This is a genomic window from Agrobacterium vaccinii, assembly GCF_021310995.1.
Taxonomy (GTDB): domain Bacteria; phylum Pseudomonadota; class Alphaproteobacteria; order Rhizobiales; family Rhizobiaceae; genus Agrobacterium; species Agrobacterium vaccinii.
Genome location: NZ_CP054151.1, coordinates 997,541 through 1,054,575 on the forward strand (window position 1 = coordinate 997,541; position 57,035 = coordinate 1,054,575).

The 57,035-nt window shown below is 55.2% G+C and carries 55 protein-coding genes and 6 pseudogenes (2 of these 61 running past the window's edge); 22 read left to right on the top strand and 39 right to left on the bottom strand.

Features of this window, described 5'->3' with window-relative positions; all coding sequences use genetic code 11:
- Positions 1-86, top strand: a protein-coding gene (locus HRR99_RS19705; protein ID WP_233124533.1) for an IS630 family transposase; it begins 863 nt to the left of the window's first position. Within the gene, positions 1-86 belong to an annotated coding region that runs on past the window's edge; the region does not span the whole gene.
- Positions 87-333: 247 nt separating this feature from the next.
- A pseudogene (locus HRR99_RS19710) lies at positions 334-651 on the top strand (transposase); the annotation flags it as partial.
- On the opposite strand, the pseudogene HRR99_RS19715 reads toward HRR99_RS19710, so the two are convergent.
- The 4 genes and pseudogenes from HRR99_RS19715 to HRR99_RS19730 form a co-directional block, all read right to left on the bottom strand.
- Positions 636-785 (bottom strand): annotated as a pseudogene (locus HRR99_RS19715) (IS630 family transposase); the annotation flags it as partial. The pseudogenes HRR99_RS19710 and HRR99_RS19715 sit on opposite strands and share 16 nt — an antisense overlap.
- 241 nt (positions 786-1,026) lie before the next feature.
- The gene (locus HRR99_RS19720) at positions 1,027-1,362 is read right to left on the bottom strand and encodes a transposase (protein ID WP_233124534.1); all 336 of its coding nucleotides are present in this window, start codon (positions 1,360-1,362) and stop codon (positions 1,027-1,029) included.
- Between the two features lie 166 nt (positions 1,363-1,528).
- The gene (locus HRR99_RS19725) at positions 1,529-1,858 is read right to left on the bottom strand and encodes a Mu transposase C-terminal domain-containing protein (RefSeq protein WP_233124535.1); all 330 of its coding nucleotides are present in this window, start codon (positions 1,856-1,858) and stop codon (positions 1,529-1,531) included.
- A 251-nt stretch (positions 1,859-2,109) separates the two neighbouring features.
- Positions 2,110-2,910 (bottom strand): integrase catalytic domain-containing protein, encoded by an 801-nt coding sequence (locus HRR99_RS19730; RefSeq protein WP_233124536.1) that lies wholly within the window; start codon positions 2,908-2,910, stop codon positions 2,110-2,112.
- 447 nt (positions 2,911-3,357) lie between these two features.
- Between HRR99_RS19730 and HRR99_RS19735 the strand changes: the two genes are divergently transcribed.
- The gene (locus HRR99_RS19735; RefSeq protein WP_233124537.1) at positions 3,358-4,311 is read left to right on the top strand and encodes an ADP-ribosylglycohydrolase family protein; all 954 of its coding nucleotides are present in this window, start codon (positions 3,358-3,360) and stop codon (positions 4,309-4,311) included.
- 400 nt (positions 4,312-4,711) lie between these two features.
- On the opposite strand, the gene HRR99_RS19740 is transcribed toward HRR99_RS19735, so the two are convergent.
- From HRR99_RS19740 to HRR99_RS19765, 6 genes and pseudogenes are all read right to left on the bottom strand, one after another.
- Entirely contained in the window at positions 4,712-9,223 is a 4,512-nt protein-coding gene (locus HRR99_RS19740) for an RHS repeat-associated core domain-containing protein (RefSeq protein ID WP_233124538.1), read from the bottom strand.
- A gap of 46 nt (positions 9,224-9,269) precedes the next feature.
- Positions 9,270-9,662 carry a hypothetical protein gene (locus HRR99_RS19745; protein WP_233124539.1) on the bottom strand — a complete coding sequence of 131 codons (393 nt, stop codon included), beginning with the start codon at positions 9,660-9,662 and terminating at the stop codon, positions 9,270-9,272.
- A gap of 113 nt (positions 9,663-9,775) precedes the next feature.
- Positions 9,776-10,360, bottom strand: a complete 585-nt coding sequence (locus HRR99_RS19750; RefSeq protein WP_233124540.1) for a PAAR-like domain-containing protein — start codon at positions 10,358-10,360, stop codon at positions 9,776-9,778.
- The gene (locus tag HRR99_RS19755) at positions 10,357-11,517 is read right to left on the bottom strand and encodes a DUF2169 family type VI secretion system accessory protein (RefSeq protein ID WP_233124541.1); all 1,161 of its coding nucleotides are present in this window, start codon (positions 11,515-11,517) and stop codon (positions 10,357-10,359) included. Before HRR99_RS19755 ends, HRR99_RS19750 begins: the two co-directional genes overlap by 4 nt.
- A 7-nt stretch (positions 11,518-11,524) precedes the next feature.
- A complete protein-coding gene (gene tssI / locus HRR99_RS19760; protein ID WP_233124542.1) occupies positions 11,525-13,939 on the bottom strand; it encodes a type VI secretion system tip protein TssI/VgrG in 2,415 nt (804 codons plus the stop codon).
- Positions 13,940-14,951: 1,012 nt separating this feature from the next.
- Positions 14,952-15,405, bottom strand: a pseudogene (locus HRR99_RS19765) (integrase); the annotation flags it as partial.
- Between the two features lie 477 nt (positions 15,406-15,882).
- Between HRR99_RS19765 and HRR99_RS19770 the strand changes: the two are divergent.
- The gene (locus HRR99_RS19770; protein ID WP_233124543.1) at positions 15,883-16,101 is read left to right on the top strand and encodes a hypothetical protein; all 219 of its coding nucleotides are present in this window, start codon (positions 15,883-15,885) and stop codon (positions 16,099-16,101) included.
- A 111-nt stretch (positions 16,102-16,212) separates the two neighbouring features.
- On the opposite strand, the gene HRR99_RS19775 is transcribed toward HRR99_RS19770, so the two are convergent.
- The 11 genes and pseudogenes from HRR99_RS19775 to HRR99_RS19825 form a co-directional block, all read right to left on the bottom strand.
- Positions 16,213-17,161, bottom strand: a protein-coding gene (locus HRR99_RS19775) for an IS630 family transposase (RefSeq protein ID WP_233124544.1) whose coding sequence is annotated in 2 segments (ribosomal slippage) — positions 16,213-16,824 and positions 16,826-17,161 — 948 coding nt in all. Because the reading frame shifts where the segments join, the coding sequence is not laid out codon by codon here.
- A gap of 98 nt (positions 17,162-17,259) precedes the next feature.
- Positions 17,260-17,787: an AP2 domain-containing protein gene (locus HRR99_RS19780; RefSeq protein WP_233124545.1), complete on the bottom strand. Its 528-nt coding sequence runs from the start codon at positions 17,785-17,787 to the stop codon at positions 17,260-17,262.
- Between the two features lie 135 nt (positions 17,788-17,922).
- On the bottom strand, positions 17,923-18,228 hold the full coding sequence (locus HRR99_RS19785; RefSeq protein WP_233124546.1) for a PAAR domain-containing protein: 306 nt from the start codon (positions 18,226-18,228) through the stop codon (positions 17,923-17,925).
- 20 nt (positions 18,229-18,248) lie between these two features.
- Positions 18,249-19,001 (bottom strand): cell division cycle 123 family protein, encoded by a 753-nt coding sequence (locus HRR99_RS19790; RefSeq protein ID WP_233124547.1) that lies wholly within the window; start codon positions 18,999-19,001, stop codon positions 18,249-18,251.
- A gap of 54 nt (positions 19,002-19,055) precedes the next feature.
- Positions 19,056-19,577: an SMI1/KNR4 family protein gene (locus HRR99_RS19795; protein ID WP_233124548.1), complete on the bottom strand. Its 522-nt coding sequence runs from the start codon at positions 19,575-19,577 to the stop codon at positions 19,056-19,058.
- 11 nt (positions 19,578-19,588) lie between these two features.
- A pseudogene (locus HRR99_RS19800) lies at positions 19,589-19,723 on the bottom strand (HNH endonuclease); the annotation flags it as partial.
- 15 nt (positions 19,724-19,738) lie between these two features.
- The gene (locus HRR99_RS19805; RefSeq protein WP_233124550.1) at positions 19,739-20,515 is read right to left on the bottom strand and encodes a hypothetical protein; all 777 of its coding nucleotides are present in this window, start codon (positions 20,513-20,515) and stop codon (positions 19,739-19,741) included.
- Positions 20,512-20,988 carry a hypothetical protein gene (locus tag HRR99_RS19810; protein WP_233124551.1) on the bottom strand — a complete coding sequence of 159 codons (477 nt, stop codon included), beginning with the start codon at positions 20,986-20,988 and terminating at the stop codon, positions 20,512-20,514. The genes HRR99_RS19805 and HRR99_RS19810 overlap by 4 nt, the downstream gene beginning before the upstream one ends.
- An 11-nt stretch (positions 20,989-20,999) precedes the next feature.
- A pseudogene (locus tag HRR99_RS19815) lies at positions 21,000-21,419 on the bottom strand (DUF4123 domain-containing protein); the annotation flags it as partial.
- 152 nt (positions 21,420-21,571) lie between these two features.
- A protein-coding gene (locus HRR99_RS19820; RefSeq protein ID WP_233124544.1) for an IS630 family transposase occupies positions 21,572-22,520 on the bottom strand; the annotation gives its coding sequence in 2 pieces (ribosomal slippage) (positions 21,572-22,183 and positions 22,185-22,520; 948 coding nt in all).
- A 150-nt stretch (positions 22,521-22,670) separates the two neighbouring features.
- Complete coding sequence (locus tag HRR99_RS19825; protein WP_111838649.1) at positions 22,671-22,874, bottom strand: cold-shock protein; 204 nt, start codon at positions 22,872-22,874, stop codon at positions 22,671-22,673.
- 635 nt (positions 22,875-23,509) lie between these two features.
- Between HRR99_RS19825 and HRR99_RS19830 the strand changes: the two genes are divergently transcribed.
- Entirely contained in the window at positions 23,510-23,647 is a 138-nt protein-coding gene (locus tag HRR99_RS19830) for a hypothetical protein (RefSeq protein ID WP_233124552.1), read from the top strand.
- A gap of 492 nt (positions 23,648-24,139) precedes the next feature.
- Here the strand turns inward: HRR99_RS19830 and HRR99_RS19835 are convergent, their stop codons facing one another.
- The 3 genes from HRR99_RS19835 to HRR99_RS19845 all read right to left on the bottom strand — a co-directional run bounded on the left by HRR99_RS19835 (position 24,140) and on the right by HRR99_RS19845 (position 25,621).
- Entirely contained in the window at positions 24,140-24,688 is a 549-nt protein-coding gene (locus tag HRR99_RS19835) for an isochorismatase family protein (protein WP_233124553.1), read from the bottom strand.
- 53 nt (positions 24,689-24,741) lie between these two features.
- Positions 24,742-24,999: a hypothetical protein gene (locus tag HRR99_RS19840; protein ID WP_233124554.1), complete on the bottom strand. Its 258-nt coding sequence runs from the start codon at positions 24,997-24,999 to the stop codon at positions 24,742-24,744.
- A gap of 211 nt (positions 25,000-25,210) precedes the next feature.
- A complete protein-coding gene (locus tag HRR99_RS19845) occupies positions 25,211-25,621 on the bottom strand; it encodes a winged helix-turn-helix transcriptional regulator (RefSeq protein WP_233124555.1) in 411 nt (136 codons plus the stop codon).
- Positions 25,622-25,794: 173 nt separating this feature from the next.
- Here HRR99_RS19845 and HRR99_RS19850 point away from each other — a divergent pair, with 173 nt between their 5' ends.
- On the top strand, positions 25,795-26,355 hold the full coding sequence (locus tag HRR99_RS19850) for a hemerythrin domain-containing protein (RefSeq protein ID WP_233124556.1): 561 nt from the start codon (positions 25,795-25,797) through the stop codon (positions 26,353-26,355).
- A 142-nt stretch (positions 26,356-26,497) separates the two neighbouring features.
- Here the strand turns inward: HRR99_RS19850 and HRR99_RS19855 are convergent, their stop codons facing one another.
- From HRR99_RS19855 to HRR99_RS19900, 10 genes are all read right to left on the bottom strand, one after another.
- Positions 26,498-26,683, bottom strand: coding sequence for a hypothetical protein (locus HRR99_RS19855; protein ID WP_233124557.1), 186 nt, complete (start codon positions 26,681-26,683; stop codon positions 26,498-26,500).
- Positions 26,684-27,041: 358 nt separating this feature from the next.
- On the bottom strand, positions 27,042-27,683 hold the full coding sequence (locus HRR99_RS19860; RefSeq protein WP_233124558.1) for a P-loop NTPase family protein: 642 nt from the start codon (positions 27,681-27,683) through the stop codon (positions 27,042-27,044).
- Between the two features lie 474 nt (positions 27,684-28,157).
- A complete protein-coding gene (locus HRR99_RS19865; protein WP_233124559.1) occupies positions 28,158-29,027 on the bottom strand; it encodes an N-formylglutamate amidohydrolase in 870 nt (289 codons plus the stop codon).
- A gap of 12 nt (positions 29,028-29,039) precedes the next feature.
- Positions 29,040-30,587, bottom strand: a complete 1,548-nt coding sequence (locus HRR99_RS19870) for a gamma-glutamyltransferase (RefSeq protein WP_233124560.1) — start codon at positions 30,585-30,587, stop codon at positions 29,040-29,042.
- Entirely contained in the window at positions 30,587-31,264 is a 678-nt protein-coding gene (locus HRR99_RS19875) for an RraA family protein (RefSeq protein WP_233124561.1), read from the bottom strand. The genes HRR99_RS19870 and HRR99_RS19875 overlap by 1 nt, the downstream gene beginning before the upstream one ends.
- The gene (locus tag HRR99_RS19880; protein WP_233124562.1) at positions 31,261-32,898 is read right to left on the bottom strand and encodes an ABC transporter ATP-binding protein; all 1,638 of its coding nucleotides are present in this window, start codon (positions 32,896-32,898) and stop codon (positions 31,261-31,263) included. The genes HRR99_RS19875 and HRR99_RS19880 overlap by 4 nt, the downstream gene beginning before the upstream one ends.
- A 2-nt stretch (positions 32,899-32,900) precedes the next feature.
- Positions 32,901-33,716 carry a creatininase family protein gene (locus tag HRR99_RS19885; RefSeq protein WP_233124563.1) on the bottom strand — a complete coding sequence of 272 codons (816 nt, stop codon included), beginning with the start codon at positions 33,714-33,716 and terminating at the stop codon, positions 32,901-32,903.
- Between the two features lie 8 nt (positions 33,717-33,724).
- Positions 33,725-35,302 (bottom strand): ABC transporter substrate-binding protein, encoded by a 1,578-nt coding sequence (locus HRR99_RS19890; protein ID WP_233124564.1) that lies wholly within the window; start codon positions 35,300-35,302, stop codon positions 33,725-33,727.
- A 31-nt stretch (positions 35,303-35,333) separates the two neighbouring features.
- Entirely contained in the window at positions 35,334-36,170 is an 837-nt protein-coding gene (locus HRR99_RS19895; RefSeq protein ID WP_233124565.1) for an ABC transporter permease, read from the bottom strand.
- 10 nt (positions 36,171-36,180) lie between these two features.
- Positions 36,181-37,101 carry an ABC transporter permease gene (locus HRR99_RS19900; protein ID WP_233124566.1) on the bottom strand — a complete coding sequence of 307 codons (921 nt, stop codon included), beginning with the start codon at positions 37,099-37,101 and terminating at the stop codon, positions 36,181-36,183.
- Positions 37,102-37,225: 124 nt separating this feature from the next.
- Here HRR99_RS19900 and HRR99_RS19905 point away from each other — a divergent pair, with 124 nt between their 5' ends.
- From HRR99_RS19905 to HRR99_RS19920, 4 genes and pseudogenes are all read left to right on the top strand, one after another.
- Entirely contained in the window at positions 37,226-38,152 is a 927-nt protein-coding gene (locus HRR99_RS19905) for a LysR family transcriptional regulator (RefSeq protein ID WP_233124567.1), read from the top strand.
- A gap of 149 nt (positions 38,153-38,301) precedes the next feature.
- Entirely contained in the window at positions 38,302-38,445 is a 144-nt protein-coding gene (locus tag HRR99_RS19910) for a hypothetical protein (protein WP_233124568.1), read from the top strand.
- Positions 38,424-38,770: pseudogene (locus tag HRR99_RS19915) on the top strand (transposase); the annotation flags it as partial. The gene HRR99_RS19910 and the pseudogene HRR99_RS19915, both read left to right, overlap by 22 nt.
- A 257-nt stretch (positions 38,771-39,027) precedes the next feature.
- Positions 39,028-40,038, top strand: coding sequence for a sensor histidine kinase (locus tag HRR99_RS19920; RefSeq protein ID WP_233124981.1), 1,011 nt, complete (start codon positions 39,028-39,030; stop codon positions 40,036-40,038).
- A 35-nt stretch (positions 40,039-40,073) separates the two neighbouring features.
- Here the strand turns inward: HRR99_RS19920 and HRR99_RS19925 are convergent, their stop codons facing one another.
- Together HRR99_RS19925 and HRR99_RS19930 are read right to left on the bottom strand one after the other, a co-directional pair.
- Positions 40,074-40,523: a hypothetical protein gene (locus HRR99_RS19925; RefSeq protein WP_233124569.1), complete on the bottom strand. Its 450-nt coding sequence runs from the start codon at positions 40,521-40,523 to the stop codon at positions 40,074-40,076.
- Between the two features lie 24 nt (positions 40,524-40,547).
- Complete coding sequence (locus HRR99_RS19930; RefSeq protein WP_233124570.1) at positions 40,548-41,363, bottom strand: PRC-barrel domain-containing protein; 816 nt, start codon at positions 41,361-41,363, stop codon at positions 40,548-40,550.
- A 329-nt stretch (positions 41,364-41,692) separates the two neighbouring features.
- Here HRR99_RS19930 and HRR99_RS19935 point away from each other — a divergent pair, with 329 nt between their 5' ends.
- Genes HRR99_RS19935 through HRR99_RS19945 form a run of 3 tightly spaced genes read left to right on the top strand, consistent with a single transcriptional unit; the run spans position 41,693 to position 45,692 of the window.
- Positions 41,693-43,645, top strand: coding sequence for a tripartite tricarboxylate transporter permease (locus HRR99_RS19935; protein WP_233124571.1), 1,953 nt, complete (start codon positions 41,693-41,695; stop codon positions 43,643-43,645).
- Between the two features lie 6 nt (positions 43,646-43,651).
- On the top strand, positions 43,652-44,833 hold the full coding sequence (locus HRR99_RS19940) for a Bug family tripartite tricarboxylate transporter substrate binding protein (protein ID WP_233124572.1): 1,182 nt from the start codon (positions 43,652-43,654) through the stop codon (positions 44,831-44,833).
- A 10-nt stretch (positions 44,834-44,843) separates the two neighbouring features.
- A complete protein-coding gene (locus HRR99_RS19945) occupies positions 44,844-45,692 on the top strand; it encodes an alpha/beta hydrolase (protein ID WP_233124573.1) in 849 nt (282 codons plus the stop codon).
- Positions 45,693-45,707: 15 nt separating this feature from the next.
- Here HRR99_RS19945 and HRR99_RS19950 read toward each other — a convergent pair whose 3' ends face one another.
- Positions 45,708-46,646, bottom strand: a complete 939-nt coding sequence (locus HRR99_RS19950; RefSeq protein WP_233124574.1) for a LysR substrate-binding domain-containing protein — start codon at positions 46,644-46,646, stop codon at positions 45,708-45,710.
- A gap of 409 nt (positions 46,647-47,055) precedes the next feature.
- Between HRR99_RS19950 and HRR99_RS19955 the strand changes: the two genes are divergently transcribed.
- A protein-coding gene (locus tag HRR99_RS19955; protein ID WP_422387370.1) for an IS5 family transposase occupies positions 47,056-47,833 on the top strand; the annotation gives its coding sequence in 2 pieces (ribosomal slippage) (positions 47,056-47,387 and positions 47,386-47,833; 780 coding nt in all).
- Here HRR99_RS19955 and HRR99_RS19960 read toward each other — a convergent pair.
- Positions 47,830-48,435 carry a J domain-containing protein gene (locus HRR99_RS19960; protein WP_233124983.1) on the bottom strand — a complete coding sequence of 202 codons (606 nt, stop codon included), beginning with the start codon at positions 48,433-48,435 and terminating at the stop codon, positions 47,830-47,832. The two genes, HRR99_RS19955 and HRR99_RS19960, sit on opposite strands and share 4 nt — an antisense overlap.
- 328 nt (positions 48,436-48,763) lie before the next feature.
- Here HRR99_RS19960 and HRR99_RS19965 point away from each other — a divergent pair, with 328 nt between their 5' ends.
- From HRR99_RS19965 to HRR99_RS19975, 3 genes are all read left to right on the top strand, one after another.
- Entirely contained in the window at positions 48,764-48,964 is a 201-nt protein-coding gene (locus tag HRR99_RS19965; RefSeq protein WP_233124575.1) for a hypothetical protein, read from the top strand.
- A gap of 112 nt (positions 48,965-49,076) precedes the next feature.
- Complete coding sequence (locus HRR99_RS19970; RefSeq protein ID WP_233124576.1) at positions 49,077-50,396, top strand: hypothetical protein; 1,320 nt, start codon at positions 49,077-49,079, stop codon at positions 50,394-50,396.
- Complete coding sequence (locus HRR99_RS19975; protein WP_233124577.1) at positions 50,393-51,181, top strand: COG3904 family protein; 789 nt, start codon at positions 50,393-50,395, stop codon at positions 51,179-51,181. Before HRR99_RS19970 ends, HRR99_RS19975 begins: the two co-directional genes overlap by 4 nt.
- A 171-nt stretch (positions 51,182-51,352) precedes the next feature.
- Here the strand turns inward: HRR99_RS19975 and HRR99_RS19980 are convergent, their stop codons facing one another.
- A complete protein-coding gene (locus HRR99_RS19980) occupies positions 51,353-52,501 on the bottom strand; it encodes an ROK family transcriptional regulator (protein WP_233124578.1) in 1,149 nt (382 codons plus the stop codon).
- A 142-nt stretch (positions 52,502-52,643) separates the two neighbouring features.
- On the opposite strand from HRR99_RS19980, the gene HRR99_RS19985 reads away from it, so the two are divergent.
- From HRR99_RS19985 to HRR99_RS20005, 5 genes are all read left to right on the top strand, one after another.
- A complete protein-coding gene (locus tag HRR99_RS19985) occupies positions 52,644-53,873 on the top strand; it encodes an extracellular solute-binding protein (RefSeq protein ID WP_233124579.1) in 1,230 nt (409 codons plus the stop codon).
- 62 nt (positions 53,874-53,935) lie between these two features.
- Positions 53,936-54,979, top strand: coding sequence for an ABC transporter ATP-binding protein (locus tag HRR99_RS19990; protein WP_233124580.1), 1,044 nt, complete (start codon positions 53,936-53,938; stop codon positions 54,977-54,979).
- Positions 54,979-55,833 (top strand): ABC transporter permease, encoded by an 855-nt coding sequence (locus tag HRR99_RS19995; RefSeq protein WP_233124984.1) that lies wholly within the window; start codon positions 54,979-54,981, stop codon positions 55,831-55,833. The genes HRR99_RS19990 and HRR99_RS19995 overlap by 1 nt, the downstream gene beginning before the upstream one ends.
- The gene (locus HRR99_RS20000) at positions 55,834-56,697 is read left to right on the top strand and encodes an ABC transporter permease (RefSeq protein ID WP_233124581.1); all 864 of its coding nucleotides are present in this window, start codon (positions 55,834-55,836) and stop codon (positions 56,695-56,697) included.
- 48 nt (positions 56,698-56,745) lie between these two features.
- On the top strand, positions 56,746-57,035 hold the start of the coding sequence (locus HRR99_RS20005) for a glycerophosphodiester phosphodiesterase family protein (RefSeq protein WP_233124582.1). Its footprint extends 595 nt past the window's final position; 290 of the gene's 885 nt are visible here — the first part of the coding sequence; its start codon is at positions 56,746-56,748; its stop codon lies off the right edge, out of view.

The following is a 57,035-nucleotide window of genomic DNA, read 5'->3' on the forward strand; positions in this document are numbered from 1 at the left end:
ATATTGGCGGGCTGGTCGAAACGATCCGACCCGACGAATGCGCAAACTACATCAGAAATGCAGGATATGGTTCCGTCAAAAGGTGAAGCGCTCTGATCGCGCTTGGTCTGGTGAGATCGACTGGATTTTGTGTTTGTTGGGTGCTGGAAGGCGTCGGAGACAGGCCTGGAGGTTGGTGTGCCGGTTTTTGCGGCCCAAAATGGCGTTCAGTTGCGGCCTCAAGCGGTCATGGCTCTAATGAGCGCTCCTGCACCAATCATATTGCTCATCCGTCTGATGTTATAGGCCGAGGCTGTGTAAAAATCCGGTTTTGAGGTAGAATCATCTTCGTCGATCGGAGGTGGCGATGTAGGCTATATCGAAGGCATCAATCGTGATCAGGCTACGCTTTTTCCAGATCGCCTTGAGGATTGGATCGACGAAGATCACCCCGTTCGAGTGACCGACGCATCCGTCGATGCCATGGACCTGGTCGGCGCGGGCTTCTGCCGGACGTCACCTGCGCAAACCGGACGGCCCTGTTATCACCCTTCGATGTTGCTGAAGCTTTTCATCTACGGTTACCTGAACCGTATCCCCTCAAGCCGACGGCTTGAACGTGAAGCCGGGCGCAATGTTGAGGCGATGTGGCTGGCCGGGCGATTGTTTCCGGTCCGATGACGCTGAGACTTCACCACCGAAGACGCGGCCACATCAAAGCGCGCTGCAACGGCACGGACGCTTTCGCCGCTCGACACGGCTGCGACAACACGTTCACGAAGATCATTTGATATCGGTGCGGTCATCAGATGCTGGCCTCCATCCAGCCAACATCAGTGAATCACATCAGAACTGATTTGGGAATCAAACCCGATTCAGAAAGACGTGGAAACGCTCTAGGACCAATCTACATTCATCGCATCCATATCATTACGGCGATGAGATAAACAAAGCCTTCGAAATGAGCGATCCTGCGTTCGTATCGTGTTGCGAAGCGTCGGAAGTGCTTCATTCGGTTGAAGCACCTCTCGATGCGGTTTCGGTCCTTTAGGCTACTTCATCATGGGGGATGATCACCTTGCGTGAGCGGTTTGACGGGATGACGGCTTTGTCGCCCATGGTAGAAATGACCGCCCGCAGCGCATTGCTGTCATAGGCCTTGTCGGCAAGAACCGCCTTACCGGTCTGCCCCTCCAGCAGAGCCGGTGCTTGGGTGATGTCGCCAACCTGACCTGCCGTTACGATGAACCGCAAGGGGCGGCCCAGCGCATCGGCCAGCATGTGGATCTTGGTGGTCAGCCCACTGAGGGCGGACAGATGGTTTGATACAACGAAGCGGAAACGCCAATCGCGCCACACCTTCGTTTTTTGGGGTTCTGGCAAGCCATTGATTTCAAAGAAAGTGGACGAGGTCCATAAACGCAAAAGGTGTGGGCTTCGCCAAACCTGCGTCGATCGCCACAGCAACCATCTTATGGCACATCGCGTATAAGAAATCTAAAACCGCATTTTGCGTTATATATCCTCCTTAAATTTCTCCAAGAAGTTCTCAATGCTCGATCGCTGTGCCAACGATGGTGCGGGTATTCATCTCTCGTCGCCCCTTCGCCCGAAGCGCTCGGCGCGCCGCCAAGGCTTCGTGCAGTGTTATCGAAGGCAAGGTAAGATCGGCGTAGCGAGCTTCCACGAAGTTGCCCGATTGTCGCCGCACGAAGACACGAGACATGTCCCGAGGATCGTATTTGACGAGCAACCTGCGATTTGCACTTCCAACGTCGGCATTGAGGGCTGCCGTCCAATAGCGCAGTCCAAACAGGTGGATACCGGTTGGTTGCAGCGTGCGCTCCTGCTCGGGCAGGAATGTCAGCCAAAAACGCATGCGATCCTGCGGCAATCGGAGCAGAATTTCACCCTCGTGCTCGCGTCAGACGCCGATTGGCGGGCGGCGTAGACTGCCGTGGATCGACTGATGGTAGTTACCAACAATGTCGAGGGCGATGTGTCGCTCGAGCTCGCGCAAAGTGAGCGCCGAATGCCGCTTCGAATCGTATTCGCCAAGCTCCTGTGCATTGCTGAACGTCGTACCGGGTGGTAAGTGGAGTTTTCCCATCTGGGTGCCGATCAACCGTTCTATATGGCCACCGAACCGCGGTTCGCCGGGTGGACGCCAATTGATCGCCATGCCCGCATCCTCACACCCCTCTTGAAAGCACGACTGCTGAAGTCGCTGCCGTTATCGACAAGCAATGTCTCTGGGAGTCCAGCTACGGGCCACGGTTCGATGATCTCGCGCTCCCGCAGCCAAGGCAATTTGTCAAAGACGGAGTGTAGCAAGCATAAATTGGTCGAGAGCTGGGAGGGGGCGTCCATCGTGAGGTAAAATCCTGTTACCATCCGAGTGCAGACGTCCATGGCAAGAGTTAGCCAAGGCCTCCCGATCGGCAGATGGGTTTCCTCGTCGACGATGAAGACATCTGCTTTGGTATGATCGATTTGGACAATCTGGAGTGGACGTGACGCAGTGAGCACTCCAGGAACAGCGGTCGTCCGCTTCACGATTTCGGCTTCGCCCCGTCGTTTGGCACGCTTCTGAAGGTCGATGTCCTCGATCCGTGATTCGATCGTCTGGCGATGTGGCGGTTTAATCCCGACCGAAACGCAGGTCGTCTGTACATCACGAATTAATTGAGAAACACCCGGACGGTTCTTATTCAAGTAGTATCGGTTGATGCTGGTGGGGATGATTTCCTCTCGCCTATCGTCGAGCATCCTGCGGCCGTTAGGTCGACCGGGTTTGCGCTCCACCAGCGACATCACCGTTCCTCCAGCTCGAAATAGCTTGATAAGGCGGAATGCAGTTGCCCGACTGACGTCTAGTTCGGCAGCCAGCAGCGCCATATCCCCGGCCGCTACCTTGCTAGACCGGCGCATCAGAAATCCTCGGATGGCCTCGGCTCATCGACACGCCTCATCCCAAAGCGCTTCGTCAACCTCGTCAGGGAATGGGTCAATCATGCCGAAATACCTTCGATTGAATCTCACATTAAGTGCCCAGCCTCAAATTAGGTGCCAAGCTATCTCATTGAAAATATTGGGAGCGGAATCTCACCGTTAAATGCTAAATGACACATCGGAAAGGGCTTAGAAGCTATTGTTTGACGGCCGTCACAAATACGAAATTAAGCAATTATTTTAGACAGTTAAACAACTTCGATCAATAATACGTCGTCGTGCGATCGCTGAACTGTATAGGTGCGGATCCCAGCTTTTTTGAAGCTGTGTGTGTACGTAGGATATGGGCTATCCTTCCGCGCCGAAATAGGTCAACCTTGGAAGCCGGATGACAGGGATGCCCAAAACTATCATATGGAGTGAAGAATGCGTCAAGGTGTCGTAGATAGAGCAAAGGGATGCTTCCTAGGCCAACTCGCCGGTGACGCGCTTGGTTCGCTTGTAGAGTTCCAAACGAAGGCCCAAATTAAAGCCAAGTACCCAGGCGGCGTCCGGGACATGCACGATGGTGGGACTTGGAATACTCTTGCAGGCCAACCAACCGACGACTCGGAAATGGCCATCGCTCTGGCGAGATCAATAATCGAGTCAGCTGGCTTCGATGAGAAGAAGGTTTTACGTGCTTACCAAGAGTGGAGCGAATCTGACCCTTTCGACATCGGTGCAACAGTTTCGTCGGGGCTAGTCGGTATGCATAACACCGCGAGCGAAGCCAACGGCGCACTGATGCGCGTATCGCCTATTGGCATTCTGGGGTCAAACTTTCCACTCGAACAAATTGGAAAATTAGCAGAACTTGACGCAATGATTACACATCCGTCTATTGTTTGCCGTCAAACGAATATCCTGTTTGCTAAAACGTTGGCCTACTCAATCGTTGATAATCCAACCCCGTCAGAGATATACCAAGCGATACTGGCTTGGTCGGAAGACATAAATGCCGAACAAAAGCTGACTGATGCAATAGAGAAAGCCCGATCGCAACCACCGCTAGACTTCGAAACGAATCAGGGTTGGGTTTTAATAGCTTTTCAAAATGCTCTGTACCAACTGCTTAATGCAGACTCATTAGAACAAGGCGTGATCGACACGATCTCTTTCGGCGGAGATACCGATACGAATGGTGCAATTGCAGGGGCTCTTTTGGGTGCGGTGCATGGATCGTCAGCAATTCCAGTGCGATGGCGCGAATCCTTAGATAGGTGCATGCCTTCCCATACTAGAAACGACGTTTATAGACCTAGGCCAGAAAAATACTGGCCAGTACACGCTGAAAATATCGTGATGTCATTGTTAAATGTAGCGCAAAGTGACCCTTAACTGAGCGAACGAAACCATTCATTCCTAAAAGCGTCTTGTTCCTCAACGGAAACGACTAATTCAGGGGTGCAGTAATCGAAAATGAAACCTGTGTCGTCTTGGTTAGATCTCTCCCCTAGTGTCACTAAGTAACCGTAGAACCCTCCGCCTTGCTGCATCATGCCAGACTGCACGAAATTTCGGCGCGCTCCGTTGCAACAAAATGTCACGTCACGAAAAAAAGTGCGCCTAAGATGTTGGAAGGCAGAAAAACAATCTAAATCAACCGCCGAATGTGTTGAATTGTCTAACGAAAGCTCTAGAAACAGGTCTCGGTTGTTACGCCATTCAACAACTGCGATTGCCTTTCGTTGCAATCCGTTCGTGATCGTTTCTATAGTGTACTGATCCATTATCACCCTCACGGAACATAATTTGGATTAGGTACCATTGTTCCTAATCGATTGCCTGGTAGCACAGGTTGAACACCGATAATATCACTAGGCCTTACCGCACCTGGCACAGCAATTTCAAACTCGCGTTCATGGAAGTTTGTTTTACCAGAAAGATTGTGATATTTGTTCACATCTATTCCTTCTACCCTTTTGTCGATATGGTAGACGTATCTACCTTGGGAAAAATGGGGTTTAGATGCGACCGCGATGTCAGCCGAAGTTGAAACAAAGTAGCTTGCTGGGTCTCTTGCACCAATCGCATGTGCAATAATGTCTTTACTGTCACCCCAAGGTTTAAAACCCTCCGCGAATATTTCGGACGGCGCGCGAGCGTCCCCTCGGAACAGTGGTTTTCCAGAACTTAAAGAATTTCTGTGAGTTGCCGTCATCCAAGCGCTTAATCCATGGGGATCAAATGCTACTCTAGGATTTTCAACATATCCCTGCGGTCTTTCCCCGCCGGCCAGTCCAATCGGGTCGGGACTTGTGTACTGCCCTGTGAACGGATCGTAGTGGCGGTAGCGGTTGTAGCAGAGGCCCGTTTCGGCATCCGCGTACTGTCCGGGAAAGCGCCAAGGGCATTGAAGCTCGCTTGTGTCTGGGTCGTGAGTACGTGCAACTGCCAACGCACCAAATGTCCGCGTTGTACGCACAGAGCCCCAAACGTGATGATCGGCAGCCCAGACAAGTTTCCCGTTATGGTCGAACATCTCCTTTGGCGTGCCGAGATGATCGCAGACGACTGCCAGCATCTCCCCGTCTGACTGTCGCTTGGCGAGCAGCCTATGAGTTTCATCCTCGAAATGCCAATGCTTTGCCTCATTCCATGCGATGTGACCGTCGAGCCGCAGCGGTGCTTCTGCCACCATGCGGTCGCCGTCCCACAGATAGGCTGTGCCCACTGCTGGAGGGTTGTCGACATCAGCCTGGAACGATCCTTCGCCAGCCCGTATCTCTGCCGGACGTCCATCCGCGTCGACAAGTGTCGGCCAGAGCCTGAGAACACGATCCTTTTCTTCACCGCCAAGGCGCCGTACCTTGGAAATCCTGCGTCCGAAGGGATCGTAGCGGAAATACCATTCCTCTCCATCCAGCTTACTTGCGCTTACAAGCCGGTCATGAATGTCCCAGCCATAGCGCCAGCGCTGCGGCCTGAAACCGTCGCGTTCGACCCGTCGCTCGATCACGCGGCCGCAGTCGTCATGTGTCAGTTGAGTGCGCTCGCCCTTTGGACCCCGCGCCATCTGCACGACGCCACTGGGTGAACGCTGCCAGTTGCCGGGAGCGGCTGCCGGAATGACGGAGCCGAATGTCTGGTCGAACGCTTTTCCGTAAGGGAAGGGCTCACCGGATATTTCAATGGATGAAGAGGCGCCTGCAATGTTGCGCGCGCTGTCATAGGAAAAGCGTTCCGAGCCTGTCGAGGCTTCAGCGCTCGTCAATTGCCCGTTGTCATCGTAGGTAAACTGGCGTTTGCCCCAAAGACCATCATCGATGCCGACTGGAGCAAAGGCCCGGTCATACTCATAGACACGGTGGGCATGTTCGGGTATAGCTCCTGCCGGTTTTGGCGCATTACCACGATCAGACTGCCAGCCGAGACGTGACGCGTCGAGACCATGTGCCGTAGCCGGACCGGCGACCTGCACAACCAGTTGACCTGCTTTGTCAAACCGTTGGAGCAGATTGAAGCCGCCCATACGCCGAGCTTTCTCCTGGCCGAAACCGTCACGTTCGAAGCTGATCTCCGTGTCGTCTGCAATGAGCTTTTCGACCGCTCCCAACGGATCACGGACGTAGTCCGTTAATGATGCGCCAAGGCCAAGGATTTCTCGACGGATGCGGCGACCCATGGCATCAATGCTAGAGCGTATACGCTTGCCGTTGATTGCCTCACTGACAATACGACCGTTGCGGTCACGGCCGAACTCTACCAGCGCAGCCTTGTTCTCCGCACGAATGAGAAGACCGCGTCCGTCATACCAGAAACGTGTAACGTCTTCGGGCTCGTCTTTGGCGGTGAAGGTCTCGACGCGCTTGATCAGACCGGATTTGTCGTAGGCGTAGCGCAGCCTTGCGCCATCAGGCTTGATCGTCTGCGTGATCTGTCCGGCTGGATCCCGCGCATACCGCCAGGCCCTTCCGTCAAAGTCCTCCTCCAGGATGACCCGTCCCGCAGCATCGCGCTCATAGCTGTAGGTCAATCCTTGCGCGTTGGTGACCGAGATCAGACGCCCTTCTATGTCTGTCTCTAGACTGAGTTCACCGCCTTTCGGATCGCCAATCGCTTCCAGGATGCCGAAGGCGCCGTAGCGATAGCTCCACAATCGTCCTTCGCCATCGGTGACCGATGCAAGCTGACCTCCTCCATCGAAACTGCGACTGACGGCTATGCCATCGGGTCTCGTGACCCTGCTGATGGTATCGAAACCGCCTGCGCCAGCCGCATATTCACGAAGGGTTCGCGACCCGCTGGAGCTCGTCGTTGCGATCAGGCGGTTGAATGCGTCGTATTCACAACGGGTGTTGTTGCCCTTGGCATCGGTGATGGACTCGAGTCGATTATGTTTGTCCCAAGTGCGGCGCTCGACTGCGCCGCTGGCAAAATGGGTTTCGACGACGTGGCCCAGATGGTCGCGGATAAGATGGGTGACGTTGCCTTCCGCGTCTGTCTCAGAGACGACATTTGACTTATCATCATGCTTGAAAGTCTTGCGGTTTCCGGCTCCGTCAATGACGATCATCAACTCGCCATTGTCGCCCCAGCCATAGATGGTAGAGCGGCCTTCCGCATCGACAATTTCCTTTACATTGCCATGAGTGTCGTAGGAGGTGCGATTGGCATTGCCGTTCTGGTCAGTCGTTGACGTACGTAATCCGTGACTGTTGTAGCTGTGGGAGATGATCCCGCCGAGCGGGTCGATCTCTTCGGTGACGTTCTCGTGGTCATCATAGCGGAATATTTGGGCGGCGTGTTCGTTGCCGCCTGGCACATACCCCGTTTCACCATAGCGATAATCAAACCGATCGTCGTTCCATATACCATTTGTCTTCGTGCGAACGACCCGCCCCTCGTCGTCATAGGTAAAATGGGTTTCCGACTGGCGCGCCAGATTGTTCCAGGATGCCAGCAGATTGGAGTCTCGAAGCCATACATAACGCACCGACATGCCGAAAGAGCACTGAGCGTCGGTCATTCGACCGTGGGCGTCGTAGGTGTACCGTGAGAGCTCCAGCTCCTCGCCTTCACTACCGAGCAAAGCGATCCGGGTGCGTTGCCCCTTCTCGTTATTTTCGAAACGCAACATCAACCCATCTGGGCCGTCAATCGTTTCAAGCAATCCTTCATCGTTTCGATGGAAAATTAGCTTATGGCCATTGAGGTCCTCAATCTGCTCTAGTCGGTAGACGTCGTCATCATACTGGCGAAAGCCTTTGACGATCCCTCGATCCTTGAGGCGAAGCTGTTTGAGCCAGGGTGCATTCAGCTCGAGATGAGGGTAGCCGCCATTGTGTGAGGGCAGGAAATTGAACGGGCGGTCGAAGCCGATAGCCTTGCCGTCGGCATTATGAAGTAAAAGCTTTCCGCGTTCTGGGTTCGAAAACACCTCATCGAACATGGAGATCTGGCACGGTCCGAGCGGATTTGCATAGTTCTGCGGAAGAACAAGCTTTAGGCCCATGTAGCGGGCGCCATCGAACGGCAGAGTTCCTGGAATAAAGAAGTCACGCCATGTTTCCAGATACTCACCGTTGGTAACGGAGATAGGTTCACCCACAGGCAAAGGCTTCGCTGGAGGTTTGGCTTCGGGTCGTGGTTCTGGCCTAGGATCAGGTTTAGGTGCAGTCTCGCCGGGCTTCTCGCCCTTGCCCATCAATCGGGAGAAAAATATCCCCGGACCGATCTCGCCGAGAAATCTTAGAAATGGATGTTCATTCGTTGAGGCTTGTTGATGTAGATCTGCTCTACTTCCTTTCTCATGTTCCTCAGATGCGATGCCTGTGCCGTTGATTAAGCCCGTTCCCAGTGCGTGCGCCGCACCTCCTGCATTGCCCGCGATAATTTCCTGCGCTTTGTTATAGTTCGACGCTTCCGAAGGAGATAGAAAGTCTTGCTGATCGCGATTGAAGGATTTTGCTTCAGCCTCTTTCTGGAGCATATCCTCATCGCCTGTTAAAAGGCTTTTCGCAATGTAGGCCAGTTTGTTATTTCTGTAATACTCAGTGCTCTCAGCAAGAGCTTGATCATATGCCTGCTGCTGTCTTTGTTTTGCTAACGTAGTCAGTCTTGCATAATCATCGTAAGCCTGATCGAGCTCCGGCTTTGCAGTAGCGCCAGCAACGAGCTGTGCACCCGCGTTGTCTCGATCTATGCTCTCGTTCGTATGCGGAATGGCGCGTTCATTGGTATGCACGCCGTTCTTATCAACATAATCGCGGGTGTTCGGAACATAGTTAGTTTCACCGGCATCAGCCACGGCACACTCCAATCCTCAAATACCGCATGCGTTCTGCATTTCAGACCTAAAGCGCATTTTTAGAGAGTTCAGCTTCCCGACGTAGAAAGTCTCTACCCCAAGGATAATCCTCCGGATTGAGCATCATCTCGAATTCGATACCAACAGCTTCGCCACTGGTCGGAAAGATCGTAACGTTTTCCCGATCGTCTTTCGGTAGTTGGTGCCATTCTTGGCTGTCGCGCTGAATGCCAGCATAGTGAAATTCCTGAGACTGTAGGGTCCAGAACAGCACCAAGTTGGCTTCACCAAAATGTAGCGTCAGGTGGTCAGGTTGGTTCGCAACGGACTGTAGCTGGTACGGCGCGAGTAGCGCGAGATCCTCGCTTGTGGAAATATCGTAGTCGTAAAATGCTAGACGATCACCCTGCGTTACGATCCACCTAGACCTATCGATCATAATGGATGGCCTGTTGCCCTCGTGCTCATAGTCGACGAGGAGACAACTGCCATACCCCCGCTTAATGAAAACATGACCAGGCAAATATCCATTCCAGGCTTCACGGAGTGCTCTCATTTTCCAAACGTGTCCTTCGCGCATTCCATTATTTCTTGGAACCCATAGTTTTGGCCGCCAATTTCTCTATGAAGGATTTGCCTTTGGTCTCTTGTGAGCTTCAGTATTCTGCAAACTGCATCAACCTGCGCGTTCTGAGCTCGGTTATTCCCAGGCGTTCCGTCATTTGCCGCTAATATGATTGGTGCCTGCACCTGCAACTTGTGCGGCTCCACCGGACCGGGATCTGGCCGATTGATCCAAGCCGGGTCCCTGTGGCTGCAGGTAGCCCATCCTTCGGAAAACATAAAAGGCGAAGCCACTTCTACGTGGGCAGGGCCAAGATATCCAGGAACGACGACGCCCCTTTTCGTACCCGCTTCATGGCCGGTTGATTTAGCGCAGCGAGAATTTAGCTGAAAATCGAACTTGCCGTTATTTCGAACTGTCGTCGAGTGCCGTATCGCCGTATCTAGGAAAGCAATCGAAGAATAGCCCACTTTTACGATATCAGATCCGATTGGTGTCCAGCAGACATCGGGTGTCGTGGAGACGATCACGTTCGATGCACATTTTCGGGCGGAGATTTTTGCGATGCTCACAGCGCTCTCTCCTTACTCGCTGGCGACGGCAGATCAACTTGAGCTCGTGAGAGCTTTTTGCGATGTATGATCGCTTGCTCGAACTGATCAGGCTCAAAACTCACTCGCCAAGACAAATAGACGCGCCAATCTCGTCGCTTCACCGAGCCAATGTCGAGCAAAACGGTATCCAGAACCATATTTTTCTGCTCAAATCTGTTATCTGCTCGCACGAAATCCACCATAACCTGCTCGGCCGGGAGAAAAAAACCACATTCTTCCGTGCCCTCAGAAAGGCCCGTAAGAGTGATCTGCTCATTTCCCGAAAGGTAATGTTCAATCACCAACTCCGGATGAGCGGAGTTGTGATAAGCAAACGAATAATCTGAGGGCCAAGCCGGCCAGACATTGTCATGCCAGTGCTGATTGTACGTTCCGCCCAAAGTGCGACGAGGTAGCCAGGCCGGTGGAATTGGACCAAAATTTTGTGGAGGATAGGTCTTATATGGCTCTCTGATAGGATCGTCAGGAGACTCGATCTGAGGCGCTGTAACGGATTTGGTATGATCTGACCATTCAGAGTTCAGCCTACCGCACCCGAGTGGATTTTGATGGTCTGTGTCAAAGATAGGCGTACCATCGTCATTTACGCCTTTTTGAATTTCACCGCCGAAGGCATACTCGTAACGCAAGGGTACTGCCATGGTTGGTGTGGGTTTGGAAAGCTCCCAGTGATCAAATAGCCCGCGATGCCGCTGCCACTCACTGGTCTCTTTCTCATTTAGCTTGCGCTTCCACACCGGCGCCCACTGGCGTGGACCAGTTACTCTGAGCTTTTTTGAGAATAGGCCAGCAGCACCGTTGTTGATTTTGATGCCACAGAGCCAGTCTGACATCGGCTTGCCACTCGGTGAATGGGCAATGGCATCAACAATAAGATCGGTTGCTGGCTTGTTTGGAACGAGGTCAGATGGATGCCAAAGCGAAGATACGTTGACCTCGCCGTGGCATTTATCGGTAAAGACCATGGGGGCCTGCTCTTCGGCAGCAACCAGTTTTCCGTCATCGCCAATCTCGTAAGTAGCTTTCACGATCACGATGCCGAATTCGCGATTTTCGTTGTCGCGGCTGTAATAGCGGAAATTGGGAAATGGGGTCAGGTTTTTGAGTTCTGGCATCTCGACCTCAATTGTGGTCGATCATGGCAGAGGTAACCTGCACATGACTTTCACCCTCGATGTAGACCTTGACGCCCCTCAACAGGATCGTGCCGTCGTCTTTCATGATGAGGATAGACTTCGGCGGGACCTCATTGCCATCGGCGTCCTTGCCGCCGCCCACGCCGATAAACAGCTCCTTACCGATCATGATGTTCTTGGTATGCCCAACGGTCTGGTTGTAAACCTGGCCCACTGTAACGACTTTCGCCACGCCGACCTGTTCAGTCTGGGCAATACCTACGCTCGTGTTCTGCATACGGCTGACAAGCGTGTTGAAGATGCCTTTGCCCAGAAGGGATGCGACTTGGTCACCCATTTTACTGCCCGATGATCGCATCGCATCGCCGGCATCAGAGCGCAGTTCACCGCTTGACGCGGCATTCACGCCATTTCGGATTGTATCCACCGACGACGCCATCGCGCCGAGACCACCCGTTGCCATCAGTCCAGCGTAACCCGCGGCAGACGACAAAATGTCTTGAGCGCCAGCGTCACTGCCGCCTGAGCTTTCAGCTTGGCCGAGCGCGGCAGTTGCAGCTTCCGAGTTCTTGTTGGCCGAGGAGGGGCTGTCCGCCATGACGGATGATACCAGCGACATCGCCTGCTGCAGAAGTCCTGCACTTTTTCCTGCCAGGCTCGCGAGCAATCCACCTGCGATACCGCTGACCGCACCGCCCACACCACCGACGACCATGTTCAAGCCACCGCCCACCTGTTGGCTCATATTGGAGCCCACTTCCAAGGATTGGTTTGTGCCGACGGAGTGGACGGCATTCGCATCGACACGACTTGTTTGATTATTCAGAACTTTTACAGTCTGATCCTTTTGAGCGTGCAGGAAAAGATTTTCCTGTCCCTTCTCATCCTCAAAGGTGAGTTCGTTATGACCTTGGCCCTTGTGGGTGTTGGAGCGTATCGCCATCCGAGTCTTGTTGGCAGGCAGGTCGTAAGGGACCGAGTTGGCAGGGTTCGGTACAACGCCGATGACGAGCGGCTTGTCCGGATCGCCATCCACGAACGCGACCATCACTTCCATGCCGATGCGTGGGATCACCTGCGCACCCCATGTGCCTCCACCCCATGCCTGGCTCACACGAACCCAGCACGTATCCGTCCCATCCTTCTTGGCCTTACGATCCCATGGAAACCACAGCTTTATGCGGCCATATTGATCCGGATGGATTTCCTCGCCCTCGGGACCCGCGACGATTGCCACCTGCGTGCCCTCGATCTTCGGGCGCTTGGTCGTGCGATGCGGGGTGAGGGGTACGCGGGCAGGAATGGCTTCGAAGGCGTTGCGGTATTCCGGCTCGTTGCTGTTGGTTTCATAGGAGCGATCCACAATGGTGTGGCTCGCCCGGATGATCACATGCTCTTCATATTCATGTTCGGGGTGGGCTTCCTCGTAAGGCGTAAACCGACGACCAGCTTCGAGAATACGTGATGTCGATCCGCCGAAGACACGGTCATGATCGGCTTCTATCGATTGTGCCCGCAGCTTTTGCGCCCGCTCTGCCTCTTCGACCGTCTTGATACGGGCCGGGTATTCGTAAAGCTCGCGCTTGGTCGCATCCGGCATCTGCACCAGTGATGGTGTCATATTGCTCGGCACCATGCCGGGTGTCTCGAAATTCCAGTCGGCACCCGCCCGCTGGCCGGGCACGTAGGAAAAGCGGCGAGCCCAGTCATTGATATGGTTGCGATCCGACGATCCCTGTGCCAATCGTACCTTGCCTTCGCCCTGCGCAGACGGGGATGGTCCCAGCCATCCATTGGCAGTATCGGCCACATGCAGCTTGTGAGAGCCGTCTTCGTGCGAAAACCAGTAAAAAAGACCATCCTCTTCGAAGCGCCGCAAGAGATAGTCGAGGTCGGTCTCGTTGAACTGGGTGCTATAGTGTTGCGCAGGCGGTGGTTTGATAATACCCGACGTATCCGGTGCTGGAATGCCATGCTCGGAAAACAGCGTTTCGGCGATCTCGATGGATGTCTTGTCCATCCAGATGCGGCAGTCTGAACGGCGGGATAGCAACCACATCTGTGGGCGAATGGTCATAGCGTACGAACGCAGGCCGCGGGTGATCGGTGGCCCCTCGTGCAGGTCCGTCACAAGACCATTGAAGGAGCGGCGGATGCCGCTTCCCTCTTCGCCGTCGCCTTGGCTGACTTCGAGGGAGACATCGACCAGACGACCGATCAGCTCTTCCGGCTTCACCGCTTCCTTTTTGGCGCGGACGCTGAGCTGTATCTCGAAGAGTTGTGAGACTCCCTCGCTAATCTCCATCCGCTCCGGCAACAACTGGTCTTCGCCGAGCGGCGACCTCACCTTCAAAACACGGCTGGCTTGGATAAAGTCGGCGGACGATGGCTGCTCGGTCATGGGAAACCCCGGTGATCGGATTGGAAAAAATATCAATCAGCTGTCAAAATCTTTAAGGAATGCAATCAATCATTGTGTCAAAAGCAAGGAGAGGCGATCTTATTTGCAACCGTTGGCCTATAATGTTCGCGTTGAATCGCAAACTCGCCGTAATATGCCGACTAATCTGAGGGAAAGGCAGGTGAGGTCACATGCATGGCGCTATTGAATATGGACAATGGGGTACCAAAGAAACGTAGAAAGGCTCACAGCCCCGGGACTAAGCACGATGCAGAAGGTTATGGACTCGCGCGCGAGGAGGCCAACGAACGTCGCGGAGCGGGTTGGTGGGTCAGCCTGAGACGGCGCGGACACAAGATCGTGCGCCTGTTTAAGGACAGTGTCTACAGCACCGATAAAGCTGCCTACAAGGCGGCGCGTGCCTATCGCGATGCGATCATCGAAGCCATACCACCCGCGACCAATCACGAACAGGCCGTTCTTCTGCGCAAGAACATTAAGAGTGGCATCTCCGGGGTGCGCCGGGTTGAGACCCGCGACGGCGATGTCTGGCAGGTAATGCTGACGACCAATAAGTGCCTTAAGCGAGAAAACTTCTCCGTGTCGAAGTTCGGAGAGCAGGCCGCAAAATCAATGGCTATTGCCCAGCGGCGCAAATGGCTTGCCGCACTCCCCGTTACGCATCTTGCTTATGCCCATCACGCAGCGGAGATGGCGCAAGAGCATTTTGCCGACGATCTCATACCCGTCAGCGACGTCATGCCGGAAACCCATCTCACTGCTGACGAGATCGAAGAACGCATCCAGTCGATCAACGATGATTTCGACAGGGCACGTCCGAAGCGGTTACGGGTCCGGGTTAAATATTATCACGGTAGCAGGCTCTCGGTGTTCGTTTCCGATGCAGGCAGGCCTGCCAAACGCAAGCTTGTGCACATCAACACACGAAGGCTGGAAAAGCTGGACGTTTTGACCGAAGCAAAAGCAAAAGTCGAAGCCGTCATTACGGAGTTCTACGATCGCGTAGGCCGTCGCCGGCGCACGTGGCCAGCAATTTTGCCAGCACATCACCGGTCACCGCTTTCGCGCTTTTACGTCCACGCGTCCGAGGAACGGCCCGCACGATGGCGAATGGCCGATTTGAGGGCAGGGAGGCGAAGGCACCATCGAGACCGCGCCATTTGGTCAGTGTCGACCAGTTCGCCAGACGCCGACGCACGGTGGCTGGCGCATGCGGGCCAATGGATTTGAGAAACCCCTGCTTTCGGAGGTTGTCATCCACGTGGGCTGGCATCCATGATCTGCCTCGATGGTTTTTTCTCGGGGTCCCAGAGATGATGTGCGACAAATTTGAGCAGCAAGGCTTCGGGCGCCGGTCAGGCAAGAGAATGGCCGGTCGCTGCCAGTCCCCAGGCTTCGAGATAGGCCAGATCGGAGGTCAGCGCTCGAAGCGTGCTGGCACCCATGCCGGCATTGACGAGGTGGCGCAGCGTTTCGATGGCCTAGTCGGTCAGAAGCTCGGCAAGTTCGTCGCGCCGTTCGAGCGGAAGCACGGATGCGATCGTGTCGAGCCCCTCGGCACGGCGCTCGACGGAGGTCTGTGATTTTGTCGGTTTGGCCACGTTGGCTCCGGAATGACGGTTTGTTGCGGCCGTTATGGCCCTGCTTTAGTGCGATTTTGTCTGATTTTCTGCCTCAGATCAACTGCCATCGATAATGAAGACTGATCGATGGCTATCGCGCGGACCCAGTGTTATACAGAGTATTGAATCTTAATACCTAAAATAGCTTTCATTTAAGAATACATTAACTTTAATTTCAATGGTTTGCAGCGAACAAGGATTTGATCATGTTGCCCAATACGTCGGGGATTTCGGCAAGACTGGGAAACGAAGGTTCAGATTTGCACATCACAAGCGGAGTGATTCTCGGATCGAGTTGGAATGACAAACGATCAAGAATCACTCTCCGATATCAAGATGAGGCCCACCACAGTTTTCTTACTCAACCAACATGGTTTTGAAATGTTGAAGGACCTAGCTCAGGTATCGAACGCTGACATCCTGCTTCTTGCCGGCATGGGTGGTAGCGATCGGCGCAAGCTCGCGGCAGCATTGGATCGAGAGCTCATTCCTCAAATCTCTCGGCGCAAGAAAGCCTAGTTGGCGTTGGCCATGAGACCTAGATAGTTAACGCTGCCGAGATTGCGGACGCGTCCGAATCGGTGGAGATTATCGCCCCATAGGGTCTCTACGGCTCTCGCCTAGAGCGCTTCACCTTTTGACGGAACCATATCCTGCATTTCTGATGTAGTTTGCGCATTCGTCGGGTCGGATCGTTTCGACCAGCCCGCCAATATGCCGCCAGGTATCTTCGATGCTGCGCTTCTGTGCGTTGCGCATCCAGTGCTTTATCTTCGAGAAGGCCTGTTCGATTGGATTGAGGTCCGGCGAGTAGGGTGGCAGGAACCATAGCCGAGCACCGGCAGCCGTGATCGCCTGACGGACTGCCGCGGATTTGTGGCTGCCAAGATTGTCCATGACGACGATGTCGCCTGGCTTGAGAACCGGAACCAACTGCTGTTCGACATAGGCACGAAAGCACTGACCGTTGATCGGTCCGTCGAAGACACAAGGTGCTGCCAACCGATCCTTTCTCAATGCACCGAGGAATGTCAGCGTACGCCAGTGCCCATGCGGCGCAAACGCACGCAGTCGCTTGCCTTTGGGTCCCCAGCCCCTGATGGGTGTCATGTTGGTCTTGATCCAGGTCTCATCAATGAAGACCAGCCGTTCAGGATCGAGGTGATGCTGTAAGGTCTTCCATCGCTCTCTTCTACGGGCGACATCGGCACGCGCCTGTTCAAGGGCGAACAGCGTTTTTTTTAAAGCGCAGCCCCTCGCTGCGGATGAATTTCCAAATTGTATTGTGGGAGACGGCGATGCCTCGCAAGGCAAGTTCGGCCTTCAGTCCATGCAGTGTCAGGTGTGGATTCTGAGCGAGCCGTTCGGCAATGAAGCTGCGATGTGGCTCCAGGATGCGCTTGCGGTAACCACCCATCTTGCCTGGACGAACCGATCCGGTCGCACGATGGCGCTGAGACCATTTCACCACCGAAGACGCGGCCACATCAAAGCGCGCTGCAACGGCACGGACGCTTTCGCCGCTCGACACGGCTGCGACAACACGTTCACGAAGATCATTTGATATCGGTGCGGTCATCAGATGCTGGCCTCCATCCAGCCAACATCAGTGAATCACATCAGAACTGCTTTGGGAATCAAACCCGATTCAGAAAGACGTGGAAACGCTCTAGATCCTCAATCTTCAGTGTCGGTCAGTTTTCGATGGAGTGCGATGGCACCTGGACTGCGAAGAGCGGGTTCGTCGCCGTTGTCAACAGCAAGCACCATGCAGATCCGCTCTTCTTCCGCGAGCCGTCTGGCTTCATCGTGACCGTATTTGCCAATGTTGAACGTTCGAGAGATAGCTTTGCGGCGTCTTTTTGTTGCAGAGGCATTCCCCTGATCCTCAACCTTCACCTCAATCCGGGCGATCCATGCGCCGTCTTTATAATGTTTACCAGGCTGTACGTAATAGACGCCAGGCAGATTGCTTCCTTCGGAACGGTTCTTGCGCACCTGCATGCGCATATCGCTGTTCGTCAAAGGCGGTACGACACTCAAAACCGCATCGCGATAGGCCTTGGCGACGATCAGCGCCTGCTCATTTCCACCATAGGTGCCGTCACTAAAGGTCATCTGAAACGTCTTGCCGCCACGCGAAAAGTTGACTAGCCATGCATTCTGACCGTGGCGATCGGCATCAACCCGATTGATGGCGTACATGTCGTCTTCGTGAAACTGTGGAGCAGCCTCGAAAAATTGAAAGTTTTTCGTCAAATGGCCACTACCCATCCTATAGATTACCTTTCGAGAGGTTTCCTTGAATCACATCCGTTGGTCCTGTGGACCAAACACTCTTCACTCGAACGTAATCCACGAAACACCTTCAACCAAGCGGCCGCCATGGGCGCATGAATCGCCGATGCGGGCAATTTTCTTGCCCTGAATGCTTGCGACAGATGACCCGCTCGTGATTTTGTCAGAAGTTGTTGGCACGCCCGTGCAGAGCAGGCTGTCTCCGACTGTTGCAACAGGCACGCCTTCGACAGTGACGAATGTTTGCTGCGTCGATATCACAGGCCCACCGATGTGCGGTTTTGGACCGGGATCTATCATCGGGCAGACATGCATATGACCTTTCAAAGTAACAAATCGTCCAGTCATTGGATTAACCTCTCTTGTTATCACGACGCCCGGGCGAAAGGTAAAGGTGCCATGGAAAGCACGCGCCCGTCGCGCCCGCGAAAGCGTAGACCGCGATCAAAATCCCCATCATTCTGCCAGTGAAACAAGCAGGCATCCGCACGCCGGATCAGCGGGTTAATATCTATGAGTAATGCACGCCAGCCGGATTCGGAATTCTGATTAACAAAGACGTCAACGATCGCGTCGTCCAGATGAGAAACGGACAGAAACTCATCGGCAAAATCGATCAGGGCAGAAGCAATAAACCTCGCACTTTGCTCGATCTCTGGAAAAACCATGGTGTGAAAATACTGAGATGCGCCAATAAAGGCACGGTTGTTCAAGAACAACCTGAACTCTGTCCATTGCGGGATATCTTGCCACGGTCTTATGAACAGACCGACATCGAACTTGTGCTGCAGCGAGCTCGCAAGGAGGCCAGCTACCCGCGGATTGTCTTGCAGCAAATGAGGCGCGAGATCTCGACTGTTAGATATTGGGGCTTTCTGAAAGAAACCAGGCTTTTTAAAGCTGCAGCCACCAAGACGGGCATGGCCCCCTGAGGGAAAAATCGCGACCTTTTCATCGATGGCGGTGTAAAAACCATCAGTAAAGGGCGGAATCTCATCAATCTCGAAGATATCGCGGAAGGCCGCGGTCCGCGCACCGATTGCCAATCGATCCTGATCGGACAAGATGATATGCTCCACCGGCAATCCGAGCGCGATTACCTCGTCCGGCCAATGTTCCATGAAAGTTGATCGCCACTTCTCGTGTAGACCTAGCATGTCAAATCCTGCGCACCTTCAGAGATTTTCTGCAGCTGTAAGATTCTTGAAAAATTCGGGGAGGCTATCAGCGACTTTTACAACGCCCTTGGCGTTATTGCCCGTGCCGAAGGGATCTGTACCTCTTTCCCAAAAATATACCGCACCGTTATCCGGATCCTTGCCATCCATCAGTAGATAGGAGTGGCCGGCATCGGCGGAACCGAAAAACACCATTGGCAATGTAAACTGGTCAGGCCATGCCGATCCAGATATAAAGGTTTCATGGAGAGAAACAATATTATCGAAATCTGAAACCAGCACCTGTACATCATGAACTGAGCGGCTACCGTCGTCATACTGCACTAAGAATGAATCATTACATTCGGTTCCGCAGTGACCATATTTCCTCAACACATCAGCCAAGTCGCTTGGTATGGTAAGCCCGGTAAGCTCGGAAAATCGATTGAAATTTCCGGTATCCCAGGTGGTGTTCGGCACAACCTGGAAGTCACAGTTATCCTGTAAAAACTTAATCGCTTGGTTGAGGTCAGGCATCATCGAGTCTAATCCTAGTATGCGGGGTCGTTTACTGCAGAGGCACCACCACTATGGGCACCTCCTCCTTGAGCGGTATTATGGATATTTGAATCGACCAACTGCATCGTCGATGTGTCTTCGTTATGGTGCCACGTGAACCCTTTTTCGTCCGTAGTCTTGCTCTAGTTACCGTACTTTTCCTTCAATGGGGCAACGGCTTGCCCCACGTCGCCGTCCGGTCCTCGTGCAAGATTTCCTTTCATGTTGGATATGCGGGTCTGAATGGGCTGACCATCAGGACCATTCTTCATGAAAGGTGAGAAATCCGGCTTTCCGTTTTTGTAACTTATGCCGTCTTGACCATAGTCTTTTAATGACTTTTCCGCATTTGTTCCTGGCTCGGGCGTCCACTTGCTATTGCCTGTTTCGCCTGACCATGTGCCTCCGCGGGGAATATTTTTGTACTTACCGCCATCCTTGTACTCGTCGACCTTTTTACGGCGGCATTCTTTTGTCTTGCATTTTTTAAGGTCTTCCTGGAGCTTTTTGTAAGCCTGGCCACGCTTAGACGCCCAGTACTTCGAAGCCGCTGCACTCTTTCTCACGTGCTCCTCTAGAGCCTTGACCTTGCGTTGCGCGGCAGCCACCTGGCTAACCAACTTCTCGGCATAACGAGCAATCTTGGTGCCTTTTACGCCCGCTTTCGCAGCATCACCCCACCCTGGTACCAGGCCGAAAATATCAAGGCCGGCATCAGCCCAATTGCCAGACCAAGCATTGCCGATCGCGCTGGCTACATCGACAACGCCGCCTACGACCGGCACAGACGAGGCCGCCAACCAACCGGCTTCCTTTGCGATCTCCGTGTAGCGCTGGTTGAGCATATCCACATCGGCGCGAGCAAGTTCCAGCTCGCGCGAGTCGGGAACATTAACGAGATCATCAAGGTGCTGGGTCATTGAGGCGCGCCTTTGGTCTGAAGCTCCTCGAGGTACTGCTCTTCGACATCATCGTAAGGGACGCCAAGCATGTTGTTTTTCATATACTGCGGAAACCAGTAGTCGTTTTTGCTACGCGCAATCGCGTCGCCTTCCTGTTTCATCGTCGGTTCGAGATTGCAGCGCTCCATACGTTGCTCCTCGGATTGGTTACGGTCTTGCAAAATGCTGCGATACGGTTCGAACAAAAAGAAATCCGGGCCAATACGCCACATCAGCACGACGAACTGGATTTGGTAGATCGGATCCGAAAAACCAAAATGCTCGGAGTAGCGACGGCCCCAGCGTGTCATTTCGGCGGCCTGTGGTGATGGCGCCATGCCAGCAAAGCTAGGCAGATGTTTGGGAATTATTTCTTTCGTAAAATAATCGACGAAATCGTCGTCATCTTGGAGCATCGCATTCATCTGCTTCGGGTCGAACTTGATGATCATTGTGCTATCCTTTAGAACTCATCGTCTGTGCCTTTCGCATCGTGTATAGATGCGAGCGAAATTACCTCACGATGAAGCGTACCCGCATTCGCCGTGAATTTCAGAAGCTCATCGGGCCTGAGATCATGCTCGCAAAACCAAGCGTCAACACCTTTGAAAAAGGCCCCGTTCTGTTCAGGCGTAAAGATCGGAAGATATTGCCTTAGCGTACGAGGATCGTAAAAACGGAAGAAGTGTACGGTACCCCCCTCATCCTCAATAACGGTGAACTTGCGCAAGTGGCGCACAACATCGGCCAGTTGAAGTGGCGACCGCAAGAAAATTGACCATCGCTTTCCAAAACCATTGTCTATTAGCCAGTCGAGAACGCTTTCATCTGGTGCGATGCCGACAACCCAAGCGGTGTCGTCGCCAAATTCCTCCAGTGCCTGGCCGCGATAGAGAGTATTTCAAGAACGCATCCTTCAGCCGCTAGAACACCTACAATACCGCCAACCTTCATCTCGCGGAGCCCAAGCGTGACTATTCGGCTGCCGTCGCTGCCACCTAGGGACGACATTCGGGCGGCGGCGGCTAGAGCGTTTCACCTTTTGACGGAACCATATCCTGCATTTCTGATGTAGTTTGCGCATTCGTCGGGTCGGATCGTTTCGACCAGCCCGCCAATATGCCGCCAGGTATCTTCGATGCTGCGCTTCTGTGCGTTGCGCATCCAGTGCTTTATCTTCGAGAAGGCCTGTTCGATTGGATTGAGGTCCGGCGAGTAGGGTGGCAGGAACCATAGCCGAGCACCGGCAGCCGTGATCGCCTGACGGACTGCCGCGGATTTGTGGCTGCCAAGATTGTCCATGACGACGATGTCGCCTGGCTTGAGAACCGGAACCAACTGCTGTTCGACATAGGCACGAAAGCACTGACCGTTGATCGGTCCGTCGAAGACACAAGGTGCTGCCAACCGATCCTTTCTCAATGCACCGAGGAATGTCAGCGTACGCCAGTGCCCATGCGGCGCAAACGCACGCAGTCGCTTGCCTTTGGGTCCCCAGCCCCTGATGGGTGTCATGTTGGTCTTGATCCAGGTCTCATCAATGAAGACCAGCCGTTCAGGATCGAGGTGATGCTGTAAGGTCTTCCATCGCTCTCTTCTACGGGCGACATCGGCACGCGCCTGTTCAAGGGCGAACAGCGTTTTTTTTAAAGCGCAGCCCCTCGCTGCGGATGAATTTCCAAATTGTATTGTGGGAGACGGCGATGCCTCGCAAGGCAAGTTCGGCCTTCAGTCCATGCAGTGTCAGGTGTGGATTCTGAGCGAGCCGTTCGGCAATGAAGCTGCGATGTGGCTCCAGGATGCGCTTGCGGTAACCACCCATCTTGCCTGGACGAACCGATCCGGTCGCACGATGGCGCTGAGACCATTTCACCACCGAAGACGCGGCCACATCAAAGCGCGCTGCAACGGCACGGACGCTTTCGCCGCTCGACACGGCTGCGACAACACGTTCACGAAGATCATTTGATATCGGTGCGGTCATCAGATGCTGGCCTCCATCCAGCCAACATCAGTGAATCACATCAGAACTGATTTGGGAATCAAACCCGATTCAGAAAGACGTGGAAACGCTCTAGAGAGCGAGGCCAGCTTGGTGCTGTTCAGCGGTCAGGCTGGCCTCGCGGCCCGCAGGTCAGAGCACGCTAACGTTCTCAGCCTTCGATTTTCCGGTCTTGCGGTCCTGGCCAACTTCGAAAGTGACCTTGTCACCTTCTCTCAGGGACCCACCCTGCTGCAAGGCAGATACGTGAACGAACACGTCCGTTCCACCATTCTCAGGCGTAATGAAGCCAAATCCCTTGTCGTCATTGAAAAATTTAACTGTACCGGTAGCCATGAGAATTCCTTTTAATGTCCTGCAGCCACTTGACCCGCAGTAGGCTTTTTATCGCTCGTTTGCCTAACCGGCAACCTCCAACACCAAGATAGTTGCATCGAATTTTTTTGCGGACTGCTGATCGACTATTTGGCCGCGTTGACAGCCTCCTCAAGCGCTTCTTAACAGCTTCGAAACCAGGTGGGTTTGCAAAGATCATGGCTGACATTCTATCGTAGTCAACGGCGAATTTCTTGCGCATACCGGATGTCGGCACGCCTCTGCGAGTTCGGGGCCCGCATTTCTGGCGACATCTTCGGTCCGGGTGTCGGGATTGGCTTGCGCAAACTGGATGAAAAACTCGTCAACGATATAAATGATGCGCTCGACACACTCAAGAAAGAAGGGAGTTTCAAAACAATTAGCATGAAATCGTTCGGCATCTCATTGACCGATGATCAGCCATTGCGGCTATTGCAAATTTACCTATTCTGGATTGGGCGGGCGACAGCGAAGGGTACCAGTCTTAATTCTATTAGGCCGAAGATCCGACGGCGATCTCAACTGACACCGAGGAAGGACGTCAGCGCATTCAGGATGCGTTTCGGATACACGATTGGGCGAAGGACCATAAGGACGCGCATATAGGTGGCACGATGCAGCCGGTGCAGAACATCCCGGCGTTCAGCCCATACTACGTTGAGTTTGATGAGTATTTCGGCGGGTACAATTTTGGCGGCGGCAACGCCCAACTCGATTTCCGTGACATGAAGTTTGATTGGGCGTGTGGCTGACGAAAGTGCCAACGGCAGTCGTCGACCATCCAGCTGCGGACCGTCTCGCTCGGAACTCGCAAGCAACATCACGCTCTGCCACTTTCTCGGTCACCAGAGTCGCTTCAAAAATTCGGATAATGCTTCTGAACCATGGCTGCCGAGTAGTTACGAATACCATCATTGTTCCGCTTGTTGGACGGTCGGCCGATGCAGATCGCACTTGCTCATCGAAATCAGTCCCATCTGCGATCTTCCAGGCGTCAACCAGACATGGAGAGTGTGACATTCCAATTTTGCAGAAACAGAACACTTTAACTTTGCGGCTACAAATGGTGTCAAAGCTGATTAGAGATACGCCGCCGCTGGCCCGTTAGAAATGCGACATTGTTACCAAGGATTAGCCCCCGACCATAGCGGCTGGACCGGGTTTCAAGTGTAGAAAGGGGCGGGATGGAAACCTGTTCGGCTTTAACTTCCTCAGTCGCTACAATCACTTCGCACCAACTGCGGTCATTCGCTAAGAGGAGCCATAATTGCGGAGCTGTCGACAATATTAGCGAAATCGGATTTGAGATGGGCCATGGTGACATCAAAAATCGCACGAGCGGAGAGATTCTCATCGGGAAGGTCGAAGCCCACGACTGCATCGCGGACCACCACCATCTTGAAACCAAGATCCGACCCAGCTCGAACGGTCGTGTTAACGCAATAACCTGCAACGGCACCCGTGACGACGACAGTCTCTATACGACTGTCCTGGAGATAGTTTTCCATGTCGGTCGATGCGAAGGGCGATGATGTGCTTTTGACAAAAACGGGGTCCCCGCAAAGGGGTGCGACGCCTGGCATCACCCGTTGTGCTGGTGCACCTGGGTGCATCGGCGATGTCGGATCGGGGTCGCCATGATGAACGTGGATTACCGTCCCACCGTCCTTACGAAATTTCGCAGCCAGTTCAGCGATCTTGACGATGGCATTGCCATGGACATGATCCCGCCCGCCATCTAGGCGGTCCTGCACGTACATTTGCATATCAACGATAACAAGAGCTTTTTTCAAAATCCGTGATCCTGTCGTGGGTCTGTAAAGGCCATAGTCTTGCCTATCATGTGTCAAAATGCCGGCAAAGAGCCAAAGCAACCTTCATTCAGCTGTTTCCATTCGAGTGATAGCCTTTTGCCGTGAAGATGGATGCATTCAGCGGTTGGGCGTGCGCGGCATGCCAAACTATTTGGCCAATTGCGCCTTGTCGACAGCATCACCGGCGGCAGAACCAGACCCAGAATCTCGTCGCACATCACGTCACAGACCAGCTTCCAACCCGACCCACGCCACTGTTCGCCCGGCGCGCTCGCTTCGCTCTCCGTCATCAACTGATCTCTTTGTTGAGGGAGATAGAAGGCCAACAGAGACTTGGCAAACGGGCACGGCTTAAGTAACAAATGCAATCAGTAGCACGGTTTAGAATGTCTACAGGGCGGATCTGGACGGTGTCGAAGTCCTCGTCGAATGCCGCCGGATCATGCAGTTTCCGCGATCTCTGCTACCGGCCTCTCTCAGGCGTCATTGGGCGATAGAACTTTAGATTTCGTGGGCGCGAGCGTCGCTTCGATCGCTCTCTAGTGCATGGGTAATCTTCAGATACCGCTCGCGTGCATTGGCGACAGCGTCGTGGTTTTCAATCGCCCATTTGCTCAAGACATCGAGTGCTTGCCAAAGCGAATGGCCGAGCGGAGTCAGGCGGTAGTCAACGCGCGGCGGGATAACAGGCGTAACAATCCTGTCCACAAGCCCGTCTTTTTCTAGTTCACGAAGAACGCTTGTCAAAGACTTATGCGTGATGTCGCCGATATCTCGCTTCAGCTCGGAAAACCGCTTTGGTTTTTCTTCAAGCACGCCAATGAGAAGGATCGCCCACTTGCTCCCTATAACCGAGAGCAATTCGCGTACCGGTAGGCAAGCAGGATGCTCTACAAGGATATGCGGTATCATCAAGGAAACCTCTGTAGCTTTAAAGTGCCGTCTTGTGTCGTCTGTTAAACATCTTAGATGGTAGTCCAGTTGCCTGCGGATACAACGCGATATTGGGATAGTCCCAGCAAAGCTGTCTTGCAGAACCTTCAAATGAGCGGGCCGCGACGGCTCGCAACCGATGGGCCGTTTCCATGAATGTATTTGACCTTCTCAACGACGAAGCAAGACCCAAAGCTCCACTTATCCCAGGCGCCACAATGGCAGATCGCACCGCAGGAAGACGGCTTGCGCTAATCCACGACATGCATTTGGAAGCTCTTGATGAAACCATGGACATGATGCGTCAAGTCGAGGTTGGCGAAACGCGTGTCGAGGAATTTGCAGAACATCTCGACACACTGGAGATGACGAGAAATTATGCGAAATTTGGAAATCTATGTGGTCGGGAATGCAAATTTTTGGATTTTCATCACACCGCAGAGGACACCACAATTTTTCCTGTCATCCACGCCAAAGGCAGCGACGGCATGAGGCGCGTGATCGTGCGCCTTGCTGAAGAGCATGTCGTCATTCACGAGTTGCTTGTGAAATTGGCCGGGCATGTCGCGGCCATTCGGGCTAGGCCAGGCCCTGAAAACTTTTCAGAAGCCAAGGCCACCCTGCTCGTGCTCGACCAGGTTGTTCGGTCGCATTTCGGTTACGAACAAAATCAACTGGAAGAAGCTATCGGCTACTACAATGCCATGCCATAGCATCGAACATTACCACGATTTCACTCTCATATTGACGGCCAACGATCCCGACATTTAGATCGAAGTAATCACCCACCCAATCACCGACGACATTGATCGAAAATGAGCAATACGAAAAGCAAGCCGCTTGGAACAACACGCCCTACCATTCAACAGAGAAGAGATAGCCATAACCGATCTTGATCAGTGTTCCGAGTGATGGCTGGCTGGTTGGCACGCCAAAACCCAGAAACGACAGGGTCTCTTCTGAAAAAAGCGGAACGGCCAGATTGAGATTTCCAAGTTCGTTGGGGTCCCAGTCAGTCACGTCGGCAATTTGGACATCCATTGGTCTCTCCGCTCGATGATTTTCGAGGAAGCATAGGACGCTCGGCAAACTTTCAATTACCGGCGTCGGCGCAGCGCGTGTATCCCTTTGGAGGCGATGTATCCTTCCAGTCGTACCATGTCGTCCATGACAGTCGTTTCCATGATCAAAGCACCCGATTTGGTAGGCAAAGCTGGCGGCGATTATGCTCTGCCCACATGCTTCAAAATGAAATCTGTTAATCGGCTAACAGACTTCGTTTGCGCCGCGAGCAACGTCGCTGCCAAGGCCCAAGAACGTTAACTTGCTTGGAAAACGGATCACATCCCTAGATTAACCGGTTCTCGAAACCAATATGGCGGTCATTAACCGGCAAGCTTCACCCGATTGCGGCTGCCACCAGAACCCGGTCGGCTGCGCGAGCCATAGATGACGAATGGCGCAGGCGATCACGCCACATGACCTCCGTCTCTGCGATCGAGCGTGCCATCATTGGATCGGAACGTTCAGCCCAGACCCATAATCGCGTCGCGCGATCGTGTCCGATGACAATGCGCGTGAGTGCGTCGCGCGCCAGCCTGTCTAATGCATCAAGCGCCGCGTGCTGGATTGTCGCCTCCGATTCCTCATCCAAGACGAAATAGGTCGGATCTTCCGTCAGCCGTGGCGCGATGGCGAGGTCCAGCAGGACTTCGTAAGCGCGCTGCCCGCCTTTCCTTGCCAGCCAGGCGAACAGGTCAAACGGGTCCACGCGCAGTGCCAGCAGCGCCCGTACCAGCGCCTCGGAAATTCCGCCGTCATACGACTGATCCTGTGCCTCCCTTTCAAGCCGTAGCGGCGCTGGGTCGCCACACTCGAACCAGCCGAGAGCAGCACGGCACAACAACGTCCTTACTGCATCCTGTTCATCGAACGACCACCGCCACGGTGTCAGGCGTATTATGACCTCCAGAAACGAGGCGTACGAGTCAAAGTCAAGGTCGAGGAGAAATAGCGTAAGTCCACGCGGCAACCAGTACAAGAACGTCTCACGCCCGCCGGAACAATTCGGATGCTCGTGATAAATGTGTGCGAAGCTTGTAGCTGGCGCGCGGCGGGGATTAGGCTGCCGTCGTGTCTCCTCTTCCGTCTCCGGCGTGAAGCACTGCCGGCACCAATTCCACGAGGGTCGATGACGTATGAAGGCCGCATATAGCTGATCGAGACAGGCATCTGGATCAGGAGGAGCGATGTCAAAGCGATGAAAAATCGGCTCTGGGTTTCGAACTGGGGGCTGAGATTTCATAACATCCAAATGTTATAGTGCGTAAGAAGCACGATCTTCTAATTCTCTGAAGGACTTTTCACGTATCAATTTATATTTGGAATTAATTATTAATAAACGGATTCACATATCCCAGTAAAATATTGTGTTACATTAGGGGGATGAAATTCGCCAGAATGGGCTGGGCAAAAAACATCCCCGAGAGCGTCTATAAAAATCGGGCTATTTCCGTCATGACTCAACATACCGTTGTAGAACCGTACCCAATCTAGCGAGATTTGCTTTGAGATTGTCATACCCGAGGGTTTTCTCGCGTGTAACCTCATCCATATAAAGCTTGCGGTTAAGCTCGATCTGGATGCTGTGGCGGTTTTTCTCTGGTGCGTTATAGGCGGACACGAGCTCCGCGCCACGAAATGGCACGTTGAGAGAAACGGAATAGCCGAAACTTTCGAGCGTTCTGATGACCAATTGCACGAATTCCGGCTCACTGCTCGTCCCGTCATAATCCCCGACAACAATGTCTTTTCGCACAGTTCCTGCCGGGTCAGGCGATAGGGCGTGGCCTATGGCGGGCATGGAGTGGCAGTTTACGTGGTAGACGCGACCGAAAGCGGCGTAAGTCTTATCCAGCAACCGGACCAATTGCTGATGATAGGGGCGCCAGTAGGTATCGATGCGCTTTTCAAGGTCGTTGACGGTCAGTTTCCGGCAATACATAGGCTGGTCTCCCCAGGCAAAACGCCAGGTCAGGCCCATTCCGCGACGCGCCGAGGCGCTGTCTCGCACTGCATGCGGCCACGCGCCATCGATAAGCTCCAGATCAACATCTTGCAGTGAGCGGTTGAGATCGAGAAAGCTTCGCGGGAAGTGAGCCAGAAGCATGGGAGCGCCGATGGAAGGCGCAAAGCCGAACAGGTCGTCGACATAAGTATCGGACGCCATCAACACCAGTTCGTCGGAGACGGCCCGCTCGAAATCAGTTGGGACAATCAGGCCGCTATGGGGCGAGTCGAACACCATGGGGATGGACTGCGCACTTGGCGGCAGGATGGACAGAACGCCCTCGATATCTAGAGGCGAAATCGAAAAATCTTTCATGCCATATTCCATTCATGCAGGGGCAGCGTAAGCCGCAGGATAGGTGGTGTCCGCCATGCCGATAAAGCTTTCGCCACGACGGCCAACCATGCCCGGCGCCGCGAAAGGCCGTGGGAAAACGACCTGTGCTGCGGCTTTGACCTTGGCGATCTCCGATAACGCGGCAATGTGGTCAGCAGGCATATCGACATTGACGATGATGTCTGCATGGGGACCCGTCGTCATGCGCGGGGTGTTCATCGCATCTTCGATATCCATGCCAGCATGCACAATCATGCCGGTCAACTGCGCAAGTGATGGCACGATCTGGTTACCACCGGCGGCGCCATAGGCGGCAAATGTGCCATCGGCATCGGTGAGGACAACGGGGCACATATTGCTCGGCGCATAGGCGTTCGGCGTCAGGGAATTGGCACGACCAGGGGTGGGATCGAACCAGGACATGCCGTTGTTCAGCAGAATGCCGGTCGAGGAGGACAAAGCCCGTGCGCCGAACCGATTCAGCAAGGTGAAGGTGATTGCCACCATCCGCCCCTCGCTATCCACGGCATTGACCTGCGTCGTGCTGGTCTTGTTGGTGGTCTCCGCCGGGTTGAGCCTGCGGCGGTGAGCGCCAAAGGATTCCCAAAGGGCCTGAGACATGGCGGTAAAGAACTGGGCATCTACGGGGCCAATACCACGGGTCTTGTCAAAGAAGTCCAGAGCATCGAACAGGCGTTGCCCGGCACTCGTTTCTCCTGCAACATGAAGCGTCTTGCCTTGCAAGGTCATGCTTCGTGCCGGGTATAGCTGCGCTTCGTAAACCGCGAGATCGTCAAGCGTCATGAAGCTGCCGCCCGCTTGCAAATCTGCAATCAGCTTTTGGCCAATGGAACCGCCATAAAGCGCGTCCGGACCATCCTTGGCCAGTGACTCCAGTGTTTCGGCCAGTGCCGTCAACGGCAGAACGGTACCGGGTTCCGGCGGATAACCATCCGGCATGAACACGCTGCGCGTGCCTTCATCCTTGGCAAGACCGGATGCTGCAATGGCGATGGCAAGTGTGGTATGCCAGTCAACGACGAGACCCTTTCGGGCACGGTCGATAGCCGGTGCGAGTGCTGCGTCGAAACCGATCGTTCCATAGCGCTTCAGCGCCTCTGCAAAGCCGCGCACGCAGCCGGGCACGACCGCAGCGGTAAACCCGTCCACATTACGGTTTTCCAAGGAGGCGGGATGACCGATGAATGTCTTGATGGTGGGGTCAGGCCGGTAAAAATCAGCATCGAAAGAGGATGGCACACGCCCGGTAAATTCGATGGTCTCGACCGTTCCATCGGGCTGCGCCACCAGCATGTAACCGCAGGCGGCAAGGCTGGTCATCCACGGTTCGACCGTCTGCAAGGTGAAGGCCGCGGTAACAGCCGCATCGACGGCATTTCCCCCGGCACGCAGCACGGCGGCACCTGCTTCCGCCGCCACGAAATGCTGAGACGTGACCACCCCTTTTGGGCTGACACCCGGCGTCTTGCGCGTTGTGCTACGCTCGACGCGCAGATGATCGAATTGGGGATTTTCCATCACTTCGCCTCCAGCGCTGCCGCCACCATGCGGCTTGCGCCAGAGAGATCGCCAAGCTTCTCGCCAGCCTCGATCTTGCCCTTGTTGCGCCCTGCCCGCGCCTGCCGGATCATGGCTTCTTCCACGACCTCTTCCGCCTCGTCGACAGGGATGACGAGGATACCGCTGGCATCTGCAATGACCACATCTCCCGGCATAACAGGCACATTGCCGCAGGAGACAGGAAGGTTGAGGGAGCCACCCAGATCGTTCAGCCGTGTGGTGATGCCGGACACGCCGCGCGACCACAAGGGCATGCCCAGATCGATGATTTCCTCAACATCCGTACATGGCCCGTCTATGACGACGCCGATGGCTCCAGCGGTTTTGATGGCGAATGCCACCCCGCCGCCGATGCAGGCGTGCCGGTCATCGCCGAGGCGATCCACAAAAAGAAAGTCGCCAGGGCGGATGACGGAGACCGCATGGTGGAGTAAGGTGGAATCCGTTGCGGGAATGGCGACGGTGACGGCAGTGCCGACCAAGGTACGGCCCGCATCGACAACAGGCGTGATGGAGCGATGGACGAAACCACGGTGGCGAAAATGCCCGATGGTGGCAACCTCGACACTTTCGAACTTGGCGATCAGTTCGGGATCGATCTGCTTGGGTTGGGCGCCGATATGGTACTTCTTCATGACAGATCCTCTGCAATTTTGGCGGCTTCCGGCTTGTGTTGCCAACCCTTGCCTGGAACCGCGGCAAGCAATTCTCTCGTGTAGGCATCTTTCGGCGCGCCAAACAGCGATGCCGGATCACCCCGCTCAACGATGCGACCGTGACGCATGACGGCGATGTTGTCGCAAATCTGACTGGCAACCCGCAGATCATGCGTGATGAACAGGATGCCGAAACCAAGCCGCGCCTGCATTTTTGCCAAAAGTTCCAGCACCTGCGCCTGCACCGAGACATCGAGAGCGGAAACGGACTCGTCGGCAATCAGCAGTTCCGGCTCGACGGCAAGCGCGCGGGCAATGCAGATACGCTGTCTCTGCCCGCCGGAAAATTCATGCGGAAACCGCGTCGCCGAAGCCCGATCCAGACCGCAGGCCTCCAGCAGATCGAGCGCACGCTGCATGGCGGCTTTCCTGTCCAGACCGTGGACGATAGGTCCTTCGGCAATGGCATCCCCGATACGCTGACGCGGATCGAGCGCCGTATAGGGATCTTGAAAGACGATCTGGACCTTGCGTCGCGCTTCCCGCAGTGCCTTGCCACGCAGGCCCGAAAAATCGCCATCCGAAATGACAATATCGCCGCTTTCAGGCTGGACGAGGCGAATGACGCATTGCGCCAGCGTGGATTTTCCAGAACCGGATTCGCCGACGAGCCCCAGTGTTTCACCGCGGCGGATGGTGATATCGACGTCGTCTACAGCCTTGACGACACGACCGGACCCGAAAACGCCTGACAGGGAAAACGTCTTGATGATGTTTTTCGCGATGAGGACGGGCGTCCCGAGGCCCTCCCGTTCCTTGCGAGGTGTGAGCGTCGGCACCGCCGCCAGCAATCTTTTCGTGTAATCCTGTTGCGGATGATTGAGAACGTCGTCCCGCGATCCGATTTCGATGAGTTTGCCCTTTTGCATGACTGCCACGCGGTCGGCAATTTCAGCCACCACGCCGAAGTCATGGGTGATGAAAATAATGCCTGTTTCGTGCCGCTCTCTCAGTTCGAGCATCAGCTTGAGGATTTGCGCCTGTGTTGTCACATCGAGCGCCGTCGTCGGTTCATCCGCAATCAGCACGGAGGGTTCGAGCGCGAGCGCCGTGGCAATCATGACGCGTTGGCATTGGCCACCGGACAGTTGATGCGGATAGGAATGAAAGATCTGTTCAGGGTTGGGCAGTTGCACTTCCTGGAACAGCGTGATGACCCGTTCCTTGATTTCTGCATTCGACAGAGACGTGTGCACCCGAAACGCCTCGGACACCTGTTCACCGATGCGGAAGATTGGGTTGAGCGCGGCGGCCGGCTCCTGAAAAATCATCGCGATGCTGCGTCCGGTGATGCTGCGCCTTGTCGCGTCATCAATCGTCAGGAGGTTCTTGTCCTCGAATATGACCTTTCCGATTGGCTTGCCAAGATTGCTGGGCAGCAATCCCATGGTGGCAAGCGCCGTCAGGGATTTGCCGGAACCGGATTCACCCACGATGCAGAGGATTTCACCTTTGGCGACAGTCAGGGACAGGTCCTCGACTGCAAAGCTGCGCTCTGCGCCCTGCGGCAAGGGAACGCTCAAGTGGTCGATCGACAGCCTTACGTCACTCATGGTCAAATCGCCTTTTGTGTCTGGTCAGACGGAGAGCGCATGTCGAAGGCGCGCATGTGATCGACGAAGCGGCTGCAAAAGCCGACGAGATGCTGAACGATCCGCTCGCCTTTTTGGGCTGTTGCCAGCAGCGGATCGCCGCCCAGCATGCCATCGACATTCACTTCATGGCAGTTGAGCGGCACATTCACCGGCATGCCTTCGAACTGGACATTGTTGACCCCACCCGTGGCAAGCCCGAATGCCTTTGCGCGACCGGCTGGTCTTGCGAGGTCCATGCGCAGCAACTCGGGAAAGAGATGCATATAAACAGAGGTGAGCGGTTCCCCGCCATGGCCGCGCGCCGCAGCAACCGCCGGACCATGCAATTCCTGCCACAGGGCGTCCGGTATCGACTGCCACAGATTGATCGATGCCACCGACACGCCGCGTTCTGCACGGGCACGCCGTACCGCCTGATCAATCAGTGACGCGTTGGTCGTATGACCGTTAAGGATGAGGATATGATCGATGCCGTGATCCAGAAAGGCTGCAACCATATCCTCGACAAGAGCCATGAAGGTTGCGGGCCGCAACTGGATGCCGCCGGGAATGGTCTTGAAGAAATCGGCATAGCCGAAAGGCACGGTCGGTGCCACGATAGCGCCGGACATCTCGGCCACCTTGAGCGCGATGGCCTCAGTCAGCATGAAATCACCCATGGGGGCATGGGGCCCTTGCTCTTCCTGGCTGCCGAATGGCAGAAGGATCACGGGTTTCTCTGGAAGACGTTCGCGAAACTCCGCGAACGTCATGTCTTTTAGGGCGTTCTTGCGCATGTTGCTCATCACACCAACTTGAAGTAGTCGCCGTAGATGCGCATTTCGCCGTTCGGCTTGAGGCGGAACTCGATGCCGGAACGGTGGGCGCAGTTATAGACGCTCTTCCACATGTAATAGCCCGGCGTGACGCGCTGCCACTCATCGGAAAGGGCAAGATACGCAGCCTTGCGCTCCTCGAATTCGATCGCAGAATCGAATTTCTTGCCAAGATCAAGGAATTCAGGCGTCGGATCCCAGGTCTTCCAGCTTGCCGTTGAACGCGATGCCGTCGGACCCCAATCCAGCCAGAGCGGCTGATACGGGTCTCCCGGAATGAAGTCCGAACTCATGGACATGTTCATCATGTGGTATGGCCGACGATAGACCAGTTCGAAATTATCCAGCACCTGCGCCTGCACATTGACGCCGATTTCGCGCCACTGCTCGATCATGATTTCGGCAGCCGCCTCGTAGTTCGGGTAGAACTGGCGCGTGATATGCCAGATCAGCGTTTCACCCTTGTATTTCGTCTTGGCAACCAGCGCCTTGGCGGCTTCGACATCGTAGGGAAGCTTGACCGGCAAATTCGGATCATAGAACTTGCCATATTCCTTGAAGTTGAAGGGCACAGCTGGATGTTCGGTCGTTCCGTTGAACAACGCCTGAACAATGGCATTCATATCGATGGCCTGAACCATGGCATAACGCAGGTTCGGATCGACCAGCGGATTGTCCACGGGGTCCGGCCGCGTATTGAACGCAATCGCTGGGTAATTATCCGCCAGAACGCGCTTCAGCGTAACACCATCATAGCTTTCCAGCGACGCTTCCTGGTCGGTCGGAATATTGACGATGAAGTCGAACTCTTTCGAGACCAGACCGGCCATGCGTGCAGCGAATTCGGGAATGATCTTCCAGTTGACCTTCTGAGCCGGAGGAGGCCCCGCCCAATATTCATCGAACGCATCGAGGACCATGATCTCGCCAGAACGGAAGGTTGTGACCTTGTAGGGCCCGGTACCGATCGGCTTTTGACCAAAGGCATCGACGCCCACTTCCACATAATATTTCTTCGGCACCACGAAGCCGATATAGCCGGTCAACTTGGCTGGAATGTTGGGATCGGGTGCGGCGGTTTCGATCTCGAACGTATATTTTCCGGTTGCTTCGACCCGCTTGAAACCCGCCGTAAATGTCTTGCCACGCGGTTCGAAAGGTTTCTCGCCCCAGAGACGCTCTGGCGACAAAGTGAAGACCGCGTCCTCGGCAGTCATTTCACTGCCATCGTGGAATTTCACGCCCTCGCGAAGGGTGAATGTCCAGATATTGCCCTTCTGCTCCCATTTGGTTGCAAGCTTGGGCGCGAAGATCAAACCATTCTCGTCATTGATATAATCCCGCTCGACCAGCGTATCGTAGAAATTCGGAAAGATGCGGCGGGATGTGGTGGAGATGCCGTTGATCGGTGCCATCGTCGCCCACAGATTATCGACGGCGACGTTGAGTGTGGGCCGTTGCTGGGCCTGCGCCAACGGCACCCGGCCTGCCAATGTGACTGCGCCTGCTGCGAGCAGGAGACTTCCAACTTCACGCCTGGTAAACATGTTCCACCTTCCTTGATCTTGTTTTATTTATTTACGCGTTTCGTCCCTGAAGCATCGGGTCAAGCCGGTCGCGCAGCCAGTCCCCGACGATGCTCATCGAGAGTGTTACGAGGAAAATCACCGTGCCGGGCACAACAGAAATCCACCAGGCGGTTGAGAGGTAGTCGCGACCATCGCCAAGGATCTGACCGAGGCTCGTCTGCGGTGCCTGGATGCCGAGACCGAGAAAGCTCAGCGACGTCTCAAGCAGGATGATTTGCGGAAATGTCAGCGTCACTTGAACGATCAAAGCACTTGCGACATTGGGCAGCACATGCCGCACATAGAGCCTGCTATTGCCAGCGCCCAGTGCGACGATGGCCTTGGCGTAGGGCTGGTTGACCGCCGACAGCACGACACCCCTGGCAAGACGGGCATATTTTTCCCATCCAAACAGTCCCATCAGCAGGATGAACAATGTCAGACTGTTGCCGAAGAATGCCAGAAGCGTCAGCGTGATGAGGATGAACGGCAGCGATGCCTGGAAATCCACCAGCATCATCAGCACCTCATCCACCCAGCCGCGGAAATGGGCGGCAATGAAGCCGATGAGAGAGCCGAAAACGGCGCCGATGATCGTACCTGCCATGGCGACCGTAAGGGACATCTGCAAACCGGCAATGACACGGGCGACCATATCGCGACCGATGCGATCCGTTCCGAGCGGGAAATCCGGGTTACCGCCGAGAAATGCCGGGGGCTTCAGACGCGCAAGCAGGTTCTGTTGCGTAACGCCATGCGATGTAAAGATATTTCCGACGATGGCGATGAACACAGTCAGTGCCAGCACGACCACAGCGAAAATGAGAATGGGAGAGCGGCGCTTCATCGTAATCGTCCTATTTCGCGACGCGAATACGCGGGTCAAGCAAACCATAAAGCAGGTCCACGATGAGGTTGGCCATGACCATGGTGACCGCCATGATGAGAACCAACGCTTGCACGACTGCAAGGTCGCGAGACGACACGGCTGTCACGAGCAATCTGCCGACACCAGGCCAAGCAAACACCGTTTCCACCACAATCGCACCGGCAATGAGTTCACCCAGATTAAGGCCGATAATGGTGATGATCGGGATACCCGCATTGGGAAGCGCGTGGAACACGATGCGTTTCCAGTAACGGACACCTTTTGCGGCCGCTGCTCGGATATAGAGCTTGTCCAGCACCTCCAGCATGGCCGAGCGCGTGAAGCGGGCAAGTGTTCCGGCCGTAAATGTTGCAAGCGTCAGAGCCGGCATCAGGACATGCCATATCGTTCCCGTACCGGAACTGGGAAGCCATTGCAGGCCAAGCGAAAACAACAGGATGAGAAGGATGCCGAGGAAGAAATTTGGTATGGCGAAGCCGAATACGGCTGTGGCCATGATCAGATTGTCGAAGGGCGAGCCACGCTTGATGGCGGCGATGATGCCCGCCGGAATGCCGATGAGGATTGCACCGGCATAGGCAAACAGCCCCAGCATGATCGTCCATGGCACACGTTCCGCAATGATGTCGATGACTTCCCGACCGTCGCGGTAGGAGATGCCGAACTGGCCCGTGGCCATCTGTCCGATGTAGCGAAAATATTGAACCCAGAGTGAGTCATCGAGCCGCCATAAGGCTCGAAACTGTTCTATCTCGTCAGGTGTAGCATCCGCCCCGACAAGCGCGACGACCGGGTCTCCGGACGTTCTCAGAACAACGAATGTGAAGGTCACGACGAACCACAGCGTCAAAGCTGTACGCAGTATTTTCAGCAACCAGAAGCGTGTCATAGTGCTCCGTTTTCTGGAATTAATGTTTCAGCTATTCCCGTTATTTCATTAGTTTTTTTCAGATAATCACGGAAATAAATTATTATCTATTACAAAATGAGCCGGGTATTGATATCTGTAGGATATGAAATACGGCATAGAGTTTCGTCACCTTCACTATTTTGCCTGCGTAGCGGAGGAGCTGCATTTCAGCCGCGCGGCAGACCGGCTTGGCATGGCACAAGCGCCTCTCAGCCAGCAGATTCGTCAACTTGAGGAACGCATCGGAACGCGTCTTCTATCGCGCACGACACGCAGCGTGAAACTGACGCCGGCGGGAGAGATTTTCCTGCGTCATGCGATGGAAATACTAGGTGGTATCGACAGGGCGGTCACGCACACCCGTTCTATTTCCGGCGACGATAGTGGAAAGATTTACGTGAGCGGCGTTCACGTTGCCCTGTCGCATGTGCTGCCTAGCGTCATTGCCGAGTTTCACAAGCAATATCCGAATATCCAGGTCGATGTGCAACTGCTCGGCACCGCCAGCCAATTGGAGATGCTTCAGAACGGAACCGTTCAAGTGGCCTTCATCCGCCCCACCAATCCTGCGGGCTTTCTGAAAACCGAGCATCTGCTGAAAGAAGGATTTGTGGCAGTACTCCACAAGGATCACCGCTTGGCCAAGCAGGAAGCCATCAGCGTCAAGGATTTTGCCGGTGAACCCATCATCACCTATGCGCCAACGGTTGGTGCAAGTTATCACCATGTCATCATGGATGCGTTCCGGCTCGCAGGGATCTACCCCATGGTGGTTCAGGAAGTATCACACACGCTTGCCATAGCCACACTTGTTGCGGCGGGCGTCGGCATTGCCATCGCGCCGTCATGGCTCGCCCATAATCTCAGCCCACATCTCGTTTACCGCCCACTTACTGAGATTCCGGACGAGGTGGAGCTCGTTGTGGGATGGCAGGCGAATGAAAAATCAAAGGCCGTTCTGGATTTCGTAGAATTTTCCAGACGGCAGTTTTCCGGGAGAAACCGTCTTCTGCCTGCGGATATCGCATAATGTCCCCCATGCTTCCGTCTGCTGGAACGCTCGGCTTGAGCAATTCATCACCCGTAGCCGTTCATCCTGAACCAGTGGAGAAAATGTGTGCGTGACCCCTTGCCCATGATCCGGCCATCGTCGCCATCTGCGTCAAGAACTATTCGGACATGCGCTTCAAGGACACTGCCCGCAATGAAGTCGTGTGCGTCTTCGTCCGCAGCGACGCGGTTAATGCGCCCAATCTACATATCGACCAGCAATTGATGGATGCCGCCGGGCGCATGGGAGGGATGCAGCCATTGAGACCGTGACCGAAGCAGAGGCACGGCCAATTGTCCATTCCGATCGCGGAGCTCATTATCGCTGGCCCGGCTGGCTAACCCGGATTAGCGAAGCGAAACTGGTTCGTTCAATGTCCCGAAAGGGTTGCTCGCAAGACAACGCCGCCTGTGAAGGCTTCTTCGGTCGGATGAAAACAGAGCTCTCTATCCCCGAGACTGAAGGGCTATGACAATCGAATAGTTCGTCGCCGAGGTGGATGCCTATATCCGCTGGTACAATGAGAAGCGTATCAAGATATCACTGGGATCGCTCAGCCCGGTCGAATATCGTAAGACCCTCGGCCTTAAATTATGAAGCAGTCCAACTTTTTATCTGCACCCCCCGCCCGATCTGCGCGCTCAGAAGGTATAATAGCTTCATCCCCACCCATTGATTTTCATTAAAAATCTTAATCAGGACAGTCACTTAATTAGGGTATGCGAAAGAAAGCAACAAATTTTCCACTGCAAAGCTATTCTGACATTCGGTCGTATTTTCGCTATAGAGCTGGAATTCAACAGCGTGACGACGAAGGTCTATTCGTCCGAAACGTATGGCAATATGGAGTTCCCATGACGACGACGCCGGACACACTTAAACCACTTCTGTGGGAACCGAAAAATCTGGTGCGCGCCATCGAAGCAGCCGGGGTTACTCTTTGGTCATGGAACGTCAACACTGACGCTTTTGCTATGGATGATCATTCTTATGAGCGATGGGGTGTTCCTAAAGGCAGGGACGTCACATTCGAAGATCTTTCCGCGCACATTCATCCGGCCGACCGTGACCGGGTTCGTGCAGCCTTTACAGCGACGCGCTCCATCATTGGTGCCTACGAGATTGATTTCCGGATCACGATCGCGGATGAACTCAAATGGATTTCAGCGCGCGGTCAGGGTGACGACGCCGGTATGGTCAAAGGGATCATGTTCGGCATTTTCATTGATGTCACAGGGCGCAAGCAAGCCGAAGAAGGCCGCGAACTGCTGGCAGGTGAAATGAGCCATCGTGTCAAAAACCTTCTTGCCATTGCCTCTGGCCTGACCGCCATCACCTCGCGGTCAACGACAACGGTCGAGGATATGGCCCGCGAACTGACACTCAGGCTGACAGCTTTGGGACGGGCGCATGATCTGGTCCGACCGGTACCTGGGCAAACGGAAGCTCCATCTGCTCTGCTGGGTGATCTTCTGACAGTGCTTCTCGCACCTTATGATGATCTTGGCGCTTTCAGCGGGCGTATCCGCGTCTCGGTACCACGGATGAGCGTAGGGGAAGGTGCCACGACCGTCGTTGCGCTCATCGTCCATGAGCTTGCCACCAACTCCTTGAAATACGGCGCTCTGTCCGTTGATACCGGAACTCTCGACGTTTCATGCTCGGCACAAAACGAGGCGGTCACGATTGTATGGACTGAAAACGGAGGCCCGAAGGTCGTCCACCCACAGTCCAAATCCGGTTATGGCAGTAAGCTTGTGGAGCGCAGCGTAAAAGGGCACCTGCGCGGGTCGATAGATTATAACTGGGCGCAGGAAGGCCTCGTCGTGACTCTGGTTGTCGATCCAGAGCGTTTGGCAAGCTAGAGTATCGACCTGGATCAACCGACGTACAGCACGGATCAGATGAAAAGCTTCAGCTCGGCTGCCGCTGCATTTGCCTCATCCATGGAGGCGTCCAGCGTAGCCTTAAGAATTCTAAGCTCCGCCAGAAGGCGTGGGCTTAGCTCTTCTTTTTGCCAGTCTGTCAATTTCTGCTGCCATTCGGCGACTTCAACAATGAGCTGGCTCGACCTGTCCGCTGTTTGAGGATTGACGGCACGGGCGGCACGCTCGGCGTTTTCTGCAAGCTCGACCAATTCGACCGTGCTGACGATCCATCCTGGCAGAGCCTGCCTCAACGTAACTATTTCAGCTAGAACCGATGTTTCAGCAGCATATTGGGTCATGTTGGTCCCGATCTTCATGAGAATGAAATGAGAGTGCTGGCTCTGTGTGAAAACTTTTCGCCACTGCCGAGCGTAGCGCGCAATCGCCGCATCACCGTTGGCACTGCGTTTGAAGAGCAACACGTGGCTCGTCCTCGACAACCACGGCTATTGGGCCGTTGACGGTCGTTTCGTGCCCAACCTCGGTGTGAGGGTTTTGTCTATACTGGCAATATTGGAAAGGAGGCTCTGGAAAATCGCGTCGTTCTTGGCCCGCCATTCCTTATCATCGAGCCAGAGATAATCCTGATCGGGCATCAAAGGCACGGATTTCACCTGGGCACTGGTGATAGGTAGGAAGAAGCTGGTCCGTGCGCGATCGATTACCATAGAAAGAAGTGGTACCACCAGACTGTCTTTTCCCGGGACGAAAAAGCCACCGGATGCCACGATCACGTAATCTTTTTGGTCTTTTGTCCCAATAACGACATTGCGGACTTCACCGACGATTTTGTCGTCGGACGTCCTGACTTCTGCACCCACGATCTCGTTGACCAAGAGGCCCGGATCAAGTGCACTGATCGGCACGAGGGGACCTTCGTTAAGTGTGCCACGGCTGCCTTTGACCTTGCCCAACCGTTGTTGCAACGGCTCGCCCGCGGCCTGCTGCTGATCGACGGCATCTTCGTCACTCGTGCCACGTCCGCCCATTGATGGGGATGCGATCAGCTCCTTTATGTTGCCGACGAGCCGTTCGCAGTCATCTTCCAGCCCGTAGGTCCACAGCAGAAAAGCTGCATCACGCAAAGTTCTAAGATCTAACACAAGATAGCGATTCTCAGGGTCCCGTAACTCCGGCTTTTGTAAGATCGCCTCTTCAAGCTTTGCATCTGATATGTTGCAGGCAGCCAGCACGGGCGTGGCAAAAAACGCAGTTGAGAATGTGAGTCCAACGGCAATAGCCGCAGATCTAAAGAGGGTCATAAAAGAGGTCCGATCGGCGGAGAGTGCTTTGACCTCGTGGTGTTAAGCACGTCAATCCGGAAAGAGCGTACCGCGTGACGCTTCGATCATAATGTCATAACGGAGCTTGTCCTGTTTTGTTCCATCCCAATAAGACCTCGGATCTATGGCGCATCCATTGTCGACACGAACCACGAAAAGTAAGTCAAATCGATAGGCTCTTGCTTGGGGCGTGAACTGTCTAGGATTACGTTCTCTAATCCTAGACTTAGAGATGCTGTGTTGCTTTCTGAGGGCGTATTCGAAAAGTTGGCCCCCGAGGATGCGTGAATATCGCGCAGGGAGGAAACATGTTCGACAATATTTTCGGGGGGCTTGCGCTCCTCTTTTCCGGTTATACGCCGCTTTTCCTGCTCGCGGGTGCCGCTCTCGGTCTCGTCGTCGGGGTTTTGCCAGCACTTGGTGGAACAGCTGGCATGTCACTTTTGCTTCCCTTTATTTTCGGGCTTGATCAGGCGTCTGCCCTGGCACTGATGATCGGAATGCTGGCGACGGTGGCCACCGGAGACACGGTGACATCCATCGTTTTGGGTGTTCCAGGCTCCGCATCATCTCAAGCAACAATTCTTGATGGTTTTCCGCTGGCCAAGCGAGGTGAGGCGGGGCGCGCGCTGTCTGCGGCCTATTTCGCCTCAATGCTGGGCGGTCTTTTCGGCGCGGTTGTACTGACGGGAACATTGCTTCTGGCTCGCCAGATCATCCTGTATTTCGGCATGCCGGAAATGCTGATGCTGGTTGTCTTTGGGCTTGCAAGTGTGGCGGCGCTTTCAGGCGCCAGCCTCGGGAAGGGACTGGCGGCATGCTGCCTGGGTCTGCTCATTGGCGCAGTCGGTGCAGCGCCCGCTACCGGTGAATATCGACTTGATTTCGAGATCTACCATTTCGGAGACGGTTTTTCTCTCATTGCCTGTGTTCTCGGCGTCTTCGTCATTCCTGAGATCGTGGATTTGCTGCGCAACGGTGCGACGATTTCCGATCGACCATTGCTCAAGGGTGGCAGTCGCCAGGGTATCCGTGATGTGATCGAGCATAAGTGGCTGGTTTTGAGAACCTCAGGTCTCGGTTGCTTGATCGGTGCTCTTCCCGGAATTGGCGGCGCCGTTGTTGATTGGCTCGCCTATGGTCACGCCGTGCGGTCCGCAAAAGATAAGAGCCAGTTTGGCAAAGGAGACATTCGCGGTGTCATCGCCGTCGAAGGGTCGAACAATGCCGTCCTCGGCGGCGCGTTGTTGCCGACACTGCTTTTTGGCGTTCCCGGATCTGGCTCGACAGCGCTGTTCCTGTCGGGCCTCATCCTTGTGGGTATACAGCCGGGACCGGCGATGGTTCAGGGAAATCTGTCCCTCACCTTCAGCATTGTCTGGGCTCTCGCGCTTGCAAACGTCATCGGTACGTTGGCCTGCTATTTCCTGTCCGGTACATTTGCGCGGCTGACCCGGATTCCCTTTGTATGGCTGGCGCCGATCCTGCTTCTGGTCGTTTGTTTTGCGGTACTGCAATCCAGCAAGGCGCCTCTGGATATCGTTGTTCTCGCCGGGTTTGGCGTGCTTGGCGTGTTTCTACGGCGGTTCGGCTATGCCCGCCCGGCGTTTCTCATCGGCTTCGTTCTGCAGGACAATCTTGAAGTTCTCCTCTATCAGAGCGCCCAGATTTATAGTTTCGGAGAGTTCTTCTCGCGGCCTATCGTGCTTGCTGTGACAGCTGTCATTCTCTTCACGCTTGGCAGAACACTGCTGGGCGCACACCGTCTCGATACCGAAACCACGGCCGGTTCTGTCTCGGAGGTCAGCGGATTGACGGCCGCGCAATTTACCATCCCGATCTTGTTGTTCGGCGTTTTTGGTGTTGGCATTATTGCAATGGTCGGGTTTTCGCCGCTCAGCCAGATCTTCCCCATGGCCGTCGCAGGCATTGGCATCCTTTGCATCACCGCTGTCACAGTTGGACTGGTTCGCCGTCGCCCTCATGTGCTTCTCGATCAAGAGTCCGGCAAATCGCTCAAGGAATCGGGACAGTTGCAGCCTCTGCTTTGGATATTGCTTGGCCTCGGTCTGATCTGGGCCCTTGGTTTCTTTATCGGAGGCGGGCTGCTGCTGACTGTCTTCCTGCGCATTCGGGCAAAAGCGTCGATCATTGCCTCGTTAAGCGCTGCGGTGATTTCCATCGCGGTATTCTGGGGCCTCGCCAACGTTACATCTGTCCACATGCCGCCTGGCATTCTGGTTGAACTCGCAACTCATTGAGGAGGAATGAGCATGAAACATTTTAGGATTTTTGCTAAAGCACTCGCCTTGGGCGCTCTATTTGCTTGCCAGAGTGTCGGTGCGAAAGCGCAAGAGACGTTCGAGCCATCGCAGGTGACAATCACCGTACCATTCGCAGAAGGTGGCGGTAGTGACACATTGGTTCGAATGATAGCACCCTATCTGGGTAAAACCTTGCCAGGGACGCCGTCCATCATCGTGCAGAACCAGCCAGGGGGAGGCGGCCTGCCGGGAACCAATCAGTTTTTCCGCAGCGCCGAACATGATGGAAGCGAGCTTCTCGCCATGTCCTCATCGGTGTTCATGGCAAACCTTCTGCGTGACAGACAGGTTCGGTTTGAAATTGACTCGTTCATTCCCGTCTATCTGTCGCCGCTTGGAGGCGTGATCTATGCTTCTGAAAAGACCGGTGCCACGCCTGGCAAGGGTATCGAAGGCGTTTCTGCGCCGCTGGTCTATGGGGCAGCTTCTCCGACATCCGCTGACGTTCTGGTAATTCTTGCGCTTGATTTGCTTGGGCTAGAAGTCAAACCTGTCTTTGGAACACAGCGCGGGGCCGCACGTATTGCGTTCGAACGCGGAGAGTTCAATGTCGATCATCAGTCGCCGGCGGCATTCAACAGCAATGTGAAGCCACTTGTCGCATCCAGTCAGGCAGTGCCTTTGATGAGCTTCGGCTTTGCCGACGCCAATGGAGAGATCGTCCGCGACCCGGCATTCCCGCAGATGCAGACATTCTTTGAGCTTTACCGCCAGACCAAAGGAAAAGATCTCGATGGGCCAGCAAAGCGCGCTTGGATTGCTTTGTTCAATGCGTCTGTCAGCACGGGAAAAGCGCTTGTTCTGCCAGCCAAAACGCCGGAGTCGGTTCGGACCGCCTATGTGGCGGCATTTGAGAAAATCTTTGCCGACCCTGAATTCGTCGCCAGAGCGAAAACCGAAATTGGCGACTATCCACAGTCCACCGGTGACATCGCGATGAAGCAGTTCTCCAACGCTGCAAAGCTCGACGCGGAGGCGTTACCTGGCTTGCACAATGGTATCAGACCAAACTCGGCGTCAAACTCAACTGATCCTCTCGATGCGGGCGCATATGGATGCGCTCGCTTTCCAGAGCATTTCCGGACACAAAACCGGTTTCCACTGTTGCAGGAATTGCTCTCATAAAGGAGTGCGCATGACATCTCAAACCGACCGCGGTGCCTATGTCCATAAAGGAACCGAGATTCCCGATCCACAACCCCCTGAGGGCACCACGGTGCTGCGGGATATCGCATTTGGGTCTCACCCCAGGCAGTGTTACGACCTGTATCTTCCGGCAAATGCGAAGCCGGGTCTTCCCGTCGTCTTTTTCGCCCACGGTGGAGCTTGGGTTAGGCGAAATAAGCTCGCCATACGGATGATGTACGTTCTGGAACACGGTTTTGCTCTTGCGAGTACGGGCTATCGTCTCGCCACTGATGAACCCTTTCCTGCACAGGTCCAGGATTTTCGAAGCGGAGCGGCCCATCTTGTTGCGAACGCTGACAAGTATGGGATCGATCCGGGACGCGTGTTCTTTGCTGGCGCCTCTGCTGGGGCCTATCTCGCCAGTTTGGCCGCACTTGCCACGAGCGAACCGGAGTTCGGACCAGTGACGCCAGTCCGCGGGGTCGTGTCGATTTACGGCCCAAGCGACCTGATCGCAATGGCAGGACCGATGCTGGGTGGGCTGGATCACGATGCGCCCGACGGTCCAGCCAATCAGCTCCTTGGCTACAGTGTTCGCGACAATCCAGTTCTTGCCAGACGTGCAAGCCCGGTAACCTGGATCAGTTCAGAGGCCCCGCCGTTTCTGGTGCTTCATGGCGATGCAGACCGGGTTGTTCCCTTCAGTCAAGGTGTCATTCTGGATGCTCATCTGCGGGTGGCAGGCGTGGAAAGTCAACTGATTCAGCTTGAAGGGATCGGTCACGGTGCCCCCGAGTTCCAACAGCCTCCAACCACGAATACAATTATCGAGTTTCTCCAGCGCCACTCTGTCTAAGGTGCGTTCGCGGCCCTAAAGAATAGCATCGAGAAATAGCGGCATGGAACCAGCTGTCGGGGCCTCCGCAAGTATCCACTTCTTGAATGCACGGGCTGCGGGGCGAAGCCGAACGCCCTTTGGTTCGACCAGAGCAATAACCTTCCCGCTGTCAATGCCGGTCGGGAAGGGCGCCACCAGTGTGCCCACTATGATCTCGCTTTCTATGAGATGAGCCTGGGCCATGACAATTCCGCTTCCCGCAAGGGCCGCCTGATAAGCCAGTGTCGAGTTGCTGAAAATAAGGTTTGGTTGCGGCGCTACCTGCTTAAATCCCATAGCACTCAACCACACTGGCCAATCATCTGGTCGGTTCGCAGATGCAATGAGGGGCTGATCACGAAGATCGTCGAGTGTGTTCAGTCGCGCGGCCACCCCGGCTGTGCACACCGGAACAAGGATTTGAGGGAAAAGCGGTGTTGCCAGCACTCCGGCGTCTGCATTCGGCATAAACTGCACGGAGAAATCGATGTCCGACTTGCTGAAGTCGACATTTTGCATGCCGGTTTCGAATTGAACGCGAACGTCCGGCCACTCCTGATGTAAGGCTGACAGTCTGGGGATAAACCAGCGAGTCGCCCAGGTCTGGTAAATGCGAAGACGGACGGGCCCACTGGCACTCTCTTCAGCAAAATCCTCGAGAGCACGCTCGACAATGTCCACCGCTACGCCCACGCGTTGCGCCAGTTCTGCAGCTTTTGGTGTCGCATCAACGCCGCGCGCATGCCTGTCGAAGAGGCGCGCACCCAGCATCTTCTCGAATTTTGACACCTGCTGGCTGATGGCACTTGGCGTTACGTTGAACTCTTCGGCAGCCCGCTCGAAGCTGTTATTGCGGATCGCTGCCTCCACGACCCGAAGCTGGGCAAATGTCCATGATATACGCACGTTGTCATCCAGATTGTCATAGCGCAATTACAGACCAACCGGATGATCAAGCAAGGGAAAGCTGAGATCGAGTTTCAAATAGCATCGGATTTTGCGAGCTATTTCAACGTAAAGGCGTGGTCGGTGGGAAGTAGGAGAAGCCTCGCATGGATAGCCGAACGAGGTACTAAACGACGTTACGCGTCCTGGTCGATTCCAAGTTTTCCACGAAGACCTTGAGGAGAGGGAGAAACGCTCCCAGACAATGGGAGAGAGGGACAGCAGAAACGTCCGCCTGATGCGGCAAGGGCATTGTGCAGCATTATTCTACGCTGCGGGCCAGTGCTCCAACGCTGCTGCTAGCGCCGGTCTCGTTGCTGCATATTGTTCTAGGCAGTGTCCCCATAAACGGGGTTCATCTTATTGGCGGTGTGTGATTCAATCTCGTTGAAAGGATATTGCCATGCGCCGTCACGAATTGAGCGACGAAGAATGGGCTGTCATTGCACCGCTGCTGCCGAACAACAGCCGTGGAATTGAACGTGTCGATGACCGCCGTGTTATCAATGGCATCCTGTGGCGTTTCAGGACTGGTTCATCGTGGCGAGACGTGCCGGAGCGCTATGGTCCTCGCACGACGCTTTACAATCGGTTCTCCCGCTGGCGCAAGGCGGGCGTCTGGGATCGTCTTCTTGACGCTGTTTCAAAGCGTTACGATGGAGATATCCTGATGATCGACAGTTCTTGTGTTCGCGTTCACCAGCATGGTGCCAACGCTAAAAAGGGGCTCTGCCGATCCTTGCATGGGACGTTCCCGCGGCGGCCTGACGACGAAGATGCATGCTCTTGTCGATGCAGACGGCAGACCGGTTCGCCTGGAGCTCACGGCTGGTCAGGCTGCCGATGCTCCTATGGCCGAAAAGCTCCTGGGCGGCCTCCAGCCCGGCGCAACGATCCTTGCTGACAAAGCATACGACACCGACGCTATCAGGGACTTTGCCATGCAACGCAAATGCTGGGCGAATATTCCTGCAAAATCCAATCGAAAGCAGACATTCAGTTTCAGTCGTTGGGTCTACCGTCAGCGCAATCTCGTCGAGCGGTTCTTCAACCGTATCAAGCAGATGCGTGGCCTCGCAACGCGATACGACCGGCGCGCGGACAATTACCTCGCCGCCCTCAAGCTTGCCGCGACGAGGATATGGATCGCCTCAACTAATGAGTCCGTGGCCTAGCAAAAACCGTTCAGTTTAAGAATTCTATACGCTTCAATCGAGGATCGAAGTGCATCCTCCGAATTGCGGTCTCCGTCATTAGCGTCGGGATGGTGCATTTTGAGTCGCTCTTTGTAACGGCTCTTGATTTCTTGGGATGTAGCCTGGGGAGAAAGGCCGAGTATTTCGAAAGCTTTGGCTTCCAGTACCTTGAGCTTTCTTTGCTGGGCTCCGATCTTCGTTTGCCCTTTCCCGTCGCCCTTCCGAGCATTTATCACTTTTGCCGAGCCTGAACGAACTGAAGACGGTAGAGGAGCTTCAGTTGCCGCGCTAACCTTTGTTCCCCAGGTCGGGCGCGCACCCGTTGTCGCTTCTTTCTGGTAACGGGCTACGTTGGGATTAGATGGTAGTGCCGTGAAACTGTATCCCTTGTTATAGGCAGTCACATGCTCAAGACAGAACAGCATGTAAAGACCTTCAGCACCCGCTCCCACGGGCGCGCGGTGAGAACCGCTCTTTTCACACCCGTCCCATTGGCATTTTGGGCCTGTGGATTCGCTGACCGAAGGCGAGCGTTTGCGAGCGGACCGAAGACCTACGAATATTTTCGAATCATGCGTCATTTGAGCTATATGGACGCCGACGACCAGTTGGGCAACTCCGGAAGTCTTTTTGCAATTGCCGTTCGTCAATCTTCAATGCAGATGCTCACTGGCTTTACCTAAAGAATGCTTCTGCGCGAGACATAATTCAAACAGGCTCACGGCAGAACTCAAGATCCTAAAGGTCTAGCTTTCTCCCCGGACGAAAAGAAGTTCCACACCGATGCAGGCCGCGCAGCACCGCACCGCGTGATCTTGAGCTACGACGTGCCTGCCGACGGTATCAAGCTGTCCAATAAGACGGCTGTAGTGACGGCTGGAGGACAATGGCGGCCCCTACGGTGTCAAGGTGCAGAATTCGCAAGGCAAGGCCATCGGCTTCATCCGTCTTCCGAACCGTTGCCCGAACCTCGTTTTCGACGGTGCCAAGAAGAACCGCCTTTCCATGGCCAGCAGCCACTCAACTGAAGTCGGCGGCTCAATTCCGGGCCACTCGCTTTTCCCTTCGAACCAGAAAACCCTTGCCGCGGCTGTTTTCAGGCCGAAATAACCGAAAGTTGACCGGCCATAGTGCACTGCGGAAGCCTCATATTTCAGCAGCCTTGAATTCGCCGAATTTTAATTCAGTGTTAAGGAATACATTCCTTTTCCGGAGATCGGCCATGGCGCTTGGCGCATCGCATCGCTTGCAGGAAAGCCTGGCGGCGGTCGAAACGATGACACGTTTCGCCCTTGCCGTTCTCGCACTCGCTTCTGGCGTCTACACCTATCTGGGTGTGCGCAGCATTCTGGACGGTTCGCCGACGGCGGTGTTTTTTGCCGCCATCATCTACTCCGCCTCGGTATCCGTCGGCATTTATGCCTTCTGGTCGTACATGGCGCGGTTTTATCCGCACGTCACCAGCCGTTCCAGCCGCACCGCCATGCTGGCGGTGATGGCTGTTGGCTGCGTGATGATCCTGGCCATGTCGAGCTGGTTGAATGCTGCCGCGCTCGCAGGATCGGCGGCTCTTGAACAGCATCTTGCGGAAACAGTCGAGGATTACACGGAAGATCTGGACCAGGCGCACCAGAATGCGCTGGCAGCACAGAGCCTGTTGCCGGACATTCAACGCGCCAAGGAGCGTTTCACCCAGCTTGCGGCATCCGAACGACAGTCAGGCGCGCTGACCGGCACCACTGGCTCCGGCAGCGTCGTCTCGCTGCTGTCGCAGATGTCGTCGCAACTGAACGAACTGGAAAACGGCATCAATGCCTCGCGTGAGCAGGTTACCAGCCTGTTCAACGAAGGCCAGAAGCGCCTCGAGACCATGCGTGGTCTCGTCTCGGCACCCGGCGTCGTAGAACCACGCGCCGACAAGTTCTCGTCGGAAGTCGTGGCCCTGACCGGCGTTATTACCTCGTTGGGGCAAACCTCGATCGCTCCCTCCATCCGCCGTGCGGCTGACGATCTTTCGCTTGGCTTCATCGCTCCGATCCCCGACGGCGGCGAACAGGATCTGATTACCCGTCAGGACCGCGTGATGGAAACCATCCGCACCTCGGTCGCGGCGCAATCCAAGGTGCTATCCGACGCTGCCGACGAAATTCTCTCGCGTGCTCCCGTGGCCGAGCGGCGTTTCGTGCCTCTTTCGTCGGCGGAAGCCGTTCTGCGTTATGCTTCCGACTTCATTCCCGCATGGGCAGGGGCTATTTCCATCGACCTGTTGCCAGGTGTCATGGTGTTTATTCTGGCCGTGGTGAATGGTGCAATCCGCAGGCAGGAAGAGACCATGCCGTTCGCCGAACGGATCACCGTGGCAGAACTGATGCAGACGCTGGCGATGCAGAAGGCCATCGCCGCTGAAACCATGTCGGCCACCGAAGTACAGGCCACAGAAAATGCCATTGCAGAAGCCGAAGACAACAAGGATGACACGGAGACACACAACATCACTAGTCTCGGTCTCAACAAAACACCCCGCAAAGGTCCGGCGACATGAAACCGGCATCCGCGCTCAAGGCCGTGATCAGCATGGACGATGGCGTGCTGATGCGCGGCGCCTTCTACGTGCTGCTGACGGCAGCGGCCGCCTTTCTGGTGATCGACATCCGGGAGATCAGCACGGCTGAAGCGGCTCGACCGGGTCTTGAAACATTACGGGACGTGCCGACCTTTCTCCCTCCGACGACCGCGCCTGGAGCGCCTGGAGCGCCGCCAGTCCAACCCTCGAGCACGGAGGAAGTCTTGCGCAAGCCGATGACATTCAATCTTGTCTCGGGTGGCGTGCTCGTTGCTGAAGGCACAATCGACCCCGGCGCAGCCGGCCGTTTTGCCAGCGAGGTCGAGGCCCGTGGTGAGTATATCAAATTGGTCTCTTTGAACTCACCGGGAGGTTCGGTCGATGACGCCGTTGCGATGTCCAAGCTGATCCGGGAGAAGAATATCGCCACGAAGGTTGCGCAAAAGGCGCTCTGCGCCTCTTCCTGCCCAATCGTTTTTGCCGGTGGCGTGACACGATCGGCCGAAAAAGATGCCGTTGTGGGCGTACATCAGGTGTTCAATGGCAGCGTCGAGCGCCCTTCACCGGACCAGGCGATGTCCAGTGTTCAGACAACCACCGCGCGCGTCGCGCGACACCTCGACGAAATGGGTATCGGCGCCGGTTTATGGATCCACGCGCTGGAGACACCGCCTAACAAGCTCTATTATCTCACGCCCGCAGAAATGTCGAAATACCGGCTGACAACCGATGCAACCCCTGTGGCTGGAACAAGCGCTGGCTGACGCTCGATCAGATGTCGAAACCCGGTGTCCACACCCGCAAAGCTTCTAAGAGGTGACCCGGACAACCGAAAATGCAAAGGCGTTTCAACGGTTCCGATATCCATCAAGCAGAGGGAATCGAAATGCGATTTCACGACCGCACACGCGCCAACAATATGGTCGATCATACAACTAATAAAAGGATCGCATCCTCAACGGCAGCAAGGCCGCGCCAATGGCGGCAGGATCGCCTTCGGTTTCGCTGAGCACCAGTTTAGCCTCCTGTGGACCGACGCCGTAGCGATGCTCTCGCTCTGAGGGCATGTGGACGCGGGCGATCATCATCTGGCCGAGCTTTCTCGGCAACTGTCCTCCGAAGACGATGGCCTGAGGGTCTATAACTGCGATCAAGCTGGCAACGAGCCGGTCCACCTGAGGCATGGTTCGAACGAGCCATTCTTCGACACCGGGCCATGTTGGATCAAACTGCCGATGTAGCGCTTCAATGGAATGTATTTCGACGGCGTTTTTTTGGAGTGTCTCGATCAAATATTGTAATGCAGGCCGCTTATGAGATTCGTCCGGATTATAAATCCCGCTGAATTCGCCGGCGTTGCCGTAAAAGCCGTAAAACGGTTGGCCGCCCAGAACAAGACCTCCGCCAAAACCGTAATTGAAGGAAAGATAGGCAAAGGTCTGGCACCATGAGCCTACGCCGCGCAGGCTTTCGCCGATCGCCCCAGTCGTGGCATTGTTTTCAAGCCAGACCGGCAGGCGGAACCTGTCTTCGAGGATTGGCTTCAGATCCATCAGCGACCAGTCTCTTAAGGGCTCCGGCGCGTTGAAGGCGCGGTCTTGCGATACAAAAAATCCCGACATCGAAAAGCCAAGGCCAATCAGCTTTTCGCGTGGGATGTTGTACTGCCCAAGCAAGCGTTCCAAGGCGAGAGACAGTGCAGCCAATGTCAACTTCCGATCACTGGGTAGCATTTCCAGCTTTTCCTCGACTACGATATCGCAGCGGAAATCAGCAATGCAGATCACAACAGAATCGGTGTTGATGGAAATGCCGAGCGAATAGCTGGCCTCCGGGACCAGCTCTATGGTCGGGCTTGGCTGGCCCCGTGTGCCTTTGAGCGGCGTGCCGGTGCGCAGCAGCCCGCGATCCAGCAGACCGTCGATCAGCCGGTGCACGGATTGTTGCGTCAGGTTGGTGTGACCGGTGATCGACGCCCGGGAGATCGGTCCATAACGCCTGACGATATCCAGAATCATGCGCTCGTTGCCGCTGGCAAGCGGACGGCGATCGAGCTTCGGGCGCGTTTTGGGGTCGAGGGTCATGGCCTTGGATAGCGGCTGGATAACGCTGCTGCAATAAGGCGAGGTGCGCCCATGAGCATTCTTCACAGGACTGTCACAAATATTACACCTAAAGTGTATTAATAAGCAGCCAGTGACCACGGACCTCCAGGAGGAGCCATCAATGCCTATGAAATATCTTGCGATCGCCGTGCTTGCGCTGGCGACGACGGCAGCGCCTTGTCTGGCGGCTGACACCAATATGAAGAATCTTGACTTCGATCTGTCGAAGGTCACGCGCGAAAATTTCTATGACATCGTCGTTCCCGCTGCCAAAGCCGAGGGCTCTGTGACGATGTATAATTTCGCCGGTAGTTTTGCCGATACCTGGAAGGAATTGATTACCAGCTTCGAAGCCAAATACGGCATCAAGGTCTCCTATAGCGACGTAAACGGCGATCAGGCGAACCAGCAGCTGATTGCCGTCCATGCAGCGGGCCAGGATTCGCCGGTGGATGCGTATTTCGCCGGTGGCGGTGAGTACCCGCTTCTGTCTTCCAAAGGTGTCGTGGGCAAGATTGCATTGACGGACATCCTGCCCAACATGGCCAATTACGATCCGGTTCTGGCAAAAAACCTGTTTGGCAAGGACCATGGCGGCACCTATCCGCTGGTGCACATGAACCAGACGGCGATCGGTTATGACTCGGCTTTCGTGAAACCCGAAGACCTGCCGAAAAGCTTTGAAGAGTTGCTCACTTGGGCGGAAAAGAACCCCAAGCGCCTCGGCGTCACTCTTCCGGCCAAAGGCGGTTCCGGCAGCGGTTTCATCTACTCGGTCGCGCTCAACTATCTGACCGGCGACTGCCGCACGCAGCTGACGGATTACAGCAAGACGCTGCAGGAGGCCGAAGACTGGGCGATGACGTCCGAATGCCTGAACCCGGTTTGGGACTACTATAAGCGCTTGCTGCCCGTTGCCGAATTGACCAACGGCAATGCCGACACGTTGAACCTCATCAACAACCAGCAGCTCTATATCGGCACGGTCTGGGAAGATCAGGTCATGACATTTCTTGGTAACAAGCAACTGCCCGAAAGCTTTCGTCTGACGCTGTTGGAAAAGGGTCAGATCGGCTCCGGCGATGCCATGTTCGTGCCTGCCAACGCCAAACACGTGGCCGCTGCCCTGCTTCTGATCGACATGGCGATGAGCAAGGAGTTCCAGACATGGAAGCTGGAACACAAGGCCTCGCGATCACCGCGTCTCGACGTCACCAATGACATGATGCCGAAGGATGCGCAGGTGCACGTCCTGCCCAAGGAGGTTTATCCGCGCCTCTCGGTTCCCGCCTTCTGGGACATGGCCAAGGCGCTGGGCGAAGCGCTGGATGAAAAGGTGCTCAACCAGTAGCGCTCAATCCCGCATGGGCCGGGCCTGGTCCCGGCTTGTCGCACCCGCCAAGGAAGATCGTCATGAGTGAACTCGACATCAACAACATCACCAAGGACTATGGCGCAAGCCGTGCGCTCCACCCCGTGTCGATCAGCGTGGAGCGCGGCGAATTCGTCACGATCCTCGGCCCCTCCGGCTGCGGAAAATCAACGCTTCTGCGTATCCTCATGGGGATCAGCGAACCATCTGGCGGTGAAATCTGGCTGGGTGGCAAACGCATCGATCAGGCGCCGCCCGAAGCGCGCGATATCGCCATGGTCTTCCAGTCCTATGCGCTTTTTCCGCACATGTCGGTCGCCAAAAATCTCGGATTTGGTCTGCGCATGAAGAAAGTGCCCAGGGACGAACGTACCCGCCGCATCGCCCATGCGCTGGACATCTGCAATCTGACGGCTCTCGTGGACCGCATGCCGCGGCAACTGTCAGGCGGTCAGCAGCAGCGCGTGGCGCTGGCGCGCGCCATCGTCATGCAGCCCAGCCTGCTGCTGTTCGACGAGCCTCTGTCGAACCTCGACGCCAAGCTGCGCGATACATTGCGCCACGAGCTGACCGAACTGCACAAAAGAATAGGCGCCACCAGCATTTACGTGACGCATGATCAAGCCGAAGCCATGGCTATGTCGGATCGGATCGTCGTGATGAATGCAGGTCATGTGGTGGAGATTGGCACCCCGCCCGAGCTTTACCGTGCGCCCAAACACGCCTTCACGGCGGGTTTTCTGGGACAGACCAACCTGCTCCCCGTCACGACTGATGGCACCGAGGAGGCGCGTTTGCCCTGGGGTCAGCTTGTCACTCTGGACGGACGGGCAGCAGGTCCGGCGCAAATCTCCGTGCGACCGGAAAACATCGTCATCGCTGCCGATACCAACGGTGCGGGCACGGTGTCTGCCGTTTCGTTCATGGGGCCGAATGCGCTCTACACTGTCGAAATCGGCAATGAACAGATACGCATCAACCAGTCTGGTGCCGTATGCCTGATTGATGTCGGAAGCCGCGTATCGGTGCAATTTCCGGGTCTGGTCCATCTTCTCGATGACCAACCGGTGAAGGAGGCTGCATGATGCGCAGTCTTCTTCGCGACCGGCGCGTTCAGCTGCTTGTCTTGCTGGCACCCGGCGTCGGCTATCTCCTCGTTTTTTTCGGCAGCCCGCTTCTATCGGCGCTGATCGGCAGCTTCCGCCTTGAGGATGGCAGTTTCACCCTGTCTCTTTACGAGCGGATTTTCACCCGTCCTTCGATGATCCGCGGCCTGACGACCTCGATCTACTACGGGGTCATGCCGGTCATCGTTTCGCTTGCGGTTTCGGTGCCTCTGGCGCTTCTGATCCGCAAAAGCTTCTTTGGTCGAAAGCTGTTCAGCGGACTTTACAAGCTGCCCATGGCGGTGCCGGGCATCATCGTCGGCCTGATGGTCATCGTCGTTTTCGAACGCGGTGGATTTATGGACCGGCTGTTTGCGCCGCTGGGAATTGCATTACCGAAGCTCGTGCGTGATGACTGGGGCATCGGCGTCATCATCGCCAGCGTCTGGAAGCAGATCCCGTTCATGACGCTGATCATCACCAGCGCCTTTGCCGCCATTCCCGAAGATATCCGCTATGCGTCCCGCACGCTTGGTGCATCGCGGCTGAAGACCTTTCTGTTCGTGGAGGTGCCGCTGGCCATGCCCGGTATCACCGCCGCCATTCTTCTCACCTTCATCGGTTCCATGGGCTCTTATGCCATCCCGGATATTGTCGGCCCGCCGACGGCCCGTCCGCTGTCCGTTCTCATGGTGCAGGAGTTCAAACAGGGCCGGTTCAATCAGGTCTACGCGATTGGCATGGTGTTGAGCGCTTTCGCCATTCTGGTCCTCATTGCCTATTACACGCTGACATCCCGCATCGGTGTTGGCCAGAACCGGGGAGACACGTAAATGGCCGCCGTCATCACCGAAACCCAGGGTCTTCCCCGTCGCCGCACCTTCCTCCCGCAAGACCGCATTTTTGTTTCGATCGGGCTCTACACGGCGCTGGGCCTTGCCATTCTGGTGCCGCTTGCCCTGATGTTCCTGTGGAGCGTGGCCGATGGCTGGGCTCCGCCGCTGGTCGTGCCAAAGGACTATACGACAGCGCGTTGGGCCAGCATTCTGGGCGATAGCGGCCTGATCCGCGCTGCCTTCAACAGCATTGTCATCGCCTTTGTGGTCACCTTTGCAACGGCTGCGATTGCCCTGCCCACAGCCTGGGCCATGGCTCGGTTTCCATTCCGGCTGAAGCGGGTGGTGGAAATCTTCATCCTCGCGCCGATCATCATTCCGGGCATTGTGGTTGCCGTGGGCATCGGGCAGGTTTTCATGGTCATGGGTCTTGCCTATTCGGTTCCCGGCGTCATCCTCGTTCAGATCGTCGGCACCTTGCCGTTGATGATCCGGCTGATGACAGCGGCGCTGGAAACCATTCCCGACGACCTCATCCATGCTGCGCGTTCGCTGGGTGCGGGCACGTTCGGCATCGTCTTCCACATCATTCTGCCGCTTGCCGTGCCGGTGCTGCTGGCGGGTGGCCTGATGTCGTTCATCGGCAGCTTCGAGGAATTCGACAAGTCCTTCATCGTCGGCGCACCGGTCGTTGAAACCTTGCCGATCAAGCTCTACATGTTTCTCGACCCCTATTCGATGCAGCTGCCGCTGGCCTCCATCGTCTCCTTCATCCTGCTTCTCCCCGCCCTTGTCGTCTTCATCATCGCTGGTCGCATTCTGCGCGACGACCTGATGGCGGCAGGCATGGGGAAACTCTGAACAATCCTTGCGTCCAACTCCCAAACGAAACATCCGAAAGTCAAAACCATGTCTCAAACACGTCCCGCCTCCTTTCCAGCCAGCAACGTCTGCGACGTCCGGGCTCTATCCTCGCGAAGCAACCCGGCCATCCTGACGATCGCCCATCGCGGGTGCTGGAAAACCACGGCGGAGAACTCTTTGGCGTCGGTGCGCGCGGCTGTTGCGGCGGGTGTCGAGATGATCGAGATCGATACGCAGTCCACGGCGGATGGTAGACTTGTCGTCATTCACGACGAGACGCTCGACCGCACGACGACGGGAACGGGAACGGTCAGCGCGTTGTCGTTCGATATCGT

What these genes read in the sequence shown, in the direction of transcription:
- HRR99_RS19725 (WP_233124535.1), bottom strand. Translation starts at nt 1,858, where the DNA reads ATGCGTTTTTGGCTGACATTCCTGCCCGAGCAGGAGCGCACGCTGCAA.
- HRR99_RS19730 (WP_233124536.1), bottom strand. Translation starts at nt 2,910, where the DNA reads ATGCGCCGGTCTAGCAAGGTAGCGGCCGGGGATATGGCGCTGCTGGCT.
- HRR99_RS19735 (WP_233124537.1), top strand. Translation starts at nt 3,358, where the DNA reads ATGCGTCAAGGTGTCGTAGATAGAGCAAAGGGATGCTTCCTAGGCCAA.
- HRR99_RS19745 (WP_233124539.1), bottom strand. Translation starts at nt 9,662, where the DNA reads ATGATCGATAGGTCTAGGTGGATCGTAACGCAGGGTGATCGTCTAGCA.
- HRR99_RS19755 (WP_233124541.1), bottom strand. Translation starts at nt 11,517, where the DNA reads ATGCCAGAACTCAAAAACCTGACCCCATTTCCCAATTTCCGCTATTAC.
- tssI (WP_233124542.1), bottom strand. Translation starts at nt 13,939, where the DNA reads ATGACCGAGCAGCCATCGTCCGCCGACTTTATCCAAGCCAGCCGTGTT.
- HRR99_RS19770 (WP_233124543.1), top strand. Translation starts at nt 15,883, where the DNA reads ATGACAAACGATCAAGAATCACTCTCCGATATCAAGATGAGGCCCACC.
- HRR99_RS19780 (WP_233124545.1), bottom strand. Translation starts at nt 17,787, where the DNA reads ATGTACGCCATCAATCGGGTTGATGCCGATCGCCACGGTCAGAATGCA.
- HRR99_RS19785 (WP_233124546.1), bottom strand. Translation starts at nt 18,228, where the DNA reads ATGACTGGACGATTTGTTACTTTGAAAGGTCATATGCATGTCTGCCCG.
- HRR99_RS19790 (WP_233124547.1), bottom strand. Translation starts at nt 19,001, where the DNA reads ATGGAACATTGGCCGGACGAGGTAATCGCGCTCGGATTGCCGGTGGAG.
- HRR99_RS19795 (WP_233124548.1), bottom strand. Translation starts at nt 19,577, where the DNA reads ATGATGCCTGACCTCAACCAAGCGATTAAGTTTTTACAGGATAACTGT.
- HRR99_RS19805 (WP_233124550.1), bottom strand. Translation starts at nt 20,515, where the DNA reads ATGACCCAGCACCTTGATGATCTCGTTAATGTTCCCGACTCGCGCGAG.
- HRR99_RS19810 (WP_233124551.1), bottom strand. Translation starts at nt 20,988, where the DNA reads ATGATCATCAAGTTCGACCCGAAGCAGATGAATGCGATGCTCCAAGAT.
- HRR99_RS19825 (WP_111838649.1), bottom strand. Translation starts at nt 22,874, where the DNA reads ATGGCTACCGGTACAGTTAAATTTTTCAATGACGACAAGGGATTTGGC.
- HRR99_RS19830 (WP_233124552.1), top strand. Translation starts at nt 23,510, where the DNA reads ATGCAGCCGGTGCAGAACATCCCGGCGTTCAGCCCATACTACGTTGAG.
- HRR99_RS19840 (WP_233124554.1), bottom strand. Translation starts at nt 24,999, where the DNA reads ATGACGGAGAGCGAAGCGAGCGCGCCGGGCGAACAGTGGCGTGGGTCG.
- HRR99_RS19845 (WP_233124555.1), bottom strand. Translation starts at nt 25,621, where the DNA reads ATGATACCGCATATCCTTGTAGAGCATCCTGCTTGCCTACCGGTACGC.
- HRR99_RS19850 (WP_233124556.1), top strand. Translation starts at nt 25,795, where the DNA reads ATGAATGTATTTGACCTTCTCAACGACGAAGCAAGACCCAAAGCTCCA.
- HRR99_RS19855 (WP_233124557.1), bottom strand. Translation starts at nt 26,683, where the DNA reads ATGGATGTCCAAATTGCCGACGTGACTGACTGGGACCCCAACGAACTT.
- HRR99_RS19865 (WP_233124559.1), bottom strand. Translation starts at nt 29,027, where the DNA reads ATGAAAGATTTTTCGATTTCGCCTCTAGATATCGAGGGCGTTCTGTCC.
- HRR99_RS19870 (WP_233124560.1), bottom strand. Translation starts at nt 30,587, where the DNA reads ATGGAAAATCCCCAATTCGATCATCTGCGCGTCGAGCGTAGCACAACG.
- HRR99_RS19875 (WP_233124561.1), bottom strand. Translation starts at nt 31,264, where the DNA reads ATGAAGAAGTACCATATCGGCGCCCAACCCAAGCAGATCGATCCCGAA.
- HRR99_RS19880 (WP_233124562.1), bottom strand. Translation starts at nt 32,898, where the DNA reads ATGAGTGACGTAAGGCTGTCGATCGACCACTTGAGCGTTCCCTTGCCG.
- HRR99_RS19885 (WP_233124563.1), bottom strand. Translation starts at nt 33,716, where the DNA reads ATGCGCAAGAACGCCCTAAAAGACATGACGTTCGCGGAGTTTCGCGAA.
- HRR99_RS19890 (WP_233124564.1), bottom strand. Translation starts at nt 35,302, where the DNA reads ATGTTTACCAGGCGTGAAGTTGGAAGTCTCCTGCTCGCAGCAGGCGCA.
- HRR99_RS19895 (WP_233124565.1), bottom strand. Translation starts at nt 36,170, where the DNA reads ATGAAGCGCCGCTCTCCCATTCTCATTTTCGCTGTGGTCGTGCTGGCA.
- HRR99_RS19900 (WP_233124566.1), bottom strand. Translation starts at nt 37,101, where the DNA reads ATGACACGCTTCTGGTTGCTGAAAATACTGCGTACAGCTTTGACGCTG.
- HRR99_RS19905 (WP_233124567.1), top strand. Translation starts at nt 37,226, where the DNA reads ATGAAATACGGCATAGAGTTTCGTCACCTTCACTATTTTGCCTGCGTA.
- HRR99_RS19910 (WP_233124568.1), top strand. Translation starts at nt 38,302, where the DNA reads ATGCGCTTCAAGGACACTGCCCGCAATGAAGTCGTGTGCGTCTTCGTC.
- HRR99_RS19920 (WP_233124981.1), top strand. Translation starts at nt 39,028, where the DNA reads ATGACGACGACGCCGGACACACTTAAACCACTTCTGTGGGAACCGAAA.
- HRR99_RS19930 (WP_233124570.1), bottom strand. Translation starts at nt 41,363, where the DNA reads ATGACCCTCTTTAGATCTGCGGCTATTGCCGTTGGACTCACATTCTCA.
- HRR99_RS19935 (WP_233124571.1), top strand. Translation starts at nt 41,693, where the DNA reads ATGTTCGACAATATTTTCGGGGGGCTTGCGCTCCTCTTTTCCGGTTAT.
- HRR99_RS19940 (WP_233124572.1), top strand. Translation starts at nt 43,652, where the DNA reads ATGAGCATGAAACATTTTAGGATTTTTGCTAAAGCACTCGCCTTGGGC.
- HRR99_RS19945 (WP_233124573.1), top strand. Translation starts at nt 44,844, where the DNA reads ATGACATCTCAAACCGACCGCGGTGCCTATGTCCATAAAGGAACCGAG.
- HRR99_RS19960 (WP_233124983.1), bottom strand. Translation starts at nt 48,435, where the DNA reads ATGACGCATGATTCGAAAATATTCGTAGGTCTTCGGTCCGCTCGCAAA.
- HRR99_RS19970 (WP_233124576.1), top strand. Translation starts at nt 49,077, where the DNA reads ATGGCGCTTGGCGCATCGCATCGCTTGCAGGAAAGCCTGGCGGCGGTC.
- HRR99_RS19975 (WP_233124577.1), top strand. Translation starts at nt 50,393, where the DNA reads ATGAAACCGGCATCCGCGCTCAAGGCCGTGATCAGCATGGACGATGGC.
- HRR99_RS19980 (WP_233124578.1), bottom strand. Translation starts at nt 52,501, where the DNA reads ATGACCCTCGACCCCAAAACGCGCCCGAAGCTCGATCGCCGTCCGCTT.
- HRR99_RS19985 (WP_233124579.1), top strand. Translation starts at nt 52,644, where the DNA reads ATGCCTATGAAATATCTTGCGATCGCCGTGCTTGCGCTGGCGACGACG.
- HRR99_RS19990 (WP_233124580.1), top strand. Translation starts at nt 53,936, where the DNA reads ATGAGTGAACTCGACATCAACAACATCACCAAGGACTATGGCGCAAGC.
- HRR99_RS19995 (WP_233124984.1), top strand. Translation starts at nt 54,979, where the DNA reads ATGCGCAGTCTTCTTCGCGACCGGCGCGTTCAGCTGCTTGTCTTGCTG.
- HRR99_RS20000 (WP_233124581.1), top strand. Translation starts at nt 55,834, where the DNA reads ATGGCCGCCGTCATCACCGAAACCCAGGGTCTTCCCCGTCGCCGCACC.